The organism is Halorubrum amylolyticum (assembly GCF_004114995.1).
Taxonomy (GTDB): Archaea; Halobacteriota; Halobacteria; order Halobacteriales; family Haloferacaceae; genus Halorubrum; species Halorubrum amylolyticum.
In genome coordinates this window covers 1-57,671 of the sequence record NZ_SDJP01000005.1, presented here as the reverse complement: position 1 = coordinate 57,671, position 57,671 = coordinate 1, and the positions used below count along the sequence as shown (strand labels likewise).

The window sequence follows — 57,671 nt, the reverse complement described above, 5'->3', positions numbered from 1 at the left end:
CACACGACGAGGAGCCTGAAGCCGTCACGAAATACGCAGACGACGTGATCTCAAACGATGAGTTGCTCACACTCGATGTTGACGTACTCATCCCTGCCGCTCTCGGAAACGTGATCACCGAAGCAAATGCGAGTGCGATCGCCGCTGACCTCGTCGTCGAAGGCGCAAACGGTCCCACCACTTCGACGGCGAGTGCGATTCTCGCAGAGCAGGCCATTCCAGTGATTCCAGACATTCTCGCTAATGCTGGCGGAGTCACGGTGAGCTACTTCGAGTGGCTCCAGGATATCAATCGCCGATCGTGGTCGCTCGAACGGGTGAACGACGAACTCGAAACGGAGATGCAAGCCGCTTGGCAGGCAGTCACAGACGAATACGAGCACCGCGATGTCACGTGGCGTGATGCAGCCTATATTGTTGCGCTCTCACGGATCGCTGAATCCCACGAGGTACGGGGACTCTGGCCGTAGGGAGATGGACTATTGCCCATTCAGGCGGATCCGTCAGCCAACTACCCCGTTTGAACGGGGACTGTTTCGACTGTATCAACTCGTTAGCCCCGGGACTATCCTCATCACTACCTGCTTTATCGGATACGTCGTCATCGGTTTCAGTTTATCTTTCATCGGAATCTATGAACCAACGTACTCCGTTATGGGTTTCACTGACCCATTTTTTACGACCTTGTCATTTCTAACAGGGCTCTTCATCAGTACGATGTCGGGGACGCTTGCGGCGCTCACGCTCTTGCTTAGTCCCAACGATTCGAAGGCTGATCTCGTTGTCGTGGTGAGTTTCATCGCTCTTGGATTTGGGGCCGCTACCATGCGAGTCACATTCGGAGCCGTCCAAGCATATCTCACTGAGATAGTAAGTAATCTTCTATAAGAACAATAAATAGTTTGAAATACGGAAGAAATTGGTTACTTGAATTGAGGCGCTAAGGCCCCTTCCTCAACGAGCAAGTGGAGCGAGCGAGTAGGGAAGGATTCAGCGCCGCACAAGTATCAAACACGTTAGACGCTCGGCCTATAGGCGCACCACCATCCTTATTATATTGTTCTCAAGAACTGCTCAAGTGGATCCAGACACAGGGGCTTGCTACCGATGGCCGGTCGGTTCACTGTACAGGATACTGATAAGTCCCATCCGTCTCGTGACTGATCACGCAACAAGCCGGCTGCGTGGTTCATGTTCGGGTGTATCATCTCTACTCGCTGAAAGCACCCGCCACGAGCAGTGGGAAGACGAGCGTCGCCTCTGCTTCGACCTGCGTATAATTTGTCCGGTCATCATCTTTGATCTTCCCCCACGATACTGCCTCGTTCGGGGGTGCGCCAGAGAGTGACCCATCCCCTTCCATACCGGTCGAGATATAGACGACGTAATCGGCCCCACCGCGGAACAAGTTCGTCATAATCGCGTGGTGTTTCGGCACGCCACCTCCAACTGCGATCAGACCCGTCGTATCGGCGAGCATTCCGTCCTCAATGAGCGAGTCGTAATCGTCGAGAATCTCGATTCCGACCTCCGAATCGTACCCCTGTCGGTAATAGTAGAGAAAATTCCCAACCTCGGAATCCGTCAGTGCCGGACAGTAGACGGGAACATCATTGTCCGCTGCTTGTTTCAGAACCGAATCCTGATCGTCGAGTGTCTCCCCTAACTCTCGGGCAAACGATGTCGGCGTCCGAACCTTTTCTTCAGCGAAGAACTCCTCGAAGAAGTCGTATAGGTACTCCTCCAACCAAACGTAACGGTTGGAAGGGACGAACAGATTCCCAAGACGGTTGATTCCCTGTTCCCGGAGAACTGCTTCATCCGCATCCCAATCTCCCATTTTGAACGGCTTCGCCGTTTTGATAACATCCTCCGCCAGCGATCCCGCGGTCGTGATAAGCACGTCGACGTACCCTTCACGAACGAGGTAGGCGACGACTTCACGCAATCCCGACGAAATGATATTCGACGTGCATGTGAGATAGATCGTGGCATCGGCGTCTTGCATTTGCTCGGCGATGTCGATGGCCTCTGCGAGTTGCGTCGCCTGAAAGCCCGTCGTTGCATACGCTTCCAGCATCTCCTGAAAATCGAATTCGCCACGGAAGTCGTAGCCCTGCACGTCTGGCGTGGTCAACTCTTCAGCACTTCCCGGAACAACGTGGTCGTGAGACTCCTCGTCCATACCGGCAATTAGCAGGATGCCGGTTTGAATCGTTCGAGACGGGTCGCCGATTCTCGATACACACAAGTCCAGCATCAGCTAACTGTTCAATATGTCCCAGCCGACGGTGGCTGTTCTCCGACCCGACGACAGCCGTATCGTTGAGGCGGTCGAGTATCTCCAGTCACTCGATGTATCCCCGATTCCAGACCCAATGCTGGCAATCACACCGACCGGTCAGGTTCCCCAACATGCGGACTACTGTATCTTCACAAGCGAGACCGGTGTCGATATAGCTGCGACAGCGGGATGGAAACAACGAGGAACCACTGTTTGTGCTGTCGGAGATCAGACTGCAACCGCATTATGCAATCGGGGCTATTCAGTCGATATCGTTCCATCGACGTTCACATCCACAGGACTCGTCGACGAGTTATCTACTGAAGTCGAGGGCCAAACCGTTGAACTTGCTCGGAGTGCACACGGCAGCGAAGTACTTGTTGAAGGACTGGAAGCAGCTGGTGGAATTGTCAGCGAAACAGCCTTATATCGCCTGAAACGACCGGAGACTGCGGGACAGTCGGTTTCACTTGCGGTAGACGGTAAGCTGGACGGTATACTGTTCACCTCGCCAAAGACGATAGAGCACTTCGTTCAAATTGCGACTGAACGTGACGCTGTCGCTGCACTCCAACGCGAGCTAGAGGAGACGATTGTTGGAGCGATAGGAGCACCAACAAAACGTGCTGTCGACAAGCATGGGATCGCTGTTGATGTTATGCCGGATACAGTGGGGTTCACACAGCTTGCCGAGGTCACCGTACGTCGAATTCTGGATACCCACCAATGAACACATTCCGTCTCCAATCTGTTAGCTGACTTTGAGTGTTCACTGACGTCTCACCGTAAACCACGTTACTCCGATCAAGAAGGCAGCGGCACCAGACACTAACAGGGTTTGACGATAGCCGAACAGTGCTGCAGCCCCGACACTAAGCGGCGGACCGACCGTCGTGCCGAGTCTGAGAACACTTGTCCGAATACTCATAATGCTCCCGCGGAATTCGTCCGGTGCTCGTTCGTTGAGTGCCGTATCCGTAATCGGCTCTGCAAGTCCTTGACCAAGTCCGAATAGAAGGAGTGCACCAGCAACTACGTATATAGAGTCTGCGACGGCGACGCCGACGAGTCCGATCCCGTAACTCACGAATCCGAGCGCGATCGATTGGAAGCTCGTGAGCGACCGAAGCACGCGATCACCTTGCATTGCTGTCGCTCCCATCGTAACCGCGGGTAATCCCACGAGAAGGCCGATACTCGCTGATGAGAGGTGATATTCGTTGGCGAGCAGGAATGGAACGGCGGTGAGTTGCGCGCCGTAGAGGATGACGAAAATACCGAAGATTGCGAGATAGAGCACGACGAAGGGGGTCATCGATGTGGGTCCGGTGAGGAATGCACGGATACTCGAATTCGTATTGTTCTCGTCGCGCTGTGGCTCCTCGAGCAAGGTTATGCCGGGTACAGCGACGAGCAGCGCGAGGAGAAAACACGCGAAGGGAGCCGACCAAGCGACTGTCGCCAGCGCACCACCGAGTAACGGATAGCCAGCAGCACCCACCGCGAGAATCGCCGCGTTGGTCCCAATTAGCACTCGTCGTTGTTCACCGGAATAGAGGTCGCCGAGGAGCGTGACCGTGAGCATCGCAATCGCACTACTCGCCGCCCCTTGGATGGCTCGCAGGACCAAGATCAGGGTGAAGTCGGAAATGAAGATGATACCGCCCCCACTGAGTCCGAAGACAACAAGCGCCGGGATTAGAATCGGTTTTCGACCGATGCGGTCAGTTAGCAGTCCAATCGGGAGAGTGAGAAAGATCCCGGGGAGCGTGAACGCCGACAGCAAGAGGCTGGCCTGTGCCTCCGAAATGTTCCATGCCTCCTGGACCGCTGGGAGTACAGGGCTGATGAGTGAGACACCCATGACAGCGACGAGCGTACTCGCGAAAATCACGGCTGTTGCTGGCGAGTTCCGGAGTTTCCGTATCCATTCCATTCGCTCTATTACTCTCTCGGTGAGCGCTCCCCGTAAGTCATCCGCTATGGGGGAGTGGTCGCCCTGAATCAGAACCGGAGGACGTTCACGGTGAGCCAATTATGTTCACAAGCCCAAAGACGCAGATTATTACAAACGGTGTAGGTGAAAGCCACGTGGTTTGACATCCAAGCAATTCACCACGGAGTGTGACTACACTGGGCATCGGACGTCCGGGAAGAAATTATCACCATGACTGAGCTCCTTGAGGAGACGTACGTTGCGGCGCTGCAGCGTGATTTCGTAGATGTTTCCCCGGAGGCATGCTCGTAGGTGTGGTTCGACGACCACCCTGCTGGTTTAGAACAACAACCGACGAAAACTACCCCTCAGTTAGCCCTCCGCCGGATCTCCTCGACGAGTTCAAACAGTTGCACGACGGACAGTACCGACTCTCGTGACCGGCTGGATCCGTCACTCACCGCTGCGTCTGGCCACCATCGACGGGAAGCGCGTGCCCAGTGACGAACGAAGCGTCGTCCGAGCAGAGCCACACGATCACGCTCGCCACTTCGGCGGGATCGGCCGGTCGACCCATCGGCACGCCGGCGGTGACTTCATCCTGCTCCTCGGGAGACATCGACTGGAGGGCACGTGTGTTAACGATTGTCGGACAGACTGCATTAACTCTGATACCGTCTGCGGCGAATTCGAGCGTGACCGACCGCGTGAGCCCGACAACGCCGTGTTTGCTCGCGCTGTAGGGCGTCCGACCGGGACTGCCCCGTATCCCGGCGTGTGAGGCAGTGTTGACGATAGCCCCGCCACCGGAGTCCAGAAGAGCCGGTATCTCATGTTTCAGCCCGAGCCACACGCCTTTCTGGGAGATGCTGGTGACGCGGTCCCAATCCTGCTCGGAGATGTCGGTTACTGGCGCGGGATCGGCTCCGGTGGCGACGTTGTTCACTGCGAAATCGAGGCGGCCATACTCTTCAAGCGCACGCTCAATCATCGCCTTGACCTCAGTGGAGTCGCTGACATCAGTGCGGACGAACGTTGCGTTCCCGCCGTCGTTTTCGATGCGGCTGACTGTCTCTCCGCCAGCCTCGTCGTCGATATCCACGACAACGACATCGGCTCCCTCGTCGGCGAATCGCTCCGCAGTCGCTCTGCCGATCCCCGACCCCGCACCCGCTACCAACGCGACACCGTCACTAAAGTTCCGCGAAATGCTGCTGAAAGACACCGTTTATAACCTTCGCCGGAGCGTCCGATACCCGTGAAATCCGCCACCGTGTACCGAAATTACAGAGTCGTGAAATCTAGTGAGAACACTGGAAAACCGGTGTGGAGGTGGGGGTCTGGCGATGATCCCAATGTCCTACTATCTGCGTTTCATATAGTAGCCGTTAGAACTTTCGGCACGGAGTGCTGTACAGTACCTAATGGATCATCTCGACGAGATCTCCGTCGAAGAACTCCAAGACGCGCTTGACAACGTCAACGGAAACAAGCCGACGCAACGGTTGTTAGCTGCGATCGCGTACAAAAACGGCGTCACACAGACTGAAATTGCCGAGTGGCACGACACCGGCCGACGAACGATCTACAGCTGGCTCAACCGACTCGATACTGACGAGCCGCTTGAACAGGCTGTAACTGATGCTCACCGATCTGGTCGAAAGCGAAAGTTATCAGAAAAACAGCAGCAAGAATTTGAGCACACAGTCCACGAATCACCCAAAAAGATCGGTTTTGACGCGCCGGCGTGGACGCCGGCGCTTGTCAAAGAATTTCTCGAAGAAACATACGGCGTCGACTACTCAATCCCAAGCTGCCGGCGGTTGTTGAAAGAAGCGGGATTGAGTTATCAAAAACCACGCCGTTCAGCGGCTGAATCCGACGAAGACGAGCAAGATGAGTTTTACGACGAGATCAAAAAAAGCGGCGGGAAATGGACGCCACAGTAGTCTGTATCGATCAAACCAAGAAATCGGTCCAAGTTGAGCCGCGTGCCGCGTGGTTTCCGCGCGGCACGCGGCCCTCGATCGAATTATCCGGTCAACGGGAGTGGACGTGCTTGCTCGGCGCGATCACCGAGGACGGCGATCGCTTTTTCTCACGGCTTACCGAGTACATCACCGCCGATCACGCAAAACATTTCATTTTAGCACTATGTGACGAATTTGAAGAGGATCTGATCGTCGTGCTCGATGGCGCACCGTATTTTCAGGCATCGGCCGTCACGGACCTCGCGGCCCGTGACGACCTCGCGTTTGTGACGCTCCCGTCATATTCGCCGGAATTGAACCCTGTCGAGGAATGTTGGAGACAGCTCCAAGCAGCTCTCAGCAACCGATTCTTCGACTCACTCGACGAACTTACAACAGCGATCGATACCGCTCTTGACCAAATTTCTATCCCAAAAGTGAGCAACTATTTCTAACGTCTACTATATCGTCAACAGGTGTCCCGTCATTGAGGGTGCTGCTTTCTGGATTCGGCTCAATATACACTGATGCCGTGTCTGTGTCTACTGTGTGAGAACAGACGGCACTATCGCGTTCCGTTTCGTATGCGGGGCACGGCTGGTGATCAATCTCGGGGGTTGTAGAATCTGCATCTCCATCTGATTCATTGCCGGCTTCTGGGTCATCAGACCTCTCGGCATCTCCGAGGCAACCAGCGATACCGACGATTGACCCGGCTCCAATGTGAGCGAGGAGGTTGCGGCGGTTCATGACTAACACGAAACCATCTGGAGATAAGGTGGTTCGGGAAGCTAAAACATCTCTCTGACCGAACTGATAAGTTCGCACTCTGTACTGACCACACCCGATCAGAATATATCACTTCCTAAGGATTTCAACAGAGCCGGATCTGTAACTTTGCCGCGATCGCGTACAGCACGGAAGAAGCAGAGTTGTACCCCGGCAACCGCCTGAAACAGGACGGCTACTACTTCCCGAAAGAGATCGCCAAGTGCGACGACTCGGGCGGCGATCGGGCCACTCGACTGCACCACAAATGGTCAGAACGTCGCACGCACTTCTTCCATAGTCTTGCTAAACACATCGTCCAGCGGTGTGTTGAGAAGGGCGTTGGACGGATCAACGTCGGGGACTTGGACGGCGTCCGCGAAGACGAAAACGGCACCTCGAAAAACTGGGGAAAACACGGCAACCTTGACATACACGGCTGGGCGTTCGATAGGTTCTCCCACATCCTCGAATACAAAGCGAAAGTCGAGGGTATCGACGTCGTAGACGTTTCAGAGCGCACCACGAGTACGACGTGTTGTACGTGCGGGAAGAAAGACGAGAGTCAGCGCGTCCACCGCGGGTTGTATGTGTGTGGTAGGTGCGACGCTGCGTTTAATGCGGACGTGAACGGGGCGGAGAATATCCGTCTCGACATGAACGAAAGTAACTCCGAGTCTTCGGCCAATTTGGACGAGGATAGGAGTACCGGCTGGTTGGCACAGCCCGAAGTCTACCTGTATGACTTGTCCAGCGGATTCCAACCGCAGGATCAAGTGGTAGACTCCAAACCGTAATATCCCAATCCAGCGGCGCGATGCCGTGGGATTCCTCCGCCTGAAGGCGGAGGAGGATGTCAATGCGGTTCCGGCCAACGTGACTAAGCCCGAAATCCCGTGGCGGGATTCCACGGCGTGAACGCCGTGGAGGAGATCAAGGCGGCGAGAACAGGGTAGTTCACTCCAAGTCGTACCCCCATTTCCGGAGTGTCGCAGCGATTTCATCTGTGTGTTGAAGTCCGACAAGCAGCGCAGCTTCACGCAGATCGGCCTTCTTGACTGATTCTCCGAGCTCTGACTCTAGCGTTCGTGTCGTCTCACGCTGGGTGTTGGCCGTCGATTGCTGGAGATGAAGCTGGACGGTCTGTTCACGGCCGTCGGTAATACTGCTTCGCGTAAGGACCCAGGGGAGCTCTTGCCGAGACGATCGGGACTCACTATCTGTCGTAGTTTGTATCGCAGTATCGGATGTATCACTGCCTGTTGTTTCTGTTGTACTGTTGGTCGCATCAGCCTCTGAGGTGGTGTCAGCTTCGTTGGTTGTTTCTGTGCTCCCCCAGTCGTCGTCAGCAGCTCCGCTTTTAAATCCCCCCATTACGCGGTCACCTCTTGTTCGTCCTCATCAAGAGCTCCAGGCTCAGGTGGATTCGGAGCCGCAATTCCTCCTTCGTCTTCGATGAATCGGGCAATACGGTCAAACTGCGCAAGCGTCTCCACCTCGTAGTCACGACGACGATTGCGGTGGGTCTGAACGTACTTGAACGCTGAACACTGCTGACGCCAACATCCCTCCATCAACGAAGTCCGGTCACCGATAACCTCAGGAACCTCATAGGGGATTGTACCGAGCATCTCTTCTTGATCGCGTGTGCCTTTGAAACCGATCGGCACCGCACCTAACACCCCGACGTCGATGTTAAGTTGGTCCGCAAAGTTCGTCGCGAGCTCTTCGAGTCCTTCGACAGCAGCTTGCCCCTTTGCCGATGGTTCAATCGGAAGCAGCAGATTCCGCGTTGCGTAAATCGCGTTATAGAGATGCGATCCTTCAGTTGCTGGTGGATCGCAGATGAGAATATCGTATTTCTCGGGGACGCCTGCTTCACCGAGTACCCGTCGCAACTGTGCGTGGACGTTGTATGCGTCACCAAAGTCTTCAGCCTTTTTTTGTTCTCTATCTAGGTGCTGGGTGAGATCAGACAGCGAGTTATGCTCCGGAATGATGTCGATCCCTTCTGCTGTTTCGATGAGATCCTCAAACGGACCGCGTGGACTCCCAACCATGTGACGAACTAAGCTATCTGCACCTGCGTCTGCACGATCGGTATCAACCCCAAGTAGGCGGCTCAAATCCCCGTCTTGTGGGTCGAGAGGGACCACAAGCACGTCGAGCCCCGCTCGTTGGTGAGCGATTGCCGTATTTGCTGCGAGCGAGGTTTTGCCGACGCCACCCGCTTCACTGTATACCGTATACGCTAGCATATGAGGCTGATCTGGCTCTTAGCTAATGAAGGTATGTCAGACACTTACGTAACTTTCTAATTGTTCTTACTTAGATATCTAATACACCTAAGACATTAATCTTAGATATCTTTCTAAAACATCTAACTTAGTTATCTTAGGTTCTGTTCTCAGTTCTATATCTTAGCTATCTTAGTGAGTAGCTAAGAACGATATCAAGTCCACGAACAGTAGTTCTGTAACAGATATCTGGTATTCATCGGTCACTGAATACCGCTATCGATCGTTCACCCGCTGGTCTGTCTGTGAAAACGCCTCGGTCGCCATATCGGCACGCTCGGCGGCTTCAATGTGCTGGTACGCCTCGCGGACCTGTTCCTCGCTGTTGTCGAGATACCGTGCGGCCGCGGCGTAGCCGAACTGTCGAACGAGCACCTCGCCGACGCCCCGACGCCCGCCGTGGAGTTCGAGATAGTCGCCGTTGAGCGAGAGGTCCAGCTCGTCGCGACGTTTGGCCAGTGCATCGTGCGTCCAGAGACGCTCCATGATCGACCGAGCGCCGTTGGTTGTGAGCGGTTTTGGCGCGTCGAGATCGTGCTCGGCGGCGACGATCAGGTCGGGCGCCCCGGCTCGGACGCGCTCGATCGCGTTGGCGTCGAGGCCGGCGTCGGGAAGCCCCTCGGTGACATGTGAGGCAAGCGACGGACGGTGCAGCGTCGTGAACACCGGCCACGAGTCCGGTACGTCCAGCACCTCGGCGTACCGCCGCAGGGGACCGATGACGGGCTCGGGAAGCGAGGCCTCCTTCCATTCGCGACTCTTCCGGAACACCGTGACGCTGCTGTCCGCGAACGACACGTCACGCCAGCGTATCCCGTTGCGGCCCTCTCGGTCCTCTTTCGGTGCCGAGAGGAACTCCGACCCGCGCAGGCCGGTGTATGCAACCACGCACACGAGCGCCTGTTCGCGACACCGCTGGTAGGCCTCGAAGCGCGCCTGCTGTTTGGCTTGCCACAGCTCGCTGTCGGGATCGCCACGGTCGGCGTGGGGAACCTCGATCGCGCCGAGCTCGTCGAACGCTTCGGAGACCCGTCGATCGACGAACTGCGTGATCAGATCGCGGTGGATCGGCTCCCACGCCTGTTGGTCGCCCGGTCGGCGGCCATCGTTCTCTGGGAGCGGGTCTTCGGCGTCGGACTCGCAGGCGTAATGCCGCGGGATGTATCCTTGCGCGTGTGCCCACCCACACCAGGAGGCGACGTGGGCGTAGTAGGTGAGCACGGTGCCGGCGGCGTACCCGGCGGTCGAGAGATACCGGGCGTAGTCGGAGAAGACCGTCGTGTCTAGGTCTGCGAATCGGACGGTGTCGCTGTCGACGACGCCCGCCCACGACTCCGGCGGCGAGGCATTCGCCGAGTCGGCGGTTTCACCCAGACACCAGCGTCGGAATCGATGCAGCTCGCGTTCGGCGTCGGCGCGGTACGCGCCCTGGTCACCGGCGTCGCCTTTGCCCTTGTCGGTGAGGTACTTCGTGAACGTGTCGTCGATCGCGGTCTCGACGGAGCGGCGGCCCGTCATTGGCCCTCCGGAGTATGGGGGTTGTGCCGGCGGAACGCCGCTCCAGCAGCGACGGTCGGACTGGAGCGTGCGTCGGTGGAAGAGTCGGCCATGATTCTGATTCTGCCTCGTTTGGGGCCACGGGTGGGGGTCACTAAGAACTTACTCTGTCTTACTCAGCTAAGATGAAGTAAGTTATTCCGCCGGATATTGGAACGTCTGTGAGAGTACCGGCTGATTTCGGCCGCTAGAACGCTTCTAGTCCGATCGAGACGATTGCTAAATTGTATATCGCTATATACAAATAGAGGGCCTGATGTCAGAGGTTGAGAGTTTGGAGTGCTACAAACCGCTAGCTAGGCTACATATTCTCGATCGACACCCGAACGTGACGCCCATGCGGGTCGCAGGAAGCTATGCTGTGAGCGCGGGCCCCGGGGTCCAGGTATTGCCGTCGAGGGCAACGAGGTCGTAGCGGGCAAGGATCTGGAGGGCGTCGACGACTCCCTCGGCGTCATAGGCGTGATGCATCTCTGGCGGCAGATGGTCAACGATGACACTCCGGGTGCCACCGTCCAGCCGATGTACGGTCTCTAACAGGCGCGAGAAATCAGCCAAAACCGGGTCAAGCGCCTCCTGCTCATCCGTCGGCTTCCGCAACTTATCAACAACAGCGTCATATTCACCCGTAAGCTCTACCGTTATGCCGACATCTTCTTCAAATCCGTCGTTCGTTTCGCCCATATCTCAATAGGTAGCATTCGAACGCACAAATACGTTTCTATAATAGCTAATACGAGGGATGAATATGGGTCTTCACCGCTCTTTCTACAGCCGAGGGCAGCAGCAGGGGAGATGTAGTGCTGGATGGACGGGGCCTGAGAGTGACCGACAACTCCAATCGCATTACGTCTCGGTGTCGTCGAGCGCGGGGGCGGCCCTGGAAAGGGGCGCCAATCTAGGTCTCAGCCACGTCACTACCGGACGCGATTACGTCGCCACGCCAGTCGGCGGTGAACGCCGACAACGGTCCACCAATATGCAGCTGATTCGTGGACGACCAGGACGAACCCTCGGACGACGACCACACAGCGTCCCGCTCTCATTCGGTCTCGCTGCAGTCGGCGGCGGGCCCCTAGACGGTGCCGTGACCACGGCTCCCGTCGAGTCGTGTCACTACCGTACTCAACGGGGTGAGGGTCGAGACCAGCACCGCATCGGTCAGGCCGGCGAGTCCCCGAATCACCCCAGACGCCGCGTAGACATAGTGAATCTGTCGTATTGTGGTTTGGGGGAAGAGCGTGGTGGAGACTCGACTCAATCCTTCCCAACCATACGGATGGTAAAGGGTCCATGGCGGTACGACAACCTGCAGTCGGACTGCGCTGTCTCGCGCCGGTCACGCAGGCCTCGGAACTGATCACCCCTGTACACACCGCTGAAAAACTCGTTCCTCGCTGTCAGACGTCGGTCCGCATATCGTGTTCCTCGATGTGAACGACCCGCCGCCGCGGGGTTAGGCGGTGAGTGCGTCGGCCGTGAGCCGTTCGTAGTCGGCGGACAGTCCCTCGGCGTCCTCGGGGAGGAGTGCGACCACGAGATGGGGCGCGTAGTCGGCGAAGTAGTCTATGAGTGCGGCAATCCGATTCGAGTCGATCGCCTCGAGGGAGTCCAGCAGCATGAACGGGACCGCCTCGTAGGCGTCGTGGGCGAGGTAGCCAGCGAGGGCCACCACCAGGCCGACGACCTCGCGCTCGCTTTCGCTCAGGTGTGCGATGACATCCTCGTAGACGGTTCCCGTCTCGGCTTCGCGTACCACGTTGAGGTCGAACACCGTCTCTGGCGGCCCTCGGCCGCCGTCGTCGGTTTTTCGCTCGATCCAGACGCGAGCCAGGTTCTCGAAGCCGAGCACGTCCAGGATCTCGTCCATATGGTCGTTGAACTGCTCGACCGCCTCCGCTTCCAGATCGGCGATACGCGTCCGCTCACGCTCGAGCTCCGTCGATAGCTCGTCGAGTTGGGCCTCGAGGTCGCTGGGGGTTGGGAGGGCTTCGATCTCGGCGATCTCGTCGGCGACCTCCTCGTGTTCTTGTGTGCGTTGGCCGCGCTCGTACTGCAGTTCGCTCAGCTGTTCGTACGTCTCGAGCAGGTCGCTCTCTCGGAGGGCTTCGGTTTCGGCTACCTCGGCTTCCAGGTCGCGGATCTCCTCGCGGAGTTCGGCGGCTTTGGATTCGAGGTCGTCGAGTCGCTGCTCGCGCTGGTCGATTTTCTCTTCCGTTCGCTCGATCTTCCGGTCGAGTTCCTCTCGGCGGCGCTGCTGTTGCTCTAGTGTGTGGCGGTCGTCCTCGAGTGCCTCGATGCGCTCGGTGAGGTCGGCTCGCTCGGCTTGTTTGTCCTCGATGACGGCCCGTAAGTCGTCGAGTCGGTCCGCGATGGCGCCTTGTTCGACGCGACTTCCACACGTCCAGCAGACCACATTCTGGGTCTCGTCCGGGGCAAGCGCCGCCGTCACGGCCTCATCGTCAGGGTCGATCCCCGGAAGGTCGTGGCCGTTCTTGGCGAGGAGGTCGTCGTTGAATTCGACGATGGTTCGGAGACTGCTGATGGTCGTCTCGAGGTGGCGCTTTTGCTCGCGGAGAGATTCCACTTCGGTCTCGATGTCCGTCCGATCATCATGCGTCTCATCAGGGACCGCGTCTCGATCGGCGTGGGCCGTTTCGAGATCGTCTCGTAGTGCGTCAAGTTCGGATTCGACCAATTCGATGTCGTCTTCGGTGCGCTGCAATTCTTGACGCCGGGCATCGAGGTCGTCGACGAGGGCCTCGGCGTCTTCGGCTGCCTCGGCGTCCGCTTCGACGGCCGCCACCTCGTCGCGCAGGGTATCGAGTTCCTCGTCGATAGAAGCGATCTCTTCTTGGAGGGTGTGGCGGCGTTCTTCGAGCTGGGGAAGCGTGTCACGACGCTGTTCGACGCGGTCTCGTTCGGCTTCGAGCTCCTGTTTTTCCTCGCGCAGGTCCCGAATCCGTCGTTCGATCGCCTCGGTATCGACTGGGCGCATGATGACGTCGTGGAGGTCGTCACCCCGTTCGACGGCGCGCCGCGCTGGGTTGTCTTCGAGCAGGGTGACAAAGGAATCGACCAGCGTTTCGGCGTCCGTGTAGGGTGTGCCGTCACGCTCGATCCCTGTCCGTGTAACGGTGCGGGTAAACTCGTCGTCGCCGAGTGTCAGCGTGACGTGCCCCTCGTCAGCGTCGCTTTTCAGGGTGGGGGCCGTGCCACCGAGGGCTCCGTTGAGGGCCCGTAACAGCGAGGTGCGATTGGTCGCGTTGCGACCAGTGAGGAGCGTGACGCCGAGCGAAAACTCGACGGTTGCGGTGTCAATGCCGCCGAGGTTGGTAACGGAGAGCGTGGCGTGACGGGGATCCGTATCAGTCGTGGGGTCGGACTGTTGTGGCATTGTAGGGATAGTCGAGTGCATCACTGATAATGCTCTCGCTTTCCCCTGCAGGTGCTGCACCGTATGCTGTGTGGTACATCCACCTCGACGGGTGCTTAGTCGGTCGGTCCGTCAGACTGGTCAGCGGCCGTGCACGCACACTCACGGCGGGAGAGCAGTTGATGTAGCCGATAGGTGGTCCCACAATCGGTACACGTTAGCTGGATCGTCACCGTGACGTCGAGTGGGCCAGTTTCCAGTACGTTCGCGTTCCGGAGTCGGGTGACCGTCTGGTCGACGATGTTCGCACATTGCGTGCGGGCCCACTCGATCGTATCACGTGCGTCGTCGTCGGTAATCGTGGCGGTCCGCTGGGTCTCCATATCCAGACACTCACGCAGATGGGTGCGGACTGTCGGGTGGGTGACCCAGTCGGCTTCGACGGCCTCTATGTCCACGCCACGCTGGGCAAGGCGGGTTCGGACTCGCGCTGTCCGTTCGGCAGGCGTGTCGTCACTGGCGAGTGCCTCATAGAGTGTTGTGAGGGCGTCTTCGTCACTGACGGCGCCGTAGAGGGCGTCGGTGACATCTACGTCGGCGGCAGTGAGGGCAGCGGCCAGGACGCGCTGGTTAACGTAGTCTGCGAGGTCGCGGAGACTCGCCCCCGCTTCCACGCGCCGGGCTCGCAATTCGGTGTTGAGGTCATCGAGATCATACTGTTCGACGTTCCGTCCGACTTTACACGAACAGGTAGGGGTCTCTTCGTCGTGGGTCATACGGTCCGGTTCCTCCGTGCGCCGTGGTTCGAGTGGCGTCCTCTCATGGGCTGATACTCGGTTGGTGGTTTGCGTTCGTTCCAGGCAGGTATACGTCTGTCTTTCCATCCGTACTCTTGGTAAAGGTAATGGATCCAAGTGGCGTCAGTGACGGGCGATCGTGGAGTGAGCAAAACGGGTGCCAGGCGCACTACGTGCGCCGATGGCAATCCATGCCGCTAGACTATCGAAGGGTGGTGCCCGAGCTCCCCGTAAACAGACAGCATTCAACGTCCGAATATACCGGATAAGGTTAGTCATATGGTGCCGTGCACCAAACACGGTACTCATGCCGTTTCGGCAGACATCGTCCGTTGTCCGGTTGTTTTGAGGACCATGTGTGTGCTCTAGCAGGGTTCAGTATTCCGAAATACACGGATACACTATGTGGCCTTGTTTCGGTGGTCAGCGTTGTATTCACCCAGATTGCAACGGTATACCTGGGAAATCGGAGTTGTGGATATATCGGGGATGCTGGGTGATGAACGCAAGTACGTCCGAATAATCCGGATAATTAAGTAGGTCGAGGTTGAAGTACGCAACCACATGTCAAAGACAATAAAAACGGCGTTCGACATCGTTGAAACAATACTCGAATTGGAGAAAGCGGGGGTCGCGGAGTTAGCTGACGAGGTTGATAAACCAACAAGTACCGTTCACGACTATCTGCAAGGGCTCGAGGAGATCGGCTGCGTCGTCAACGAAAACGGGAGGTACCGTGTTGGATCGCGATTTCTATCAATCGGGACACGTATGCGGAGTCAGTTAGAGATCTATAAGGTGGCCAAACCGGAACTCCAGAACCTGGCAGCCACCACTGGTGAACACGCGAGTTTGATGATTGAGGAAAACAATCACGGGGTGGTTTTATATACGGCCACCGGGGAAGAAGCAGTGCAGGTTGACATCCACGATGGTGACGTCTCACGCCTACACACTACCGCTCCGGGAAAAGCCATCCTGGCGAACATTTCTCCAGATCGAACGGAAGAGATCATTGAACACTACGAATTACCGGCCCGAACTCCGAACACAATTACTGAGCGAAGTGAACTTTTTGACGAGCTAGATGCGATCCGGGAACAAGGATATGCACTCGACCGAGAGGAACTGTTCGAAGGGATGCATGGCGTTGGCAAGCCGATCGTGGTCGAAGATGACGTTATTGGCGCAATCAGCGTCTACGGGCCAGTTGGCCGAATGAATGAATCGAAAGCCACTAAAAAAATATCGGACATGGTTTTGGAGACGGCGAATGTTATCGAAATTAGTCTAAAGTATTAATACACCCAGCAGCTGAGTAGTGGAAATTTGATCTCGTATTTCTTCCAGAGGGGTCGCCTGATCTCGACCCAATCGAGCCGGTCTGGAAGAGCCTGAGGTGGGAAGTATCACCGATGATTGTTGAGATCGCGTAGGATTCCGCGCTCTGGTCACTGACCTATTCGAATGCCTCACTAAACGGGTGAGTTTTGCCAGCCTGGAGGGTAACTCCATGAGAATCCCGCTGAAACCCCTGGAGTGTGAAGCACGTCATGGAGTCCCGAAGGTCGATCTATGACATGCACCTCCGAGTACGGGGGGGTGACGGACCTCGGATGCGAAGGAACAGGAGAATTGGGATCGCGGCCCGGCCGGCCTTGGTCGGCCGTGACCGCAAGCCTGGAGCGATGTCGTTCCGCTTCACGCATTCAGGACTCCAGAGGACACCATGACCGCAACCACTGATCACTACTTGGGCATCGATGTCCACAAACGGCAGGCTCAGGTCGCTGTCCTTGACGACGAAGTCGAAGTGACCGAAGAGGTCCGAGTCGCCAAGGCGGACCTCGACGAGATCGCACAGAAGTACGCTGGTAGTAGCGCTGCACTCGAAGTGGGAAGTAACTACTTCACCATCTACGACAGACTCGACGAAGAGTTGGACATGACTCTCGCCAATCCGGCCAAGACGGATTGGCTCGAAGATCAGAAGCAGAAGAATGACCGCAAGGACGCGAAGAACCTCGATCGGTACCTGCGGTTGGGCGAAGTGCCGGAGAGTTACGTTCCACCAGAAGAATACCGGCGCTACCGCGCGCTGGCGCGGTCGCAAGAAGCTGGTTGACAAACGCTCAGATTTCAAAAACGAGACCAACTCGTTGCTGGATCAAAACGGCGTCACCTACGATGGGTCGTTGTGGAGCGATCAAGGGCGTGAGTTCCTGCGCGAACTCACGCTCGACGACGCGTCGGAGTTGTTGTTGGAGCAGTGGCTGGAAGCAATTGACGAGTTCACGGTGAAGATCAAGCGGATGCAGCGGCGGATCGAAGAGGTAGCGGCTGAGGTAGAGGAGCTGGATACGTTGATGTCTGCACCTGGCATAGCAGCGTTTTCCGGCTTGATGATCCACGGCGAGATCGGTGAAGTAGAGCGGTTTGACCGCGCAGCTGAAGTGGTGAGTTACGCCGGGTTAGACCCGGTAATCAGCGAGTCTGGCGACTCACGGAGAGAGGGCCAGATCAGCAAGGAAGGTAACGGCTACTTGCGGTGGATCCCGGTCCAGTGTGCGAACACCGCCGTACACAACGCCAAGGATCCGTACTTGAGCCAGTTCTACTGGCGGTTACGGAACAAGCGAAACAAGCCGCACAAGGTAGCGATCGTGGCAACAGCGCGGAAGCTGTTAGTGGTGTTGTTCAACATGCTCAGGAAGAACGAACCGTACGTCCCACCGGAGGTGAGCGCCTGAGAGACGCTACGCGTCTCTCTTTGGGCGGGCCAGCGCACGGTGAGCGACTGGTGTGTCGTATGAAGATGCCCCCGCACGGCGGACGCGGAGACGGCTAGTCTGACTGCTTGCTGTTGATTTTCGCTACAGAAGAGAGATTGGTACCAGCCCACTCGGAAAATCTAAGCCGATACACGTGGTTTGTTCAGATAGCGGGATTCTCAGCGATGTCATAGAACGAGTAGCACACCAAAGAGCAGGGTGAATGCTGAGGTGGATGAGTTCAGCGACCCTGCAGGATGACCCTTCGGTAGACTCGTTCTTCCATGTCGTGGAGACCGAGACGATAGCGCTGTTCGCTGGCGATGACCTATGTCCGCAGTGACGAAGATGAGGCCGACGCGGTCGAGCGCGTGCTCGCCCGCGTCGAGAACTATCCTTTTGAGATCGACCTTCTGCTTGCCGACAGCGGCTTCTACAACGAGCGCGTCATCCGCTGTGCTCGTGATATCGCCGCAACGGTCGTCCACGTCCCAAAGAAAGGCGAGCGGATGAAGGACAAACTCGACACCCACGAGTCGTACATGACGACCTATCGCATGTACAAGGACTGCGAGCGGGAACTGCGCTTCCCGCTCGCTGTCGCTGTCTCCTACCAGAACGGTGACCGAGGCAAGCACGGCGAGGTCGTCCGTGGCTACGTCGCCTGCGGCGTAACTGATCAATCAGCGAAGCAGGTCGAACGCCTCTACAGAAAGCGCTCAGGCATCGAAACGACCTATCGCTTACTGCGGCAAGCACGCGGGATCACGACGACGCGTGATCCCGTCGTGCGATTTGCGATCATGCTCGTCGCGGCACTGCTGGAGAACCTGTGGCTCGTACTGAGATGGGCGGTCGTCGCCCGCCCGCGGCGGGGCGGGCGCGACCTGCCCGATGAGTTCACGTTCAAGACGTTCTGTGACTGGATTCGGCATGAGCTGGAAGAGGAGTTACGCCGGCGGTGGAAGATCAAAGCGAACGGGGTTGGTGTGCCGGCGTCACAGACAGCGGCCGCAGGCAGGCCGGGGTCAGCCCACGGCCTATTCGTTGGGCGGTAAGCGACAGCTGTCGGCAGAGACCGTCGAAATCCGGGTGAGATTGTCTGTTTGAAGCAGTGGACTGGAACTGCCTTGATCTACGCCGCGGTAGCAGCCAAGATTGACCGCCAAATCATACAGAAAGTGATGTTTCGAGGCGTTCAGGCAGCACTCTCTCGACTCGTTCGGGAAGTAACGTCTTTGGCAGCGATTTGATCGATATACCACGCCGGCACGTCAGTGCCGGCGTGGAGAGCCTCCTTAGAAGCTGCCTCACCATGCGTTCGAAGGTACTCACGAACAGCAATCTTATGCGAGGTGGTAGTGTTCTCACTCGTGTCGGATCGGGTTTTGGACATACCCTTGATCCGACTCCTACTCTAGTGAAAGTTACCATTCCTGACGGTCATTACTGGATTATGATACTACTGAGCTAATTTCGAATCCGTGCAACGGGCTATAAGGATATAGCTCACGACACTTAGTCGTCTGCTAGGGTTGGATCAACGCTCGTCTGGGACGAGGCAGTAGTGGGCGAGGTCTCTACCGCCTCGATTAGCAGTTCGGCGATGTCGACGATTTCGATATCGTCTTCGTAGTCACCAGTCTTGCGTCCATCCTCGTACATCGTCATGCACATCGGACAGGCAACAACAAATTTCTCTACTTGTTGACCGGCATCGGTATCTTCGAGTGCTTCCCGGATTCGTTCTTCGCTTGGTTTCTCATCCTGTTCGTGCTCTATCCACAGCCCGCCACCGCCACCGCCACAGCAGTAGGAGTCAGCGCGGTTGCGCGGCATTTCGTGAAGGTCACATCCAGTTGCCCGGATGAGATCACGAGGCGCTTCGTACTCGTCGTTGTATCGACCGAGATGACACGGGTCGTGGTACGTGACGGTATAATCGAGTTCGTTCCCAGAGAGTCCGAGTCGGCCGTCACTCACGAGTTCTTCGACAGCCTGTGTCCAGTGTTGGACTTCAGCTTCGGGTGACCACTGATTGCCCTCGATGTCGAAATCCATCATCGGATCGTCATCCCACTCTTCGAAGTCGAGTTCAGGATATTCGTTTTTGAACGTATTCATCGAGTGCGGATCTGTACACACGATTTTGTCGAATTCACAGTCCTCGAAGCTCTCGATGAGGGTTGCCGCCTGCTCGATAAACATCAGTTCTTCACCGACACGACGGATGTCGTTCCCGTCATAGACCTCATCTTCGAACAGGATGCCATACTTGATACCGGCTTCTTCGAACAGCGTCGCCAGAGAGCGCGCGACCGCTTTGTTCCGTTCGTCGTAGCTCGGATAGTCGCCAACGTACCAGAGGTACTCTACTTCCTCTTCGCGCACGTCTGTAACGTCGAATTCAAGGTCGTCAGTCCAGCCAGCCCGGTTGTTCTGCGAGTTACCGAAGGTGTTGCCTTTCTGCATGACGTTCTGGAATACATCTTGCAGTGCGGGCTGGATTTCTCCTTCGTCCGTCAGCTGCCGATTGAGCTTGGTGAAGGTCTTCAGATGCTCGATCTCGACTGGGCAGGTATCCATGCACGCCATACACGACATACACGACTCCATGGCCTCTCGTTGGATGACCGAGTCCCCATCTCCGATGATTGCTTTTTCTTCACCGTCTTCCTGCTCCCGGTAAGCTTTGAGATCAAGAATTACGTCACGCGGGCTGAGATCACGACCAGATGCATGAGCAGGACACGCATCGGTACATCGCCCACAGTTGGTACAGGCGTCTTGCTCGAGTTTCTCCCGCCAGGAGAACGCATCCATATTTGGAGCACCTATGGTCGCTTCCATGTCTGCTGGAATAGATGGGAGCCGCTTTCCGGCCTTCTCGTCTCGAGTAATAACACTCGCGTACGAAGTCAACATGTGCAGCGGTTTGGAGTACGGAATCGCCCCGATGAACACGAACGCAATCAGCGCGTGTGACCACCACGCAAACGGATACATTGAACGGGCCATCGCGGGGTCAACTCCAGCTAACTGCAGCACATCAGCAACGAACCATCCGACGAAGCTGACCGTCTCAAACGAGGGAAAGTTCTGACCTAGAATTCGGATTCCCTCTGTCAGATAGCCGCCGACACCCAGTAAGAAGAGAGACCAGATGAAGAGGTCATCCTCGAGGCCAGTGTTCGGCCCCTCAAGCCGAGATGTCTTCACGACGTAACGTCGATAAATCGCAATACCGATACCAACCACGAAGAGCAGCCCCATTGCATCGAGGATGAGCGAGTATGAGAGGTAGAAATCTCCGACGAAGAACGACTTCTCCTCGCCCATCAAGCCAGTTATCGTCTGGTAGATGTCCATATCGATGGCGAGGATAGTCGTTCCGATGAGGAGAGTGAGGAAACCCCACAGAATGAACGTGTGCATGAGCCCCCCAACGAAATCCCGGTCGAACTGTTTCTCGTTGGAGAGAACGACTTTCGAACTACTGGCGATCCGGTGTCCAATGTCGTCAAGGCGGTCAAACCAGTCTTCACCACTCTTTGCATATTCGGCGAACCGCTCGTAAACACCATAGAGGAAGACGAGCACGGTCACCGCGGCAAGGAAGTAGAAAATGACCTCGCCCACGTGCCCGATCTGCCACATGGTCGGCCGTGTAATCGGTTCGCTCGCTTGTAGCGGATATTGCATACAAAATAGCTGTCGTATTCTGAAGACATAAAGGCACGGAGAAATTGACCTCTCACTCAGCTCCTATGAAAATCCCGTGAGTGTAACTAACCACGTTTGAGATAATAGTACGTGTTTACCCCGAGGGGCTGCGTTGAATCACTAGACGGCGTCGGGATGGGTCGCTAAATCGAAGGAGTTGAAGCGGGAGATTTCAGTTGTTCAGGGCCCAAATCTCCCACTTCACTAGCGAAATCGTCCCGATTTCTCAAAGAGTTACTGGCGATGGAGACGAATCCGCCGCCCCGGAAGGTGGCGGCGGATTCGCCGACTATGCCCTCGTTTCCCTCCATTGTCTCCGGATTTACCTCGATACCTCTTACCGAATGACGATTGACCTGCTGAAGGTGATGCCACAAATAACCGGGGAGATCGGCCTCGACGCGGCCGATCTCCCCTCTCCATCCACGTTGTGTAAAGCGTTCGACCGGATCAGTATGAGCGTCTGCCGAGTGCTGCTGCGCCAGTCGGCGCAGCTGCACGACCCCTCGAAACACGGTGCAATCGACGCTACATTCTACGAACGCTCGGCTGCGAGCCGCCACTACTGCCAACGGACGAGTTACCGCGTGCAGAAGCTCAAGGTCACGAAACTCGTCGATACAGACTCTCAAGCCATCCTTGACGTTTACTGCTCGACGAACCGTGAAGGGAGCGACGCGGATCTCGCCGAGCAGATCGCCCGCCGGAACGCGGGCGATCTGCGGTCTCTTGCCGCCGACAAGGGATACGACAAGAAATCGCTTCGCGAATCCCTTCGTGACCTCGGAATTCGCCCACTCATCAAACATCGCGTCTTCGCACACTATGATCACGCGCACAACGACAGAATCGACGAACAGCACTACAATCAGCGCTCAATGACCGAGACCGTGAACTCGGCTGTGAAGCGCTCGCTCGGCATAGTGGTTCACAGAAGATTTAGGTGTACTTTGTGTTGGTTGGGGAATGGCGGGACGAGAGAAAGAGATCGTCCGACACCTCAGTGAGGACGATCTCGACCGCTTGCTCACACAGACTGATAGCGAGAAGGTGAGCAAGAGGCTAATCTTCATCAAACGGCTGTACAAAGGTGCAACGCTGGAAGGTGCAGCCGACGATGTCGGAATGTCTCAATCAACCGGGAGTCGCTGGGCCAAGCTCTGGAATAAGGGCGGTTTGGGACTCCTTGCTACGAGCTTCGGGGCGGTCGGCCCCCGAAGCTCAACGAGAAGCAGCGAGAACGTCTTCTTGACCTACTCGAAGAAGGCGAACCCTGGAAGAAACAGGAGATACAGCATCTCATAAACACCGAGTTCGATGTCGAATTCCACCCGAATTACCTGCCACGATTGCTGGACGATTTGGGCCTCTCGTACGCGATTCCGCGTACCGAGAGGCCCGACCGGCCAGACAATGCTGAGGAAATCCTCGACGAACGCGTTGGCGATGCGTTCGCCAAGGATGAGACAGACAAACCACACAACAAACAGCCAGAGGACGACAGTAACGAGGAATGGACGGTCGACGATGATGTTCGAACGGACGGTGGAACGACCGTCGTCTTTTTCGATATCTCGCACCCGCAACCGTGGGACAATTCTCAGCGGCTCTACACAGTAAGTGAGCCGACGATCACCCGGCCGCTGGTGAAAATCGACACACCAGCGGCCGGTTTCTATGCGCTCAACGGCGAGAGTGTCCTCCAGTTCCCACCGAATCAGGAGAAAGAGGAGATCTGCGCGTGTCTCGAAGAGATCCGCGAGCAGAATCCGGGCGAGCGGATTCTACTCGTCTTGGATAACTTCTCATCACAACATTTGTGCGTACACGCGCAAACGCGCCCACGAACTCGGGATCGACCTCATCTTTCTTCCAGTGGGATCGCCACATCTCAATCCAATCGAACCCGTCTGGAAGAGCCTCAAATGGGAATCGTCGCCCCTGATCGTGGAGGGCGCGGCCGAGTACCGCGCCCTCCTCGATGACATCTTCACGGAGTTGACCGATCAGCTGAGTTTTGCAGGCTCATGGATCGAGAATCATCTCAGCGGATTCATCCAGAAGTTGCGTTAGTTACTATTATCGTCGGAGACGACGACCGACCGTGTAAGTTCGAGATTTGTCGCATCGGTCGCAACAACGCCTCGCGTGAGTCGCTGGAGTCGTTTCCGTTTGACGGCACGTTGATGGGCCAACTGTGGGGTATGGAGTAGCTCAAACATGATACGAACGACCGCGCGGTACGCGGTCGTTCGTGTACCGTGAGAACGTAGAGGCAGCCATTTTTTCCATTTCAGCGGCTGTATCGGTTGTTTCTTCGAGTTCGGCAAGCGAGTCTGAGGGATCAATCCCTTCACGCACGGCGACTTTGACGTGGTTGTCGAAGTCGTGTTTCTTGCTGTGTTTGCCGATATCGAACTCGTCGGCAATAGACTCGCTGCCGACTGCGTCGAGCAGCGAGTACACTGCGGTCGCAGTTGTTTGACCAGAACTGAAGTACGCTGCGTCCGTTTTTCCTGTTGGCGGCCTTTGCTGAGACTTGGAATTTGCAGCCATTAGGTCGCCATTACCGGCTTCACGCCGGTTTAAATACTCGAAACGCGACAGCCTGAATCATGTCTTCACAGATACCCTTGACAGCGGAAAATCATCTGCTGAAGCACACCGTCACCATGCGAATCGACCGCTTTCACTCGTTTTGGCGGGGCACCACGAACGACCAAATCAGGCATTCGACGGATGAACGCCCGCCGAGGAAATTCAGAACTAGATAGTGCCTGCTGAAGCTAAACCTCGGAAGTACTGAGGGTGTCATAGAACTCTCCTCACACCGTGATCACGGTACTCCCCGGATTGTCTCCACGTTCGTAGTTGGTGATTACGACGACGAGACGAAGGCACAACGCGAGGAACACCTGCGCTCGTGCGTGAACGCGGCCTCGGGCGAATGCACGCCCGAGGCCGCAGTCCTTCACTGATTCGTTGGTTCGTTCGACTCCAGTACGGCGGTTGTACGTCTCATCCAGCGTCGATTGCTTCAGGTGAACGTCCTCGCTGTGTTCGGTGATGCGGTCTTCGACCCTGTACTCGATGTCTTTCGGGTCGTCGGTGTTTCGCGCGTTGTACGGAGCGACTGGCACGACCCCTGCGGCCAGCAGGTGGTCGTGCCAGTCGAGCGTGTCGTAGGCGCTGTCACCGACCATCCAGATCGGCTTGGCGACGGCGAGCGCGTCACGCGTGACGCGCATCGCCGTCTCCTCTGGCGCTTGCTTACTCTCCGTGAACTCCGCCGCAATTGGGATCTTTTGCCCGGTCGAGACGATCGTACAGCCGTAGCCGTAGTAGTACTCGTCATTGGTTGGATCGTAGCACTTCGACGCGTCCTGATCGGCTGGCATCGCCCTCACGTCGGTCGAATCGATGCAGTAGGTCAAGTCGAGCAGGCCGCGCCGAGCGGCCTGCTCGACGAGCCGATCAAAGACGTCGTCAACGACTTGTTCGAGGTCAGTGAGGAAGCGATCGACCGCGTCTCTCGACGGCGGTCGATCGAACCCACAACTCAACCAGACAACCGTGTTCCGAAGCTCTCGTTCAACGGGACGAATGCCGTAGATGTCCTTGTAGTAGCAGTGGAGAAAGCCACGCATCAGCTCTGGTGGTTCGTGCTCTCGTGTTCGCCCCGTCTTCGCCGGGGCGAACACGTCGAACTCTTCGAGAAACTCGAAGGAAAGGTGCTCAAACAACGCTAACGTCTCGGTCTCCACGACATTGAAGAACGACTCTACCGAAGGATCATCTTGCAGGGTCGCTGAACTCATCCACCTCAGCGTTCACCCTGCTCTTTGGTGTGCTAATCGTTCTATGACACCCTCTCGGAAGTACTGCTAAAGTACTTGCCACTGCCGCTGTTGGAGCGGTTGATCGAAAATGCGCAGAAGATCCACCAGCAACGGCCAATACTTTCACCGCTTTAGGAACATTTATGCGAGGGCCGATTAAATATCGACTTTGTATATGCCCGAATTCGAGGAGACAGAAGAAGAGCGAATGATCCGAAACTCCGTTAGCAGTCTAATGGACGAGTATGAGGACGACTACTGGCGGGAGATTGAAGAAGAACGAGGCTTTCCTGAAGAAGTATGGCAAGATCTCGCAGATCATGGGTATGTCGGTATTGCCATTCCTGAAGAGTACGGTGGTGAGGGAATGGGTATCAAGGAAATGGTGACGGTAATGGAGGAGGTCGGCATGAACGGCGGGTGGTCCGCTACGGTTGCATTCGTACTCAATCCTATATTCGGTGGTGAAACACTGGTTGCACATGGGACCGAAGAGCAGAAGGAACAGTGGCTTCCGAAAATTGCCAGCGGTGACGCAAAATGGGCACTCGGTGTCACCGAACCTGATGCCGGGCTGAATACTTCGAACATCTCAACCATTGCAGAGAAAGATGGCGATGGATACGTCATCAACGGCAGCAAAATCTGGACTTCTCGCGTCGCGGAGGCAGACCGCATCACACTGCTTGCGCGTACACTTCCGCCTGAAGATGCTGACTCTCCCACTCACGGTCTCTCGATTTTCCTCGTTGACCCCGACTCTGACGGTATTGATTATGATGAAATCCCTCTCGACATTTACTTTGAGCGGACGTACAACCTCTACCTTGATGATGTCCGGGTCCACGAATCACAGATCGTTGGGACTGAACATCAAGGCCTTTACCACATTTTCGACACATTGAATACAGAACGTATTACTGTGGCGGCTGCCGCTGTTGCAGCTGGGTATTCAGCGCTAGATCAGGCGGCTGACTATGCGAACGATCGGGAAGTATTCGGTGTTCCTATCGGTAGCCATCAGGCGATCCAACACCCGCTTGCGGACGCCTACGCAGAACTTGAAACGGCGAAGCTAATGACCCACAAAGCCGCCTGGATGTACGACAACGATAAACCCTCACAAGAGGTCGGTGCTGCCGCCAATTCTGCCAAGCTTCAGGCAGGGAAAGCGGCATGGAATGCATGTGAGGCTGCCATGACTACCTTCGGTGGCATGAGCGCCTCTTCCGAGATCGGCATCGCAAAGCTTTGGTCGATGGTTCGACATCTCCGAGTTGCTCCAGTAAGTGAGCAAATGGTCCGGAACTACCTCGCGGAGAATGAACTCGGCCTGCCACGCTCGTATTGAAGTAGAACACAGTAACCATACACAGCACACTAAATCACACTATGACACGAAACAACACTGGTGCGTCGATTATTGGTTGGGGAGAAACCGACTTCGGTGAGGTGCCTGACAAGGACTATAACGATCTGAACGAACAGGCTGCATATGAGGCAATGGAGCAGGCTAATGTAACACCAGACGAGGTTGACGGAATTATTGCAGCACCACCTATCGGTGGTGACGAACTTGGTGCTGTTGGCGCCTCTGCGCTCGCCGAACACCTCGGGTTGATGCCGGGGCTCAAGTACGGTTCAATGCAGTCGATCGGGGGGGCGTCCCACATACAGCACCTCCTGCAAGCCGCCGAGGCAATCAACAGCGGACTCTGTGAGAACGTATTGGTGCTTGCGGCAGACAACATGGCGACCGGGCTCGGTCGTGATGCCGCTGTCGAGGCGATGGCTGGCGCCGGACACGGGGAGTTTGAGACACCATATGGACCGTTGATCCCATCGATGTACGCGTTGGCCGCTCGCAAGCACATGGAGGAATATGGGACGACCCAAGAACAACTTGCGAAAATCGCATCGATCGAATACGAGCACGCGTCGTTGCAGCCGAAAGAGCGTGCCCAAATTAACGAGTCGAAGACTGTAGAGGAGGTACTCGAGTCGCCGATGATTGCGACTCCACTGACATTAGATCAATGTTCGCTCGTCAGCGACGGCGGAGCCGCCCTCATTGTGACGGACAGCGAGAGTGCCCACGCTGACCATGACACACCAATCGACATCTTGAGCGTCGGGGAATATGACACGCACGAATCGATCCATCAAATGCCTGACCTCACTACCACGGGGGCACGCCAGGCCGGCAAGCAGGCGTTCGCCGCCGCCGACGTCGAGCACGACGACCTTGATGTGATCCAGATCTATGACTGCTTTACAATCACCGTCCTTGAGGTTCTCGAAGATCTTGGCTTCTGCGAGAAAGGAGAAGGCGGTGAGCTCGTCGAAAGCGGTGAACTGGAACTCGACGGGAAGTGGCCGATGAACACCCACGGCGGGGAACTTGCACAGGCGCATCCCGGCGGTCCCGGTGGCCTGATGCATATTACCGAAGCTGTTCGTCAACTCTGGGGCGAAGCAGGCGCGACTCAGGTCGAGGACGCCGAAACAGCACTGGTCCACGGCAACGGCGGAATACTATCGACTCAAACCGTTGCGATTCTAGAGAGAGGTGACTAACCAATGAGCGATACCACGAAACCCGACGCACCGGAACCAAGTAACGCTACACAAGAGTACTGGAAAGCAACTACTGAGGACCAACTCGTCCTCCCATACTGCCTGGACTGCGAGGATTATTTCTTCTACCCGCGGGGGTACTGTCCCAACTGTATGTCGGCGAACATCGAGTATCGCGAGGCAAGTGGAGAGGCCGAACTCGTCAGCTATACGACCGTGTATCGCCCCCCTGCACCCAGCTTACAGGAGCGCGCGCCATACATCAACGCGATCGTCCGATTGGAGGAGGGTGTCCAGATGATGTCCAATATCGAGGCCGAGAGTGAAGAACATCTCGAGGTCGGCATGCCCGTCGAAGTGACGTTCGTCGAAACGAGTGGTGAGTATAAGCTTCCGTACTTCGAACCTGCTGGGGGTGAGTGATGATGAGCGTAGACAACGTGGAAGACGTCGTCGGTCGACAGTTCCCGGGCGGCGAATTTACGGTTGAACGGTGGATGGCCTACCTCTGGGCCGACGCCACGCGTAACGACGACGATGCCTTCAGGCATGAGGAGGCGGCCAAGGAGGTTGGGGCAGATGCGCAACTCGTCCCGCCGGAGTTCGGTATGCACATCGCGATGGAGGGGTCAGGGGCAGGTATTGAGGGTGCGCTTGAGGGGTTGGATATCGACTGGGAGTCCGGTGTCTTTCACGGCGAACAGTCGTTCACGTTTCACCAGCCTCTGGTCGTCGGCGAAACGTACAGTGTCACAGGCGAGGTTGCCGATGTAGAGCAAAAGGAGAAGTTCGATATCCTGTCCTTGGACTACGAAGCAACCGACACCCAAGGGAATCCAGCGTTTAGAACCCAAACGCGCATCATCATAACGCATTAGACATAATAAACGTACTAAAATCATGAAATTCCAGGACATTACGATTGGAGACACGGTGGCAGAAAAGTCGTTTGAGGACGTACCAGCAAAGAACATGGAAATCGTGACCGCACTCATGGAGGATCCGAACCCGATTCACTTTGATCGCAGGGCAACTGAGCAGATGGGTCGGCCAGGATTAGTGAATCAAGGGCCGATTAACATGTCATATATGACACAGGCTGCGCTTGCGGTGGCCGAGTCGCCGACCGATCTCACGTCACTCGAGGCCCGATTCGAGGAGAACGTGTTCGAGGGCGACGACGTGCTCGCCACCGCAACTGTCGACGAGAAATACGAGGAAGACGGAGAGGGCTATGTCAACCTCGGCCTCCTCCTTGAGAAAGCTGATGGGACAACCGCTGTTACCGGTACTGCGACCGTTCGGCTTCCCAAGGGTGAGTCGGTATGACTACCCCACTATCTGACATCACAATATTGGATGTCACCGAAGAGTACAATAGCTATGCCGCAAAGTTGTTGGGCGATGCAGGAGCGGACGTTATTAAGATCGAACGTCCTGGTGGAGATCCCGCCCGAGACGTGTCGCCTCATGTCGAAGGTGAGTCTGCTTTCTTCGGATTCTTAAACACGAGTAAACGTAGTCTCGTGTTGAATCCGGCGACTATTGATGATCGCGAGACACTTCAATCGTTGGTCGAGGCGGTCGATATCGTCCTCGAGGACCATCTTCCCGAATATGGGATAGATCCGGAGAGACTACCGGATATGACGGATACGATCGTCATCTCAATCACGGGATTCGGCCGGTCCGGACCCTATGCAGATTTCGAAAGCGTCGATCTGGTCGAGGCGGCAATGGGCGGGATGGCCTACCAAACTGGGTATCCTACTCGTCCCCCAACCCGTCCAGGATTGTCGGCCTGCTCGTATTTCGGGGCAACAGAAGCTGCTCTTAGTGCTCTCATGGCGCTTGAGACTCGCGATCGTGCCGGTAGTCAACACGTGGATGTCTCCAAACACGAAGCAATCGCTGCGCGCATAGAGAGCACACACACAGACTACACATACAATGACACGGTCAGTCAGCGGACTGGAAACAAGCACGCTCAACTACACCCAGCTGGCGCCATCTATGAGGTCGAAGATGGGTTCGTCTGTGTGTGTATAGTTGGAGGGGCCGTTGAGGGGCCGCTTGGCGGAGCAGATCTGTCAATGTGGGAGCCGTTCTGTGAGGCCATCGGACGTGAGGATCTTCTTCAGGACGAACGATTTAATGCTCTCCCAGATGAACAGGTTCCGGGTGGGGCCAAGCGTCTGAAGAACTCGGACGAATTCGATGCCATCCTGGAGGAGGAACTGGCGGACTGGACAACTGATGAATTCTATCATGCAACGCAAGAGGCGGGTATCGCCAATTCTGTTGTAGCGACTTCTGCCGACCTATTTAGCAGCGATCAGCTAGCCTCGCGCGGATTCCTGACGGAGATCAAATCACCGTCTGGCAAACAAGTAACGATGCCACAAGCCCCATATAATTTCTCGGGTAGCGATATCGAATCAACTAGTCCTCCTGCACCGAACGAACATGCCGAGGAAATAGAAGGAGAAATCCTCGACGACGAAAACACAAGAGAGCGGTCAGCGCAGTCCCCCAGCGATACCGTGAGTGCAGCCGATACTGAGATTGCGATTGACGGGGCCCTTGACGGGATCCGTGTTCTTGATTTCACTATGGTGTGGGCAGGGCCACATTGCAGTGTTCAACTTGCCGATCACGGTGCGGAGGTCATCAAAGTCGAGTCTGCAAAGCGTACTGAAATCACTCGATCCGTTGGCCCATTCTTGGATCAAGACGCAGGCGATCCAGTTCACGGTGAAGACCGAAGCGGATACTATCAGACCGAAAACCGGGGTAAGTATAACCTTTCAGTTAACCTTCAAACAGAAGCAGGGACTGAACTCATTAAGGAAATCATCGAGAAAGGCGATATCGACGTAGTAGTTGAATCGTTTTCTCCAGGCGTCATGGAGAATCTGGGGCTTGGTTATGACGAATTATGCGAGATCAAGGATGATTTAGTGATGTGTTCACTATCTGGATATGGCCAAGAAGGCCCAGAGAGTCACTACCGTGCATATGGTCCAAGCCTTGAAGCCCACTCCGGACTCGCACACGCAACTGGTTTCTCCGAGGATCCTCCCGTCCGAACCGCTATCTCCTTTACTGACCCCCTCGCAGGATTACACGGTGCATACGCAATTATGGTTGCACTTCACCATCGCAATAAGACCGGCGAGGGTCAGTACATCGATCTCTCACAGCGAGAGGCTGGTGCCATATTAACCCACCAAGCGGTGACACGATATGACATCGAGGGTGAGGTTACCGGCCGAATTGGGAATCGTGACGAACGTGACCGGATCGTCCAGGGTATCTATCGTTGCGGAGAATCAGAGGTTCGGGACGATGTTGAAGAATGGATAGGGATCGCAATTCGCGATAATCAGGATTGGGAAGCGTTCGCTGATGTGGTTAACGCTAAATGGACTACCAACGATGAGTTTGCGACGCAGGACCGACGGTTGGAGAATCACGACAGGCTTGACGAGCACATCGAAGAGTGGACCCAAGATCATGACCGGTACGAGCTAATGGAACGGCTCCAGACGGTTGGCGTTCCTGCTGGTGTCGTGCAATCAATGAAGGATCTCATCGAAACCGACGTTGCACTCCAGAAGCGGGGATTTTGGGAGATGATAGACCATCCGGTTGTCGGTGAACACCCATACCCCGGGGCACTTCCCCACTTCTCCAAGACACCTGGTGTAATCCAGCATTATGCACCTATGCTCGGACAGCACACGCGCGAGGTACTCTACCGACTTCTCGACATCTCGGGCGAGCGAGTTGCCGAACTTGAAGAGAGAGACGTTCTTACATAAGAAAACCACCAAGTCGTGATGCTCCGTTGCGCAGGTATTCCCCCTGGGGATTAGATCGCTGATTTCAGGGATTTGGACGCCGTCCGGTGATATGGGGCGTCTCAGAACCCTCGCACAGACGGTTTTATAAGTTCGCAACGAACCACATAGCAGACCAAGACGTACCCGACGTCGCCGGCGGCTAGTTAGGGCTCGCCGCCTGCTCTCTTTCTCCGACTGTATCGGAGCGAGGCATTGTCGTCGTCATCTAGGGATTCACGCAGCATCCAATGAAGCTGATGCTTTGAACACCGAGGCACTATCTAGTTCAGCGAGTTTGAGACAGTCCGGTCTCGTGCGTGCGCGGAGACGAATCCTCGAAGGGATGCGTCGTGTTCCTCGTTCGTCGGTGATCTCGACGTTCTGAACACATCCAGGACGTCGACACGCGCGTCTGCTTGGAGGAGACCGATGAAGTCCTTCCCACAGTTTTTCAGCGTGCAAAACCGCTCATAATCGAAGTAGCCCCGATCGAAGACATAATTTGACAAGTCGAGGTCTTTGCAGACCTCGACGTCGCTCTGAAGATGGTCGAACTGTGTCGGCTCGCGCATTACGCCCGGCGTGATTGTGTCGCCAAGCGGGAACTTGACGTCGCCATCAACACGTGCAGCAACATTGAGATGGAGGCCTTTCTCACCCGACTGAATCACTCGTCGAATCTCAGTGTCATCACTTTCGCTAGCAATTTGGATCGAACAGGAGATGCTCCGATTCATCGCATCAGTAGCCACAACCGCTCGTTCAAGTCAATCGAGTCGTTTGCGTTGGACGCTACGCTGGTGGTAGCACTGGGGCGCATCCGTGTTCGGTTAAGACGGCAAATCAAGAGACTGCGCTTGATTGACGAAGCTATCGTTGTAGACCGCGTGGGGAGAGAATGTGCTAAACCAACTCTCCCCTGATCTCATACGACGGCGGTTGACTTCCCTGTTTCCCGCCGAGCTAATCGAAGACATCGCGCACGAGCGCGATGTCGTCCAGCGTGACCGGAAGATCGACATCACGATGCTCGTCTGGACGCTGATTATGGGCTTCGCCGTCGACGGCGAAGCCCGCACCATCGCCGGATTCCAGCGTGCGTACTCCGCAGCAACCAACCAAACCGTTGCCCGCTCAAGCTTCTACGATCGGTTCACGCCGGCACTTGCGACACTGTTGAGCGACCTCCTCGAGCACGCTCTCGAGGAGGTCGCGGTTCCGCACACCATCGCGCCACGGTTCGAGCTGTTCCGAGAGGTGTTGATCGCCGATACAACCGTCTTCCGGTTGCATCGGCTACTCAGCGAGTTTCCGGCGACTCACCCGGATCAATCCGGCGCGAAACTCCACGTCGTGCAAAACGCGACCAAGCAGACGATCGAGCAGTTCCAGCTCACCGGCGAACGCACCCATGAGAGCAGCCAACTCCGTACCGGGAGTTGGCTGCGAGACCGGCTGTTGCTGTTCGATTTGGGCTTCTACAGTTTCCGCCGGTTCGCATTGATCGACGAGAACGGCGGCTTCTTCCTGACTCGGCTGAAGTCGAACGCAAATCCGTTGATCGTCGGAGAGCGACGGAAATGGCGCGGACGCGCCATTTCCTTGCCGGAGCGTCATCTTCGTGATGTTCTGGGAGACCTGACTCGAGAGCTCATCGACGTAACCGTGGAGATCGAGTTCAAACGGCGGGCATACGCTGGGAAGCAATCAGCAGATACGGTAGAGTTTCGCGTCGTCGGTGTCCGCAACGAGGACACCGACGACTACCATCTGTACGTGACGAATCTGCCCGATGCGTTCACGCCGAGGCAGGTCGCGGCGTTGTACGGGCTGCGGTGGGAGGTGGAGTTGCTATTTCGAGAGTTGAAATCGCTGTATGGGCTGGAGAAGTTCCAGACGAGCGATCCAGCAATCGTGGAGCTGCTGGTGGTGGCGGCTCTGCTGACGCTGACGGTCAGCAGAGCCTTGCTGGGCGTGTTTCAAGAGCGGTTTCCTGAGACAGTGTTCCCGCGAGAACGCTGGGCGAAGACCTTCCGGTCTGTCGCCCAGCTCATCCTCGAAGATCTGGCCCAGTCGTTCGGGTATCCGCCGCCGAACTTGGCGGAGGTGATGTTCCGTGATGCTCGTCAACCAGAGAAATCACGGCTCTTACTGAGCGAACGAGTGGCTGAAGCCTTCACGAGGCCGTCTAATGCTTAACCGAACACCGATGCACTGGGGCGAATGAAGCAACTCAAAGAAGAGTCGAACGACCGCGCGGTAGTCGCGCCCGTTCGTCAGTCGCGAGAACGTCGAGCTAGCCATGTACGCCAATTCATCGTGCGTGTCGGTTTTCTCCGCAAGTTCAGCGGGTGAGTCGGATGGGTGGATTCCGTCGAAGATGGCAACTTTGAGGTGGTTGTCGAAGTCGTGTTTCGCGGTGTACGTTCCGATTTCGAAGTCGTTGGCAATGGACCCGCTGTCGACTACGTCGAGCAGCGAGTACGATGCAGCTCCGACGGTTGATGGGGAAGCGCTCTCGATCGGTTCGTCGACCTGTGTCCCCATCATAGGGCCCTCACCCGGACTTATCTACTCGAAACGGGACAGCTCGAGAAATGGTTTTAGACGGTGACGATGCGAATCGACCACTTTCATTCGTTCTGGTGGGGCAGTCAAGCCAGCGCTCGCTGCTGGTTACGACGGTTCAAATACCACTACAACCACGATCGGCCAAACCAAGCGCTAAATGGACGAACTCCTGTCGAGGAGGTGCTCAACTAGACTGTGCCTTCAGGGATTGACAGGTAGTGTTTAGTTTGGAGCATTGTGCCAGCAAGCGAAACTCTGGAGCCAATTTTCGGCTGTTTCCGGCTTGACGTGGCTGAAGCAGTTCGAAAACGACGAGGTTCGACGTTTCAGCTCTCGAAAAATCCGTTCGACAGCGTTCCGATTTCCGTGGCGACACATCTGAAATCGGAGTCCAGTTCGTTGCAGTGCAGTTTGGAGGTGTTGAGCGCCATCGACGAGAAAGACGGCAGTTTCGACATCGTGTTTTTGCCGAAGTTCGCGCAGGAAAATTTCTGTGAGAGTGGTCGTAGTCATCGCAAATAGCCGGACGTGAAGCAGTTCGTTCGACTGCGGATCGGCGGCGGCGTACAGCCAGAACTGCTGATCGTTGATCCGAATCACTGTTTCGTCCAGCGCTACCTGATTCGGTGATTTACTCGAATCTGGCTGTAGATCGGCTTTCTGCACCCAATCGTGGACGGCTTTGCGACTGCGTTGGACACCCAGATCTTCGAGTAATTCGGTGGTATTCGATAGCGAGAGGCCCGCAACCTGCGATTGAATACCCAACGCCATCGCTGGCTCGGGTGTCCGCACGCGCTCCACAAAATCCGCTGAGGCGTGTGATTTCTGCCATGGACAGCTGAAATCACTCTCGCCTCACTTTTCACGCTTAACTAAACACGACCGAATGACACACCATTAAATTTATATTCTAAACACAACATCCTACATGAGAAATGAACAGCTCAACCATTAAGGCTGATAAACGCGGGAGGACTGGTCGGATTGTACTGGACCGTCCCGAGGTCCTTAATGCTCTTTCACCTGATATGAACCGGGAAATCCGCGAGGCAGTCAAGAAATTCTCCCAAGATGATGACATTCATGTATTGGTTATCACCGGTTCGGGGAATGCGTTTTGCTCTGGTGCTGATCTAGAGTGGCTTGGGAACCAAGCCAATTCTGTAACAGAAGTTAAGGACATAATGAGCTCATTCCACCGGACGATCACGGAAATACACGAGTGTCCAATGCCAGTCATTGCAGCCGTAAATGGGGCTGCCGTCGGCGGAGGATTTAGTCTAGCGTTACTAGCCGACATTATACTTGCGTCCGATACCGCATTTTTTGAGCACTCGTTTGTCAGAATCGGCCTGATTCCAGATCTCGCCAGTATGTACTTTCTCCCTCGCAAGATAGGATCACAAAAAGCCCGGGAATTGTTTTTACGGGCGGAACGAATTGATGCGGCAACGGCCAAGGAAATAGGCCTCGTTGCAGAGGTAACAGAGTCAGAGGAGTTCCCGGATTTGGTCCAGCAATGGGCGACAGAACTTACAGAACTCTCTCCTGGAGCGCTCAACAGGACCAAAGCTCTTCTCAATCGAAGCCTCACAACAGATCTCCAAACATTTCTACAGCTTGAGGCTAATGAGCAAGCTCAGCGGATACAGTCAGAAGATCACCAGACTCGCGTAAGCAGTTTTCTCGAAGGTGAGAACTAAATAAACTGGTTACGTCGAAGAATCAGTACCTCACAAAGCGTTCCCGATTGAATGCTGTTGAGGCGTGAGTTCAACGTCAGAAATCCAGATCGATCCATCCGACTGCATCAGTCACACCGATGAACGGAGAAACCCGTGGTAGTCGGCTGCGTTCAGCCGCCGACACGACAATGTTGTCACTTATCGAACGACCACCCCAGTCAGCGAGTACCGTTGGAAGTGGTCGTCAGGTGGACGATTAAGGGAACAGCTCGCCAAAGGCTCGAGAACCTCACCAAGGAGGTGTGGCGGTTAGAGCAACAGGACTCTCCAAAAGCAGCGGTATACCTCCGGAGATGGGCAGAAGCGACCGTGACGTTCGCTGGATTCGCAGTTGAGGGACAGGAGATACCGTGGACGTCGAACATGGTCGAACGAGCATGGATGAGATCTCGAAGTGGTGTGAAAACCAGTGGATGCGATGGACAGAATCTGGCTTTGAATCACTCCACTAGTTCAATCTCGTGAGAGAAGCTGACCTCGAGCAGTTCGCTGTGTTCGCCGACGAACTGCTCGAGTGCTCAGCCAAAACAACCATCACTATGAGCTCCAGGACATCGACATCACTGACGAAGCAGGAACGCGATACATCTGTGACGAGTTGATTGAACTCGCCGAGACCGGCGAAACGTTTCGGCGAATCGTGTTCGAGGACGTGGATGGAGAGGAGATAGCGTATTTGACGACGCTATCTCCTGCGGATTATGATCCTGTGGATGTGATGGACATCTACACGCTTCGGACACTCATCGAAATTCTGTTTCGTGAGCTAAAGCAGTATACGAACATCGAGAACTTTCATTAACAATCGGTGAACGGCGTCTTGTTCGAGTTTATTCTGTACGTTGATTGGCTACGTCCTGGTTGAATGGTTCCGGCACTGCCACCCGCTGCGGGGTGGCGTGCCGGAAGCGATCCGTATGATCCGAACACGGTGGAATCAGTCGCGTCGGGCCTACGGATGAATCACTCGAAGACACGGTGAGAGCGCCGCCGCAGGAGCGGCGGCACTCTCCCCAGGAAAGGAATACATGAGCGTGTCATAGAAAGCCTCCCGTGGGAGGCCGCAGGGTTTGGAAACTGTGTCCAGCAGTACCAACGCCCTGCAAGACGTAGCTTCGATAGACGACTTCTTGAATGCGGCGGCTACCGAGACAGTACCGCTGTTCGAGTATCTTGAGTTCGAGTTTCTACTGGAGTACGACGTGTTCGCCCCCTCGAAGCGGGGGCGAACACGAGTGCATCAGCCGCCGGATCTCTTTCGTGGCTTTCTGCACTGCTACTACGAGGATGTCTACGGCACTCGTCCGGTCACGCGAGAACTCCAGCACAGCCTCGTCTGGTACTACTGCGGACTCGACAAACCGCCATCCAGAGACACGGTTGACCGCTTTCTTACCGACCTCGAACACGTTATTGACGATGTCTTCGACAGGCTCATCGAGCAGGCCGCCGTCCGCGGCCTGCTCGACTCCACGTACTCCATCGATTCGACCCACATCGAAGCGATCCAATACAACAACGCTGCGTCGTGGAACTACGATCCAACAGCCGAGGAGTACTACTACGGTTTCGGCTGTACGATCGTCTCAACCGGCGCAAAGATCCCAATCGCAGCGGAGTTCACACAGGCCAAACAAGCAGACCAAGAGACGGCGATGCGCGTCACGCGTGACGCGCTCGCCGTCGATACACCAATCTGGATGCTTGGAGACAGCGCCTACGACATCCTCGATTGGCACGACCACCTGCTGGCCGCAGGGGTCGTGCCAATCGCTCCGTACAACCCGCGAAACACTGACGACCCGAAAGATATCGAGTACAGGGTCGAAGACCGCATCGAGGAACACAGCGAGGACGTTCGGCTGAAACAATCCACCTTGGACGAGACGTACAACAACCGGACAGGAGTCGAACGAACCAACGACGCAGTCAAGGACTGCGGCCTCGGGCACGTTCGCGCCCGAGGCCGCGTCCACGCACGAACAGAAGTTTCGTTGCGCTCTGCCTGCGGCTCGTCGTCGCCATCACCAACTACGAGCGAGGAAACGAACCGGGCTGCGAGAAGCTATGAGTTGGATTCTATGACACGCTCATATCTAGTATTAAACCTGAGTTTGAACTCTCCCAACTGGTCGATTAGGTCTTCTTTTGATTCGTACTCAACCGATCATTTCGCAATCTGATGGATTGCTGCCTTCCCGTCGTTTTTCGCTCGATAGTCTTATCAAGTCGAAATAGGACAGTTTTCGATGAGGTTCCGGTCGGTATAGTCCACCCGACCGTTCAGTCCTAATCGAGCGAGGGCAGTCCGATAACCGAACTGATCGACCAGAATCACCGCATCGGAGAGATCGTGTTTCTCGCGGAGTCCATGCAGAAACGCCGCCGCAGGGTCGGTTCCATGCCGACCGAACAATGCGACGTCGAGAATCAACTTCGTGTCGAGGTCTATTGCAGCATACAACCAAGACCATTCTCCGTTAATTTTGACAGCAGTCTCGTCAACCGCGGCCCTTGACGGCTTCGCCGTCGGCGGATCAGGAACGCTGTCTGCCAGCCAATGTACCCACTGCCAAACTGCTTGGTGAGAGCGTTCTACGCCCAATTCCGCGAGAACCGTTGTTGTCTCTCTGAGCGAACAACCGTCCGCTCACGCTCCCAAGATTCATCAAAATCCGCCGCATAGCTCTCGCTGAGCAGGTCTGCGAGCATTGTCCCAAACAAACTCAACGACCTGCTCACTTCTCAAACTGGCTTAACTAGACAGTGCCTCACTATGGAATTGTCAGTTGATGCTACCAGAGATGGGCCCGAGACGACTTTGTGACGAGACCCAAATCTTGGCGGCGGTAGATGCGACAAAGCGTCACGTGGTTATGATCACCTACAAAGAGATCGACGATCTGACCCAAACAGACGCCACCGCACTGTACGGATTTCTAGAAGTTGGGCCTCGAAATGGTTTACCCGCCTCGAATGGCTCGTTGGCGGCCCGTTCGAGGAGATTCTCTACGACAAACCACGAGAGGGTAGACCATTCGAATTCTCTGAGGGACAGTATGAGCAGTTCGTTGATGCTCTTCACGGGTCACCCGAAGAAGTCGGAGACGACGCGCTCGCGTGGTCTGTTACCGTTGGTGCTTCACTACTTCTCTGAGGAATTCGACGTTGAGTATTGTAAACGCCACGTCCAGCGATTGATGTCCGAGGCCGAGCTGTCTTCCAGAACAAACTGGTCAAAGTACCACAAATCCGACGAACGAGCACAGGAAGCCTGGCAAGAAGACTTCAAAAAACGCGACAACCTGGATGATGAATACACAAGCCTGACCATTGATCAGATGCGACAGGTTCTCTTAACGTTGATCTATGCGTGGTTTCTAGAGGGAGAGCGCCCGCCACTCCCAGTGGCGGGCGCGTAGGACATCATCAAGCAAGCTACTCGATGCAGTCCGTGATTTCGGCGAGACGTTCTATCTGCCTCCAGAACCGCAAACGCAGGGCGGAGTCCTGCGTTCGCTTGACCGTTGAGAAGTAGTTTTATCAACTAAGAGCACCATGTACCTAATGACCTATTCAGGATGATCAATATAGAAACTGATCACCTCACATACGAGGTGGAAGAATATAAAGCGTATATCACGTTCAACCGCCCTGACGAACACAATGCTCTTACGCCAGAACTAATGGATGGGGCTATAAGGGCCATCAAGCACGCGGATGACACCGACGAAGTACGAGTCATCATCGTGACAGGCGCAGGCGAAGAAGCATTCTCTTCGGGTGCCGATCTAGCCCAAACAATTCCCGAATTAGGATCGGAGGCTCGCGGTGAGGAATCGGCGATGGAGGGTGTTGATGTCAATGACTTCATGTTTAAATATGATTCCCTCACTACTCCGATTATTGCCGCTGTCAACGGCGTTTGTATTGCCGGCGGTATGGAGTTTTTACAGGCAACAGACATCCGTATCGCGGAAGAACATGCCCGTTTCGGCCTTCAAGAGCCGCGATGGGGGATTGTTCCGGGTGGCGGTTCGCACGTACGCCTCCCGCGCCAGATTCCCTATGCGTATGCAATGCACTTCCTACTTACCGGAGATCTGTTTTCAGCCGAGTTCGCCCACGAGGCCGGTCTCGTGAGCGAAGTCGTTCCCAAAGGCGAATCACTCGACCGAGCGGAAGAAATCGCCGATCGCATCATTGAGAACAGTCCCTTCGCAGTAAGCAAGATCAAAGAAATCGTCAATCGAGGACTCGAAAAATCACCCGAAGATGCCTTCCTGTTCGAAGACCGGATCCTTGACGAGGTGTTTGCCCATCCCCATGCCGAAGAAGGCCCAAAGTCCTTCTTTGAAGACGAAGAACCCTCGTGGCGAGCCGACGATTAATGGGACATCCAGGGCTTCATTTAATCCGCAGAGGCGACGGGATCCACTGTTTAACGGCCTTGTTCGACGTTGTAGACTGTGGCGGCGAGTACGATTTCACGGAATTGGCGATACCACGCTCGCGCCCGGACGGCGGAGCCGTTCGAGCGCTTGATCACTGAGTTCACGGTTTCACACACCGACCGCTGGTTGTAGAGTTCATCATCGATTTTGGGCGTTGTGCGCGTGATCGTACGAAGACGCGGTGCTTGATCAGCGGTCGGACACCTTAAGCGCGGAGTTCCTCGCGGAAGCTCATGTCGTCGTAGCCCTTGTCGGCGACGAGGCTCCACAGGTCGTCTGCGTTCCGCAGGGCGACCTGCAGGCCGACATTCGTCCCATTGGGCCACTTCGCACTACAATGGACGTCGATTACCGCGCCCTGCGCGGTATCGACGAGAAATGTGGCTTAGACGGTCTGTAACTCACGTTTACAGCGTTTGAGGTAGTGGTTCGACGCCTGTCGGCGGTCGAAGTAGGTGGCGTCGATAGCGGCGTGGCCGGACTGATCGAGCAGCTCTGACGAGAGCTGGAACAGCTCTCGCCAGATGTGCATCGGAGTGCGATCGAACGATTTGCAGAGCGCAGATGGGCCGGGGAACTCGCCGTGCTCGTTCTCGAGCGCGGCTCGTACCCACTTCATCTCCTCGGCCCAGTCGAGGACTTCTTGAAGCGTGACTTCCATGTGAAGCCGGAGAAAGTGCAGGACGGCGTGTTTCCAGCCGGCAACGGGGGTCGAGAATCGTCTTCATCGACTATATTGACTACCCCTATCACGGTGAGCACTACGCCGACGAAGGCGAACTTTGCTCGATGGCTCCCAAAGACGGAACGATCATATGCCACTGATACTGCAGGGCGAGGAAAACTTTATAGTCAAGCAGGACTACAGGGATTTCATGGCAGCATTTGACATGGGAAATATGCCCGAAATTGAACAGGCTCGTAGCCTAACAGTGGGAGACTTAGTCCGAAAGGGTGCACGGGTGTTCGGCGATCAGGACGCTATTGTATCACCGAAACGACGCGTGACCTTTGAAGAACTTGAAACACGCACAAATCAAATTGCAAATGCGCTTCTTGACAATGGTATGGAACCGGGGGATACTATAGCTGTTATTTCTGAGCCACGGCCCGAATTCGCTGAGGTATACTACGCGGGAGCGAAAGCTGGTATTACCGTTGCAGCTCTGCATTCGAGAGCCGAGGGTGAAACACTCAATCACTGTCTCTCCCTTTCCGAGGCAAACGCTATCTTTGTGAGTGAGACTGTCGGTGCCCCAATCGCAGAGATAGAGGATGAACTTCCAAAACTCGAAGAAATCATTCAAATCAGTAACTCGAGCGGGGGTGGGGAATACGAATCATTCATTAAGGGGCATTCGACGAGCGATCCAAGCATAAGTGTTGCTGACAATGACATATTCAACGTTTTGTTCACGAGTGGAACAACGGGTAAGCCCAAGGGAGTCGCGATCTCCCACGAAGCTACAATTTTCAGGGCTCTTCGAATTGCCCATCATCTAGAACTAAAGGAGCAAAGTGGGTTCCTCGGCTGGCTCCCACTTTATCACTGTGGTGGGGAAGAATCGATGCATGCAACCCTCTTTTCGGGAGGGAAGTACGTTACGATGCCAGAACCTGATATTGAACAGATGTATGAACTGGTCGAAGAAGAAGAGCTGACAAACACGTTGCTATTACCAGGTGTCCTCCAGCCATTCGTTAACCATCCTAAGCGGGACGAATACGACCTGACAAGCTTTCAAGCTACAGGTGGATACGCCAATCTCATAAGTCCAGACACACTACAAGAACTAATGGACATTACGGAGGCTCCGTACATGGATGCATTAGGGATGACTGAGAGTTCATGGAATCTAGCGTGTGGTACGTTTATTAACCTGGGTGATGAAATTGATGAATATCCCAAGCAGGAGAGTCTGTTTATTGATATCCGTGTGGTTGACGAAGATAGTAACCAAGTCCCGCCGGGAAAGCGAGGTGAACTGGTTGCTCGCGGGCCAACGGTAATGAGTGGATATGTCAAAAATCAGGAAGAGAATGAAAAGGCATTCCAAGATGGATGGCTCCATACGGGTGACGTAGTCGTTCGTAATGAAGATGGGACATTAAGATTCGTTGACCGTAAAAAAAGGATTATCAAGAGTGGGGGAGAAAATATCCCCGCCGGGGAGATCGAAGAGGCACTTCGGACCCATCCCGAGGTGGAGGAAGTTTCAGTTATCGGCGTGTCAGACGAACAATGGGGTGAGGCAGTTAAAGCAGTAGTCTCGCCGGTAGAGGGGAAAGAGAGTATTGACCGACGTGAGCTTGATAAACACATGAAGGAAATAGTCGCCAATTACAAACGACCTCGTTTTTACGAGTTCGTCTCACCTGAGGACCTACCAAGAAGCAGCACGGGGAAGCTTCAAGCTCATAAACTGGAGGAGCGTCCCGTTACTGACGATCAACGCGTGCCGGAATAAGAATAACGTATGTGTTTAGCCCGGACTGATTTCGTCACTGTCTCGTAGGAGGCGTTCACTGGGGGCCGTATGCACTGGCAGCAGAGATCTGGTGCAGCTCTGAGGGATGGGCTCCGTGGCGGAGCCCATCCCGGTGGCTCTGCTGTCCTCGCCGGGAGGTGGGCTCTGTGACCGGTGACGATCTCACCAAAGACGAGCTGCTCTCTCGGTTTCTCCAGCTTGAGCAACGAGTCGAAGAACTCGAGCAGGAGAACAAGCGGAAGGATGAGAAAATCGACCAACTGCAAGAGCAACTTGACCAGAAGGACGAGCGGATAGAGGAGCTCGAAACACGCCTTCGCAAGTACGAGAATCCACACACGCCGCCGAGCAAGCGACGGTCGGCGACCGACGAGTCGCCGACCGCGCAAGACGACGAGGACGATGATGTCCGAACTGACGGCGGAACGCCAGGCCGGAACGAAGGACACGACCCAGAGTGGCGGACAGTAGCTGACCCAGACGAGGTCGTCGAGGTCACCTGTGAGTGCTGTCCCGAGTGTGGCGAACACTTCGACAAGTCGGCGGGCGTCAGCCCCCGACTCGTCGAGGAGATCCCTGATCCACAGCCGCCCGAAATCACCCAGTACAACCGCCACCACTACGAGTGTGACTCCTGTGGAACACAGACCGTTGCCTCTCACCCCGACTGCCCCGGTGAGGGGCAGTTCGGGGTGAACGTCATCGCTCAAGCCGCGCTGTCCCGGTACGATCATCGACTCCCCTACCGGAAGATCGCTGATCGCTTCGACCAACTGCACGGATTGGAACTCTCGGGCGCGTCCGCGTGGCACGCGACCGAGCGCGCTGCGCGCGCCGGTCGCTGTGAGTACGAGCAGATTCGCAGACAGATTCAGGAGGCTGAGATCGTCCACGTTGACGAAACCGGCATCAAGCGTGACGGTGACCAAGAGATCGACGAGTTCACGCTCAGCGATGTCTGCGAAGCCGACGAAATCTACGTCACAGCCTGCGAGAAAGGCGATGAAGAGAAAGACGGCCGCGAACGTGGCCTCTCAAAATGGGGCGCGGAGACTTCCAAGGCGACAAACCACCAGTCGTTACACTCGTCCGTCGAGGCGACGGACGAGTTCGATTCTTCGTTCGAGAGAATGTCAGGGTTCTGACGGAGACATTGCCGAGTACGGCGATGGAAGCGTAATTCTGTATACGGATCAGTACGATATCTACAATGAAATCGAGGTACATGATGGGGTTGACGGCCACCTGGTCGTCAACCACTCCGACCACTTCGTCATCGGCGATGCACACTAACTCCTGTGAGAACCGACACAGTTTCATCCGTCAATGGCTCAGTAAATTCCGCGAAGTCTTCAAATATCACCTCCAGGGATACCTGGACTTCCTTGCCCTGCTGCTGAATTCCCGCACCAGTTGGTTCAGCTCACTCATAGGTGCTGAGTCATCGTGATGGGGCATAATGTTCTGGAACAACGAAACCTTTATCGACTATTGTGTAGGCGATTAACTAGAGAATACCCTAATGAGTATTCGCAACAAAGCAGCTGTTGCAGGAGTCTTCGAGCACCCACAACGTGAAATTCCGGACAAGTCGACAGCAGAGATTCATGCCGAGGTGATCCAGGGGGCGCTACGCGATGCAGGTCTTGAGAAGGGCGATGTCGATAGTCTGTTCGTCACTGGCCCCGGGATGATGGCACCAATTACGATGGCAGACTACCTCGGGTTGAACGGCGAAGATTTGTCGTATCTTGATTCGACGATGATTGGGGGGTCCTCCTACGTTGCTCACGTCGGTCACGCCGCCGCTGCGATCGCCCAGGGAAAGTCCGACGTTGCCGTCATTTCGCTAGCTGGACGACCGCGTTCGGTTGGTCAAGAAGTGGGTACGGATACAGAGGGGGGAATAGGTCAAAACGCTCCAGAAGGGGCTTTTGAGGACGTGTTCGGTACTTCAACGGTTGGCATGTACGCCCTGGCAGCCGCCCGGCACATACACGAGTATGGAACGACCCACGAGCAACTGGCTGAGATTAGGGCAGCCACATCGCTCCATGCCCAGTACAATGAAAACGCGATGTATCAGGAACCAGTAACGGTTGAGGACGTGGTTGATTCCCGGCCGATTAGCGAGCCGTTAAACTTGTTGGATTGCTGTACAATCACTGATGGCGGCGGTGCGGTCGTTGTCGTGAGTCCCGAGGTGGCCGACGAACTGGACCGAGAGTGTCCAGTTGTTCTCGGTCACGGGGAAGCACCGAAACACGTTAACGGTGGGAATATCGATCTCACCTATACAGGCGCCGTTTGGTCTGGTCCACGTGCGTACGAAGAAGCAGGCGTCGGTTCCGATGACGTCGACTACGCCTCGATTTACGATTCGTTTACGATCACCGTACTCGAGACCATCGAGGACCTTGGGTTCTGTGAGAAAGGCGAGGGTGGCGAGTTCGTCGAAGGAGGCACCCTGCAAGCACCCGACGGCGACCTCCCGTTCAACACCGACGGCGGTGGCCAGTGTAACAATCATCCCGCCAATCAGGGAGGCATGACCAAGGTCATCGAGACGGTACGTCAACTACGAGGCGAGACTAATCCAGAGGTACAAGTCCCCGATTGCGAGATCGGTCTCGCTCACGGCACAGGCGGTAGTCTCGGGACGCGAATGGGAAGTGCAACCCTCATCCTCGGAGAGGAGGGATACCAATGAGTGACCTCCCTGCCCCCGAACCAAGTATCACCCCGGAAACGGAGGAGTTTTGGGAGGCAACGACCGAGGGCCGACTTCTGATTCGCCACTGCAACGACTGTGGCGACGCATACCACTACCCGCGGACGTTCTGCCCGTTCTGTGGAAGTGACGACACTGAGTGGACCGAATCTGGACAGGGAGAGATCTATGCGTATACGGTAACCCATCAGGCAGGGGGGGCCTACGGAGAAGCGGCCCCGTACATCCTCGCGTACGTCGAACTTGAGGAAGGCCCTCGAGTGATGACCAATATTGTCGGCGCCGACCCCGACGAGACTGAAATCGGTGACGAAGTCGAAGTGGTCTTCGATGAAGCGTCAGAATCTGCCTCGCTACCCCGGTTCACTCCGAAGTAGAGACACTTCGGCAGGATGGCGTCCCCGACGAACGCCTCGCGCCCGGCGGCACCGTCAAACGCAAAACAGCAGAGCCCAGCCGCGTGCCCCGGAAGCGGGTCACATCACCGCCGCGAGATCCTCGAACAGTTCTTCCTCGCGGTCCGCAAGCGTCTGTGCCTGCTCGCTCGCGTCAATGAGATGTCCCGCTCGTTCGTCCTCGTCGTCGGTCTCGCTGACGACCTTCAACTCCTCGCCCAGGACTGTCCAGTCGTCCGCGATGCGGTGCATGCGCTCGCCGAACCGGGGATCGAAGCCGACGTCCGTTCCGAGGGTGTCGAGGAAGTCGGCGTAGAGCCGGCGGAACGCGCCGCCGCCCGTCCCGCGACGCTCGATGTTCTGGTACGCGAACCGGGCCATCCACTGCACGTCGTCGAATGCGGTCCACTCGGGCAGTTCGTTCGCGAACGCCCGGATTGCAGCCACGCCACCGCTACCGAACCCTCGGCCACCCTCCAGCATCGTTTTCGTCGCTGACTCGACGGCGTCCCGGGTTGCATCTTCGACGGCTGTCCGTCCTGTCGAGTCGTCGACGGCGAGCCAGCGACGGTCGAGGGGGCCGAAACCGTGCTCCGAACTCCAAGCGGCGTCGAACTCGGTTCTCGTGACCGACTTGGGCTCCGGGAACTCGCTGTCCGAAATCGTCACGGTGTCGGCGTCGGTCCCAGCGACGACGACCGTGTGGGGACCGAAGTGCGTGTCACTCCCAAAGTACGGGAGGTAGTAGAGGTCGACGAAACACAGGACCGGCCCCGACTCGAGACGTGTCTCGAGCGCATCCCAGGCGGCGTCGCGAGACTGACCGTCCCTGTGGGTGACGGGGAGACCGAGGTGATCGAAGAACGCCGGTTCGAGGTGTGCATTCCGGCCAATGATCATCCGTGATGTGGAGCCCTCCTCGTGGTAGCCGAAGCCAATGCCCGCTCCCAGTCCAAAACAGGCGGGTTCGTCGAATCCCCAGTCGTGGAATGCACTTAGATTCCGGAGGGACGCGGACCCGCAATGGTCTCCCGGCGTGTGCGAGTATCCATGCATGCTCGTCGATGCGGCAGCGACCGAAAAAACGGTACCGGTCGTCCGGGGTCCGTCGGCGCTCCGGCACAGTTCGGCCGTACCGTCACTCATGGCGCACTGGCTGGTTCGGGAGTAGTAGTACTCCGCGTTGGTACTCGACGCGAACGAGGAATGTGTCCGATGGTCGACCTCGGTCACGGTCGGGAGCGGGTCACTGTTCGTCGCGTCGCCGTCGCGGAACAGACGATGTCCGACGGCTGGTAGCCGTCGTCAGCGCTCATTCGTCGAGTTCTTGGGGATTCAGGCCTGCGTCGTCCACGGCCGGTGCGCCGAACGCGAGGACGATGCCAGTTTCGTCGCCGACGTTCCGATGGCCGTGGCCGACCATCGGTTCCGCTGCCCACCACGTTCCAGGCTCGGCCTCTACCGTCTCGGTCTCGCCGGACCGGCCGAGTTTCAAACTGAACGTGCCCTCCAACACGTAGAACACCTCTTCCTGCTCGCTGTGTGCGTGGTAGCCGATCTCGTCACCCGGTTCGATGTACCACACTTTCGCCCGCATGTTCTTGAGTCCCAGGGCCTCGTCGATCGAACGGATGTCGTGGTCCGGCGGCATGTCGTCGTTCTCGGACAGGTCGACGCGCGGTACGTCGTCCTCGTGGACGTACTCGTACTCCATGTGACACGGTACTGCGAACCGACGGATAAAGCTAGTGTGCCAGACACCGCCGTCTGCCGTTAACGCCGGGAGCGTACCGGTCAACCCCCGCTCTGACGACGATGCCGTGGCAGGCGTGAACCACCATTCGGATTTACTGTTCCGACCGCAGGCCAAATCGAGGGGCCGAGACGACGCGCCCCACACCGGTCGCGCCGTCATCCGCCGAAGAACAGATGACCGTATCCGATACCACTATCACCGTTCCGAGTCGTGTACGTACGCGTGCACGTCTTGACGTTCGGAAACCACGAGTTCGAGGGACGGAACAACGCCTACCTGCTGTCCGACACAGGATCGGTCACGCTCGTCGACACCGGAATCGCGACACCACGCATCCGCGAGCAATTCGCGACCGAACTTCACGAGCGCGGCCTCGGCTTCGCGGACATCGACCAGATCGTGTTGACGCACTGGCACCCCGACCACACCGGGCTCGCCGGTGACATCCAGGCCCAGAGCGGAGCGACCGTGTACGTTCACGAGGCCGATGCGCCACTCGTCCGACGGGATCCCGACGCCCTCGACGCGCTCCACGACCGCCAGCGCGCGTACTTCGACGAGTGGGGGATACCACCGGCTGCGCAGGACGAACTCCGATCGGCGCTCGCGGATGACCACCTCGTTGGCCAGCCACCGACCGTCCAATCCATCGCCGAGGGTGCGACGATCGACGGTGGAGCGAGGGACCTTCGCGTGTTACACGCACCGGGGCACGCGGCCGGCCTCTGTTGTTTCGCGTTTGACGGTGACTCTGGGCGCGAGGCGTTCGTCGGTGACGCCATCCTCCCGAAGTACACCCCGAACGTCGGCGGGGCGGACGTCCGCGTCGACAAACCGCTCGCGACGTACCTCGACACGCTCGAGCGACTTGCGAACGAGGAGTTCGCGCGGGTCTGGCCGGGCCACCGCGACGTGATCGAGAACCCCACTGCCCGCGCTCAGGAGATCGTCTCCCATCACCGCGAGCGTGCGAGCCGTGTTCTCGACGTCCTCCGCGAGCACGGCCCTGCCGACGCCTGGACGGTGAGCGCCCACCTGTTCGGTGAGCTGGAGGGGATCCACATCCTGCACGGGCCCGGTGAAGCGTACGCGCACCTCGACCACCTCGATCACCACGGGCTCGTCGAGCGCACAGAAGACGGCTACCGCGTGCGTCCTGAGCGCCCCGCGCTTGACGCAATCATGTAGCTGTTGGCAGCCGCAGGGGGAACTGTATGCAGATCGAGTGGAGCAGTGAATCGGCTTCATTCGAAGACCCATGCCATTAATGACCCCGCTGATCGATAGTACCCACAGGGAACGCAGAGGAATCTATGCATCGAACGCTGTTGAAATCGAAGATCCATCGGGCGCGGGTGACCGCGACGGACAAAGCATACGAGGGAAGTATCACCGTCGATACTGAACTGCTGGCGGCCGCTGATATCGTCCCTCACGAACGCGTGCAGGTCGTGAACGTGACGACTGGTGGCCGGTTCGAGACGTACGCGATTGCCGGGGACGATGGCGAGGTCTGTCTGAACGGCGCCGCCGCCCGGCTCGCCGAGCCGGGCGACATCGTTATCATCATGTCGTATGCAAGGTACGCCGAAGACGAGCATCACGATCCGTCGATCATCCTGGTTGACGAGATGAATACAATCACCGAGCAGACAAACGGCGACTGAAAGAGAAACCTCATAACAGGGGATTCTTGGGTCGCGTGGCAGAGGCTGCAGTCAACACATCGCAGATCCGGTTAGCACGGTGAATACGTCTCGGGCTGGATTATTTTTCATGTGTGTATTCGAACACCTCTACACCTCGCCGCCGTGCGATCCGGTCTTTCACGTCGCTCGACGACTGAACCCCGCCGTCATCGTATGGGCCAATCTGAACAACATCGACTCCTGAATACCCATGTTCTCGCAACGTTGCCTCAAGGGTGGGCGGCTCGAAGTCTTGGTCGTGCCCGATTGTGATGATGTCCGGGACGATTCGATCAACGCTATCGAAGATGCTTCCTTCTGCCCCCAACACCGCTGCATCAACGATTTCGAGTGCGTCGACGACCGTACGCCGACTTTCTTCATCCATGAAGAGGTCCTTTTTAGCCGTCTGACGGGAGTCCCGTGCGATAACGACATACAGTTCGTCTCCCAGGCTGGCGCTCTCACGAAGGTAATGGAGATGTCCCGGATGAAGGATATCGAACGTTCCCTGTGCCATGACGCGTTCCATACCACTCTGTTACGAATCACGCCGTATGAATGCGTCGAGGCTCCGGCACCCTCCCACTCACCGATTGACGCTCAAATCTAGCCCAGAAACGGCCACTCGCGATGCCCGTGGCCGTCGCTCTCCGAAACTTCGAGTGACCGTATCATTATGTCGGATGCTGTGGATGCCGAAGACGACCATCCCGATCCGACTATCATGTTCCGTGGGACAGCACCGATATCGCTGCATCAGTGAGTCGTGTGACTGGACGGTCACCGAGTTATGATTCGTCGACATGGCGATTTCAAGTTCCCTCCGTTCCACCTCCTCCGTTCCTGTCTCTGCTATCGGGGACAGTATCGTCGTGGTAGGCCGGTGACGACTCATTGGAGACTGCAGATCCGCACCGTCACGGGGGATGCGAACCCTCAAGGGTTCTCACTCGCTATCACCACGTATCGGAGATGCAGGGCGACCAGTTCACCATCGGGTTCACCACCACGGGGTTGGCTGGTACCGGTGCGGATTCAGGTCAGCCGGTACTCCGACTCGCCTTCGATGGGTCACGTGACCGGCTCCAGGAGTTGCTGAGCGAGCGACTGCCCGACGATATCAACGAGGAGGCGGTCGATGTCTCGTTCCGCGGCCTGTCGCCGAGCGATGGGACGGACGAGGGCGTTCTCAGTCTCAGCGACCGTGTGACCGGCGCATACGTGCTCGAAATCAAAACGCAAGAGGAGCCGATTCTCGAGTTCGTACAGGCAGTACGAGAGTACGCAGCCCGTACCGGTCACCAAGCAGCGTATCGGATAGTGATGCAGGCGAACGCTGAGACGGTCACGGTGTTCGAGAAGACACTGTTGCTTGTGTACGACGCGAATGGAACGCTCCGTCGACACGCCAGTCTTATCCCGAGTGACATTGAGCTATGATCGGTGGATTCAGATCTACTGGGGGAGCACCTTTCACCCGGAGGTGCCGCTTCTTGTACTGGATCGTCTCACCTGCGTAACCGCTACCGTCGCGGAGACGGCTGGGTTTGAATATGGTCACGTAACGCTTCGATCGCCTCTGTTTCGGGTTTCCATCGTCGGCGTCGGCAGCCCCGATTTATGGACGTCGAACGCGTCGGGGTTCCTTGTGCCACCGACCGTAGACAACATTGGGACTGCAGTTACCGATCTCGACGCGGCCGTGTCGTTTTACGAACAACTGGGGTTCGAGGTTGAGCGGTATTCGTCCGAGGAAGCAGCCGTGCGACCAGCCCCGGAGTCGGCGTCCCTCTACGTGTTCGAAACCGACAACGAAACGACGACCCATCGCGATGCAGAACTCTTTGACAACCCCGTCGGCATCGATCACGTATCCGTGCGTGTCGAAGATGTCGACCAGACCTACCGAAACCGAAAGGATGACGTCGCGTTCTTCCTGGAACCGATGACCGACGAGGACTGGGGCCTACGCATGGCAGGCGTCCGCGATCCCAGCGGCAACGTCCTCTACTTCATCGAACACCAAAACGGGTAGTGGCTGTCCCGGCGCCTGACAGCGTCCGCGCTGCAGCCACCCGCTCCGTCCGCGTCAGACGTCGGGCGGTGTCCCGCCGAACTCCTCGATGAGCAGCGGGACGACGTCGAACAGATCGTCGACGATGGCGTAGTCGGCGATGTCCATGATGGGCGCGTTCGGGTCCGTGTTGATCGCGATGATGGTCTCGGCGCCTTTCATGCCCGCGACGTGCTGGACCGCCCCGGAGATGCCGATGGCGATGTAGACGTCCGGCGTCACGACCTTGCCCGACTGGCCGACCTGCCGGTTCTTCGGCAACCACCCGCTGTCCACGATGGGGCGCGACGAGGAGAGGGTCGCGTCCGTCGCCTCCACGAGCGCCTCGATGAGCGGCAGATTCTCCTCCTCCTCGATCCCGCGGCCGATCGAGACGAGGAACTCCGCCTCGCTGATATCGACGTCACCGCTGGCAACCTCCTCGTAGCCCGTGACCGTCGTCTTGATCTGGCTCTCGTCGATGCCGGCGTCGAACGCCTGGACGTCGGCGTCGCCCACGCCCTCTGCCTGGGCCCACTCGGCTGGGCGGATCGTGACGACCGCGTTGTCCTCGGCGACATCGATGGTCGTCTCGACCTTGCCACCGTACTGCTCGCGCGTGACGGTGAGGTTACCGTTGTACTCCAGATCGACCGCGTCGGTCACCAGTGGCAGGTCGAGCCCCTCTGCGCTTGCGGGGACGTAGTCCATGCCGTTGACCGAATTCGGCGCCAGCAGGAACTGCGGGTCCAGCTCGGCGTAGAGTTGCTCGACGGCCTGCGTGTAGATGTCGTGGTTGAACTCCTCGCCCTCGTCGACGGTGTGGATGGCGTCGACGCCCTCGCGGTTGACCTGGTCTGCGACGGTATCGACGTCGCCGCCGATGACCGCCAGGTGGACGTCACCGCCAGTCTCGTCTGCCAACTGGCGCGCGGCGGTCGCGATCTCGTAGCTGACGTCACGCACGTCACCACGGCGGTGCTCGGTGACTGCGAGCACGTCCGTCATCCCTCGACCACTCCTTTATCACGCAGGAAGGTCGCAAGCTCCACGGCGGTCTCCTCGGGGCTGCCCTCCCAGACGGTGGCGTCGTCCTCGGATTCGGGCTCGTACATGTCGGTCATCGCGAGCGGGCTGTCGACGACGCTCTCGTCGACCCCGAGGTCGTCGAGCGACTGCACGTCGAGCGGCTTGGACTGTGCCTGGCGGATGCCGCGCAGGCTGGCGTAGCGCGGCTCATTGATGCCGGACTGGATCGTCAGGACGGCCGGCGTCTCGACGTCGGTAACCTCTTCGACGCCACCCTCGAGTTCGCGGTGGACGGAGGCGACGCCGCCCTCGATGTCGAGATCGAGCTGGTTGACGACGGCTGCCCACTCGAAGCCGATGTTCTCGGCGAGGGCGACGCCCGTGGCACCGTTGGACTCGTCCCCAGACTGGACGCCCGAGAGGACCAGGTCCGGATCCTCTTCTTCGACGATAGCAGCCAGTAGCGCCGCCTTGGAATCGACGTCGAGGTACGCCGCACCCTCGATGGCGTCGTCCCACACGCGGATCGCCCGGTCTGCACCTTTGGCCAGGCCCATCCGGATGGTCTCTTCGGCGCGCTCGGGCCCGATCGTGACCGTGACGACGTCCACGTCGTCGGTTTCTTCAGCGATCTGGACGGCTTCTTCGATGGCGTAGTCGTCCCATTCGTTGAGGTCGTACGTGAGGTAGCGGTCGTCGATGTCGAGTCCACTGATCTCGAACTCGTCCTCGACGGTGGCCACCTCCTTGACGGTGACAAGTATTTTCATACGCAATAGAGTGTGCGAGTGCGTCCGAATTAAACGTTACCAAAGGCATACTGTGGTGGACTCTCGCGGGGGTTGACGCTGCCGGTTTCGGAGCCAACAGGGACACGGCGGCGAGTGCGCCCAAACTGGCGGACGACCTGATAGGTCGTGGATGAAGCGGTCGGACAGGCCGAATCGGAGGCTATTGTGCGGCTTCTACGACGAACCAACGGAACGTGGAACCAGCGACGGGTAGCACCGTGCGTGGATTGGCGAGCGAGCGACTGCTCGGCGGTATCTGCGTCCGCTTCTCACCGAGGAGATGGACCGTATTCGGGTACGTATCACACTATGTTGTGAATAGCTATCGCCACGCGTCCTGGAAGTGGCTGCCTGGGCGCCTCGCCAGCCCTCGCGGTGACTGACCGACCCCGATCTCGATGCGTGTGGTGTCCCCAGTGACCGAACCACAATGGCCGATGCACGGTCCGATCGGGAGGGTGGCCAGGGCGCCACCGCTATCGTCCGAGCGGTGGTGACGGACTCCCGACGGTTGGCCAGCGAGTCGCAGGTCTTCTCGCCGAGGAGCACGAGGAGACGGCTCCCACGTCTCACGTCAGTTAGCGGGCTCATCCAGACGAGGCCCGATCAATGGATGGGCCGGGGTGCCATTCGTCCCAACGCGGAAGCCGACAGAAATCACGTCGATTCCGACCGCTTCGGGCAGTTTCCGACCGACGGAGGAGTACCTTCTCCCGGCAGATAGAGTCGCTGGAAACGGGTGGCGGCGACCGGATTACCGTCCTCATGGAGTACTGGTGATGACGTCGGCGTCCTCGTAGTCACCCCGCTCCCGGATGGGCACCATCCGTACGGCATCCACACGCTACGTATATTGAGATATCTCCCGAGTGTAAACTTCTGGTTCTATACTTTCTCTTTTTCCAGGTAAATATCCCGTATCGAATCATATACGAGCGCTATATTCCTGCATAAGCCAGATTTAGAGATGAATAGTCGAATTTTGTACGTATATAGAGTGTATATTGAGGTAGAGAGTGCGATATTTGTGAAAGTGGAGACATATCCGGCTAACGTACTTGTAGATACGCAGAAGCGGTCCCTCGCTCGCCCCGCATACAGTTGGTTGTTCTCAAACGCGATGACTGATCCTGTTTCCGCACCCACTTCGCCCGCTCGGTGGGGAGGTAGCACCTGAAGGAGGAGAATAGCTTTATGAGGAGTACTGCATTTCACCGACCGTGTGTGCGGCTGCCCACTCACCAGCATTCTGCGGGATCCATCAGCATCGTGGCGGGCGCACCGCATGGTGGTGCGTCCAGCGCCATGCGACACGACACCGAGGGGGCGCACTTGACGCGTATCCGTGCTGGAGCCCCTCTCTGGCTGTCCTGCGTGCCTCCTTAGCACCGTGGTTCACAGTATTACATGCGTCCACTCACGGCCCTCCACACTATAGGAAGAGTCCACCTATGACAGAAGAACATCGGGTTGTGGCTGCCCTCGCCGAGCAGGCGGACGACCTGTGCCATATCCATGACCACGCCACTCGCGTCATCAAACATCTCGACATCCCCTCTGACACCTTCAGCGACTACGAGCAGTCTGGCGACGCCGACTTCCCCCTCAAGGGCATCGTTAAATTGTTCCTCTACAAGGAACTCAACGGCTTCAGCCAGGCCGAAACCGCCCGCCGACTCCGCGGCGCCGCTTACGTCTACACCCGATTCAACCTCCCCCGCCCCATCACCCAAGCCGGCATCAGCCACAACTGGCGCAACCGCCTCACGCGGAGCGATCGCAGCCTGATCGAGGACGCCGCCGACCGCATCCGCAAGGTTTGCTACGAACACGACGTGATCGACCAAGGGTACGAGCCCGCACTCGAACCCGCAGACATCCATGGTAGCGACATCGAAGAGGAGAAGATCATGGATGCCGTCGAGCGGGCCACCACCCTCGGCTTCACCGAATTCCAAGACCCACGCGCCAGCAATACGAGCTACGCCCTCCAAGCCTACTTCGAACGGCAGGGATACCTCAATCTCGCTGACGCAGGCACGACGACGAAAAGCCGCCGATTCGCCCGCCTCAGCAACCGCGACTCCGTGCCCGCCGGCTCCAGTCACAATCGGACGATGAAGAAGGTCGCCGACCCAGACCCGGAAACCGACCTCTGGGACTACATCGACGGCACGGGTCGTAGCGAGTGGCGGCTGATCCGCGACGAAGTACTTCCAGCATTCCACGCCGGCGTCGAGAACATCCTCGACGAGATCGCGGGGCGTGACCGCAGCGGCGTCCGCGAGCCGGTGAACGCCGCAATTGACATCACGACGTGGCCGTACTGGGCGTCACCGTTCCGCGACGAGGAGGACGTGGAGTGGTGGGAGGAACCCGTTGAAGTCGAGTATAGCGACGGCTCGACGCGGGAAGTGTATCCCCGGGAGGACTACCCGGTAATGGTCTCCGGGGTGAAGGAGAGCCACCAGCGGGCGTACAAGTTCGCCACCCTCACCATCGTCTCCGGGAACACGCCTATCGTCCTCGCCATCGAACCCGTCCGCGACAAGCGGGCGTGGGAATCAGATGACGCCGACACGCGCACGCGAGGCGAGCTGGTCGACCGCCTGTTGGAGCAGGCCGAGCAGCACGTGGACATCAACAAGGTGTTCGCCGACCGCGAGTTCGACAGCCACGAGGTCAGACACGTCGTCGACCAGCACGACGCGTTCTACGTGGTCGGGAAGAAGAAGCAGGCGGAAGCGGACAGGGAGGCCATCGAGAAGACCATCGAGCACGACGTGGCGGATGTGAGCGTCGAGCAAGGGTGGCTCGAGTACGATGGCGAGCGGCATCCGATGTCGTTCATCTACATGCCGAAGGACACGGCGAAGGATAACGAGGAGTACATCAAGGGCGACTACGTGATCTTCACGGTGAACGCCCACGTCTCGCCGGACAGGGGGCTCGGGTTGACTCAGCAGTACCGTCGGCGGTGGACGATCGAGAACGAGTACAAGTCGATCAAGAAGCACTTCATCCCGATGTCGGCGTCTGATGATTACCGGAACCGGTTCCTGTACTTCGTGATCGGCGTCCTCCTGTACAACGTGTGGCGGCTGGCGAACTTCCTGTTGCGGGACGAGGTGGACGTGGATTTGGGTGAGGATCCGCCGATATTGGCGGGGGAGATCGTGGAGTTGGTGGGGTTCTGCCTGTTCGACCCCGGCGGCTGAGGGGTCCACTGTTTCCGGGTTCGCGGTAAAGTGGTGAGCGACAGCAGTCTCCTTGTCACCCTGTTTTCGCCATGATTTCGGAGTCGAGGGTGGGTTAGTCGGTAGTGGATCGGTGAGTCGCAGGGTTCGTCGACCGGATCGCGGCTGGTTCTCGCCGCTCTCCTTCATTTCACAGACATTGAATTATATAACAAGCCAAACAGTTAGGCACTGGATGTTCCACAGTTTCGGAAGATAGGCTAGTTTTGGATCGAATAGCCATCAAGTCGTGGTGATTCTCAGCGGTCGGGGATCAATTTTGAATCTTTACTCTCGAACTACCGGACGAGCGTACGAAATTGCGTGGATTTTGGCGCTGCTGAATACGGTTGTCACTCTTGAGCGGCGGACCCAGCGAGAGCTCAGCCGATTAGTCGTGCGGGATCAACGCCGAGGCAACGAGCTCAACACACTCGCCCGCAGTAATCACAGGTGAGTAGTCCATCTCGCCGTCGATGTCCGCTTTCAGCAGGAAGTCGGTGAGCCGCCAGATATTGTACAAGAGGACCGCGAACACGAAATAGAACAAGCGAACGCGGTAGTCTTTTGAGGAGGTCTTCGCGAGAAAATCACCTTTGATCGATTTGTACTCACTCTCGATCTGCCACCGGCGGCTGTAGCGCTGACAGAATGTCTCAGCTTCCTCGGGACCGACTCGTAGATTCGTCGCGAAGACGGCCGTTCCCTCCCCACTCGTCGACGGCACGTACAGGAGTCGCATTGGATGCGATCCAGATTCCACGTGGACAGAGGCCGACTCCACAGCGACTTCCTGGTCGTCTTTGTCCATTTGGTCAAGCACCTCCCGTTCGGAGCTGGAGACCCGCTTCGGAATGAGGTAGTTCACATCGAGGTTTGAGAGCGTCTGGAACACTTGTATCGAGTCAAACTCTCGATCACACAGCACTGTCTCGATTGGAACGTGCTCTTTTGCTCGTCGAACGAGCCGTCGCACAGTACGATGGA

At 56.9% G+C, this 57,671-nt stretch carries 42 protein-coding genes and 16 pseudogenes (1 of these 58 running past the window's edge); 35 read left to right on the top strand and 23 right to left on the bottom strand.

Translation table 11 applies throughout. The features are described 5' to 3' along the window. Positions 1-470, top strand: partial view of a glutamate dehydrogenase GdhB gene (gdhB, locus tag ESO89_RS06520; RefSeq protein ID WP_122106770.1) — the end only. 838 nt of this gene lie to the left of the window's left edge; only the last 470 of its 1,308 coding nucleotides appear in the window; the start codon falls outside the window, past its left edge; the stop codon is at positions 468-470. 740 nt (positions 471-1,210) lie between these two features. Here gdhB and ESO89_RS06510 read toward each other — a convergent pair. Beyond that, positions 1,211-2,185, bottom strand: coding sequence for a deoxyhypusine synthase (locus ESO89_RS06510; RefSeq protein WP_122106780.1), 975 nt, complete (start codon positions 2,183-2,185; stop codon positions 1,211-1,213). A gap of 91 nt (positions 2,186-2,276) precedes the next feature. On the opposite strand from ESO89_RS06510, the gene ESO89_RS06505 reads away from it, so the two are divergent. Then, a complete protein-coding gene (locus tag ESO89_RS06505; RefSeq protein ID WP_128904773.1) occupies positions 2,277-3,014 on the top strand; it encodes a uroporphyrinogen-III synthase in 738 nt (245 codons plus the stop codon). A gap of 39 nt (positions 3,015-3,053) precedes the next feature. Here the strand turns inward: ESO89_RS06505 and ESO89_RS06500 are convergent, their stop codons facing one another. After that, positions 3,054-4,220: an MFS transporter gene (locus tag ESO89_RS06500; protein WP_095638114.1), complete on the bottom strand. Its 1,167-nt coding sequence runs from the start codon at positions 4,218-4,220 to the stop codon at positions 3,054-3,056. Between the two features lie 457 nt (positions 4,221-4,677). Beyond that, positions 4,678-5,400: a glucose 1-dehydrogenase gene (locus tag ESO89_RS06490; RefSeq protein WP_241686139.1), complete on the bottom strand. Its 723-nt coding sequence runs from the start codon at positions 5,398-5,400 to the stop codon at positions 4,678-4,680. Positions 5,401-5,644: 244 nt separating this feature from the next. On the opposite strand from ESO89_RS06490, the gene ESO89_RS06485 reads away from it, so the two are divergent. Further along, a protein-coding gene (locus tag ESO89_RS06485) for an IS630 family transposase (RefSeq protein ID WP_128904772.1) occupies positions 5,645-6,645 on the top strand; the annotation gives its coding sequence in 2 pieces (ribosomal slippage) (positions 5,645-6,137 and positions 6,137-6,645; 1,002 coding nt in all). A gap of 432 nt (positions 6,646-7,077) precedes the next feature. Continuing rightward, positions 7,078-7,755: pseudogene (locus ESO89_RS06480) on the top strand (RNA-guided endonuclease TnpB family protein); the annotation flags it as partial. 576 nt (positions 7,756-8,331) lie between these two features. Here ESO89_RS06480 and ESO89_RS06470 read toward each other — a convergent pair. From ESO89_RS06470 to rdfA, 5 genes are all read right to left on the bottom strand, one after another. Further along, a complete protein-coding gene (locus tag ESO89_RS06470; RefSeq protein ID WP_128904770.1) occupies positions 8,332-9,216 on the bottom strand; it encodes a ParA family protein in 885 nt (294 codons plus the stop codon). Between the two features lie 255 nt (positions 9,217-9,471). Then, positions 9,472-10,773 (bottom strand): site-specific recombinase, encoded by a 1,302-nt coding sequence (locus ESO89_RS06465; RefSeq protein WP_128904769.1) that lies wholly within the window; start codon positions 10,771-10,773, stop codon positions 9,472-9,474. Positions 10,774-11,166: 393 nt separating this feature from the next. Further along, complete coding sequence (locus tag ESO89_RS06460) at positions 11,167-11,496, bottom strand: hypothetical protein (protein WP_128904768.1); 330 nt, start codon at positions 11,494-11,496, stop codon at positions 11,167-11,169. A 772-nt stretch (positions 11,497-12,268) separates the two neighbouring features. Beyond that, entirely contained in the window at positions 12,269-14,209 is a 1,941-nt protein-coding gene (locus ESO89_RS06455; protein ID WP_128904767.1) for an archaea-specific SMC-related protein, read from the bottom strand. 95 nt (positions 14,210-14,304) lie between these two features. Further along, positions 14,305-14,964 carry a rod-determining factor RdfA gene (gene rdfA, locus ESO89_RS06450; protein WP_128904766.1) on the bottom strand — a complete coding sequence of 220 codons (660 nt, stop codon included), beginning with the start codon at positions 14,962-14,964 and terminating at the stop codon, positions 14,305-14,307. Positions 14,965-15,549: 585 nt separating this feature from the next. Between rdfA and ESO89_RS06445 the strand changes: the two genes are divergently transcribed. The 4 genes and pseudogenes from ESO89_RS06445 to ESO89_RS06430 all read left to right on the top strand — a co-directional run. Further along, positions 15,550-16,287, top strand: a complete 738-nt coding sequence (locus tag ESO89_RS06445) for an IclR family transcriptional regulator (protein WP_128904765.1) — start codon at positions 15,550-15,552, stop codon at positions 16,285-16,287. 29 nt (positions 16,288-16,316) lie between these two features. Further along, a pseudogene (locus tag ESO89_RS18915) lies at positions 16,317-16,564 on the top strand (hypothetical protein); the annotation flags it as partial. Positions 16,565-16,714: 150 nt separating this feature from the next. Beyond that, positions 16,715-17,735, top strand: a pseudogene (locus tag ESO89_RS06435) (IS110 family transposase). Positions 17,736-18,070: 335 nt separating this feature from the next. Beyond that, positions 18,071-18,814 (top strand): annotated as a pseudogene (locus ESO89_RS06430) (ISH3 family transposase); the annotation flags it as partial. Between the two features lie 460 nt (positions 18,815-19,274). On the opposite strand, the gene ESO89_RS06425 reads toward ESO89_RS06430, so the two are convergent. Further along, the gene (locus ESO89_RS06425; protein ID WP_128904764.1) at positions 19,275-21,458 is read right to left on the bottom strand and encodes a heterodisulfide reductase-related iron-sulfur binding cluster; all 2,184 of its coding nucleotides are present in this window, start codon (positions 21,456-21,458) and stop codon (positions 19,275-19,277) included. 197 nt (positions 21,459-21,655) lie between these two features. Between ESO89_RS06425 and ESO89_RS06420 the strand changes: the two are divergent. After that, positions 21,656-22,417 (top strand): annotated as a pseudogene (locus tag ESO89_RS06420) (IS5 family transposase); the annotation flags it as partial. 28 nt (positions 22,418-22,445) lie between these two features. Continuing rightward, positions 22,446-23,552: pseudogene (locus ESO89_RS06415) on the top strand (IS630 family transposase). Between the two features lie 8 nt (positions 23,553-23,560). On the opposite strand, the pseudogene ESO89_RS06410 reads toward ESO89_RS06415, so the two are convergent. Then, positions 23,561-24,035 (bottom strand): annotated as a pseudogene (locus ESO89_RS06410) (IS4 family transposase); the annotation flags it as partial. Positions 24,036-24,094: 59 nt separating this feature from the next. On the opposite strand from ESO89_RS06410, the pseudogene ESO89_RS06405 reads away from it, so the two are divergent. Next, positions 24,095-24,222, top strand: a pseudogene (locus ESO89_RS06405) (IS6 family transposase); the annotation flags it as partial. Positions 24,223-24,304: 82 nt separating this feature from the next. On the opposite strand, the gene ESO89_RS06400 reads toward ESO89_RS06405, so the two are convergent. After that, the gene (locus ESO89_RS06400; RefSeq protein WP_128904763.1) at positions 24,305-25,297 is read right to left on the bottom strand and encodes a transposase; all 993 of its coding nucleotides are present in this window, start codon (positions 25,295-25,297) and stop codon (positions 24,305-24,307) included. A 196-nt stretch (positions 25,298-25,493) separates the two neighbouring features. Here ESO89_RS06400 and ESO89_RS06395 point away from each other — a divergent pair, with 196 nt between their 5' ends. From ESO89_RS06395 to ESO89_RS06370, 6 genes are read left to right on the top strand one after another with little or no spacing between them, the layout of a single operon-like run. Continuing rightward, positions 25,494-26,669, top strand: coding sequence for an acyl-CoA dehydrogenase family protein (locus ESO89_RS06395; protein WP_128904762.1), 1,176 nt, complete (start codon positions 25,494-25,496; stop codon positions 26,667-26,669). 41 nt (positions 26,670-26,710) lie between these two features. Further along, positions 26,711-27,895, top strand: a complete 1,185-nt coding sequence (locus ESO89_RS06390) for a thiolase family protein (protein WP_128904761.1) — start codon at positions 26,711-26,713, stop codon at positions 27,893-27,895. Positions 27,896-27,898: 3 nt separating this feature from the next. Continuing rightward, positions 27,899-28,318, top strand: a complete 420-nt coding sequence (locus ESO89_RS06385; protein ID WP_128904760.1) for a Zn-ribbon domain-containing OB-fold protein — start codon at positions 27,899-27,901, stop codon at positions 28,316-28,318. Positions 28,319-28,320: 2 nt separating this feature from the next. Next, on the top strand, positions 28,321-28,773 hold the full coding sequence (locus ESO89_RS06380; protein WP_164932756.1) for an FAS1-like dehydratase domain-containing protein: 453 nt from the start codon (positions 28,321-28,323) through the stop codon (positions 28,771-28,773). A 22-nt stretch (positions 28,774-28,795) separates the two neighbouring features. Then, a complete protein-coding gene (locus ESO89_RS06375) occupies positions 28,796-29,224 on the top strand; it encodes a MaoC/PaaZ C-terminal domain-containing protein (protein ID WP_128904758.1) in 429 nt (142 codons plus the stop codon). Next, positions 29,221-31,719, top strand: a complete 2,499-nt coding sequence (locus ESO89_RS06370) for a CaiB/BaiF CoA transferase family protein (protein WP_128904757.1) — start codon at positions 29,221-29,223, stop codon at positions 31,717-31,719. The genes ESO89_RS06375 and ESO89_RS06370 overlap by 4 nt, the downstream gene beginning before the upstream one ends. A 302-nt stretch (positions 31,720-32,021) precedes the next feature. Here the strand turns inward: ESO89_RS06370 and ESO89_RS06365 are convergent, their stop codons facing one another. Next, a complete protein-coding gene (locus ESO89_RS06365) occupies positions 32,022-32,477 on the bottom strand; it encodes a hypothetical protein (protein ID WP_206731732.1) in 456 nt (151 codons plus the stop codon). A gap of 163 nt (positions 32,478-32,640) precedes the next feature. On the opposite strand from ESO89_RS06365, the gene ESO89_RS06360 reads away from it, so the two are divergent. Beyond that, entirely contained in the window at positions 32,641-33,939 is a 1,299-nt protein-coding gene (locus ESO89_RS06360; protein ID WP_128904756.1) for an IS4 family transposase, read from the top strand. On the opposite strand, the gene ESO89_RS06355 is transcribed toward ESO89_RS06360, so the two are convergent. Further along, complete coding sequence (locus ESO89_RS06355) at positions 33,889-34,290, bottom strand: hypothetical protein (RefSeq protein WP_206731731.1); 402 nt, start codon at positions 34,288-34,290, stop codon at positions 33,889-33,891. The two genes, ESO89_RS06360 and ESO89_RS06355, sit on opposite strands and share 51 nt — an antisense overlap. A 39-nt stretch (positions 34,291-34,329) precedes the next feature. On the opposite strand from ESO89_RS06355, the pseudogene ESO89_RS06350 reads away from it, so the two are divergent. Further along, positions 34,330-34,503 (top strand): annotated as a pseudogene (locus ESO89_RS06350) (integrase core domain-containing protein); the annotation flags it as partial. A gap of 30 nt (positions 34,504-34,533) precedes the next feature. On the opposite strand, the gene ESO89_RS06345 reads toward ESO89_RS06350, so the two are convergent. Further along, entirely contained in the window at positions 34,534-35,115 is a 582-nt protein-coding gene (locus tag ESO89_RS06345; RefSeq protein WP_128904755.1) for an IS6 family transposase, read from the bottom strand. Positions 35,116-35,249: 134 nt separating this feature from the next. Here ESO89_RS06345 and ESO89_RS06340 point away from each other — a divergent pair, with 134 nt between their 5' ends. From ESO89_RS06340 to ESO89_RS06325, 4 genes and pseudogenes are all read left to right on the top strand, one after another. Next, positions 35,250-36,017: an enoyl-CoA hydratase/isomerase family protein gene (locus tag ESO89_RS06340; protein WP_128904754.1), complete on the top strand. Its 768-nt coding sequence runs from the start codon at positions 35,250-35,252 to the stop codon at positions 36,015-36,017. A gap of 255 nt (positions 36,018-36,272) precedes the next feature. Beyond that, a pseudogene (locus ESO89_RS06335) lies at positions 36,273-36,661 on the top strand (ISH6 family transposase); the annotation flags it as partial. Further along, a pseudogene (locus tag ESO89_RS18910) lies at positions 36,607-37,021 on the top strand (transposase); the annotation flags it as partial. The pseudogenes ESO89_RS06335 and ESO89_RS18910, both read left to right, overlap by 55 nt. 117 nt (positions 37,022-37,138) lie before the next feature. Further along, positions 37,139-38,130 (top strand): annotated as a pseudogene (locus tag ESO89_RS06325) (transposase). Positions 38,131-38,304: 174 nt separating this feature from the next. Here ESO89_RS06325 and ESO89_RS06320 read toward each other — a convergent pair. Further along, a pseudogene (locus tag ESO89_RS06320) lies at positions 38,305-38,771 on the bottom strand (IS6 family transposase); the annotation flags it as partial. A gap of 92 nt (positions 38,772-38,863) precedes the next feature. Here ESO89_RS06320 and ESO89_RS06315 point away from each other — a divergent pair. Then, positions 38,864-39,548 (top strand): annotated as a pseudogene (locus ESO89_RS06315) (winged helix-turn-helix domain-containing protein); the annotation flags it as partial. Between the two features lie 92 nt (positions 39,549-39,640). Further along, positions 39,641-40,450, top strand: a complete 810-nt coding sequence (locus ESO89_RS06310; RefSeq protein WP_128904753.1) for an enoyl-CoA hydratase/isomerase family protein — start codon at positions 39,641-39,643, stop codon at positions 40,448-40,450. 50 nt (positions 40,451-40,500) lie between these two features. Here ESO89_RS06310 and ESO89_RS19365 read toward each other — a convergent pair whose 3' ends face one another. Together ESO89_RS19365 and ESO89_RS19360 are read right to left on the bottom strand one after the other, a co-directional pair. Further along, complete coding sequence (locus ESO89_RS19365; protein ID WP_164932755.1) at positions 40,501-40,782, bottom strand: transposase; 282 nt, start codon at positions 40,780-40,782, stop codon at positions 40,501-40,503. A 116-nt stretch (positions 40,783-40,898) separates the two neighbouring features. Next, complete coding sequence (locus ESO89_RS19360; protein WP_128904751.1) at positions 40,899-41,174, bottom strand: hypothetical protein; 276 nt, start codon at positions 41,172-41,174, stop codon at positions 40,899-40,901. A gap of 160 nt (positions 41,175-41,334) precedes the next feature. Here ESO89_RS19360 and ESO89_RS06295 point away from each other — a divergent pair, with 160 nt between their 5' ends. The 5 genes and pseudogenes from ESO89_RS06295 to ESO89_RS06275 all read left to right on the top strand — a co-directional run bounded on the left by ESO89_RS06295 (position 41,335) and on the right by ESO89_RS06275 (position 46,110). After that, the gene (locus tag ESO89_RS06295) at positions 41,335-42,981 is read left to right on the top strand and encodes a class I adenylate-forming enzyme family protein (RefSeq protein ID WP_241686146.1); all 1,647 of its coding nucleotides are present in this window, start codon (positions 41,335-41,337) and stop codon (positions 42,979-42,981) included. A 167-nt stretch (positions 42,982-43,148) separates the two neighbouring features. After that, positions 43,149-43,931 (top strand): annotated as a pseudogene (locus tag ESO89_RS06290) (IS66 family transposase); the annotation flags it as partial. Further along, positions 43,917-44,452, top strand: a pseudogene (locus tag ESO89_RS06285) (IS1595 family transposase); the annotation flags it as partial. The pseudogenes ESO89_RS06290 and ESO89_RS06285, both read left to right, overlap by 15 nt. A 72-nt stretch (positions 44,453-44,524) precedes the next feature. Beyond that, complete coding sequence (locus ESO89_RS06280; protein WP_128904749.1) at positions 44,525-45,712, top strand: thiolase domain-containing protein; 1,188 nt, start codon at positions 44,525-44,527, stop codon at positions 45,710-45,712. Next, positions 45,709-46,110, top strand: a complete 402-nt coding sequence (locus tag ESO89_RS06275) for a Zn-ribbon domain-containing OB-fold protein (protein WP_128904748.1) — start codon at positions 45,709-45,711, stop codon at positions 46,108-46,110. The genes ESO89_RS06280 and ESO89_RS06275 overlap by 4 nt, the downstream gene beginning before the upstream one ends. Positions 46,111-46,209: 99 nt before the next feature. Here ESO89_RS06275 and ESO89_RS06270 read toward each other — a convergent pair whose 3' ends face one another. Both ESO89_RS06270 and ESO89_RS06265 read right to left on the bottom strand, forming a co-directional pair. Beyond that, positions 46,210-47,184, bottom strand: coding sequence for a BtrH N-terminal domain-containing protein (locus ESO89_RS06270; RefSeq protein ID WP_128904747.1), 975 nt, complete (start codon positions 47,182-47,184; stop codon positions 46,210-46,212). Positions 47,185-47,440: 256 nt separating this feature from the next. After that, positions 47,441-47,842 (bottom strand): cupin domain-containing protein, encoded by a 402-nt coding sequence (locus ESO89_RS06265; protein WP_128904746.1) that lies wholly within the window; start codon positions 47,840-47,842, stop codon positions 47,441-47,443. A gap of 264 nt (positions 47,843-48,106) precedes the next feature. Between ESO89_RS06265 and ESO89_RS06260 the strand changes: the two genes are divergently transcribed. Then, positions 48,107-49,072: an MBL fold metallo-hydrolase gene (locus tag ESO89_RS06260; RefSeq protein WP_128904745.1), complete on the top strand. Its 966-nt coding sequence runs from the start codon at positions 48,107-48,109 to the stop codon at positions 49,070-49,072. A gap of 125 nt (positions 49,073-49,197) precedes the next feature. Continuing rightward, entirely contained in the window at positions 49,198-49,551 is a 354-nt protein-coding gene (gene panD / locus ESO89_RS06255; protein ID WP_128904744.1) for an aspartate 1-decarboxylase, read from the top strand. A 100-nt stretch (positions 49,552-49,651) separates the two neighbouring features. Here panD and ESO89_RS06250 read toward each other — a convergent pair whose 3' ends face one another. Then, complete coding sequence (locus tag ESO89_RS06250; protein WP_128904743.1) at positions 49,652-50,104, bottom strand: adenylyltransferase/cytidyltransferase family protein; 453 nt, start codon at positions 50,102-50,104, stop codon at positions 49,652-49,654. 443 nt (positions 50,105-50,547) lie between these two features. On the opposite strand from ESO89_RS06250, the gene ESO89_RS06245 reads away from it, so the two are divergent. Beyond that, positions 50,548-51,015 carry a DUF5793 family protein gene (locus tag ESO89_RS06245; RefSeq protein ID WP_128904742.1) on the top strand — a complete coding sequence of 156 codons (468 nt, stop codon included), beginning with the start codon at positions 50,548-50,550 and terminating at the stop codon, positions 51,013-51,015. Between the two features lie 208 nt (positions 51,016-51,223). Continuing rightward, entirely contained in the window at positions 51,224-51,610 is a 387-nt protein-coding gene (locus ESO89_RS18455; protein ID WP_164932754.1) for a VOC family protein, read from the top strand. Between the two features lie 54 nt (positions 51,611-51,664). Here the strand turns inward: ESO89_RS18455 and ESO89_RS06235 are convergent, their stop codons facing one another. Then, positions 51,665-52,636 (bottom strand): electron transfer flavoprotein subunit alpha/FixB family protein, encoded by a 972-nt coding sequence (locus tag ESO89_RS06235; protein ID WP_128904740.1) that lies wholly within the window; start codon positions 52,634-52,636, stop codon positions 51,665-51,667. Next, complete coding sequence (locus ESO89_RS06230; RefSeq protein WP_128904739.1) at positions 52,633-53,427, bottom strand: electron transfer flavoprotein subunit beta/FixA family protein; 795 nt, start codon at positions 53,425-53,427, stop codon at positions 52,633-52,635. Before ESO89_RS06230 ends, ESO89_RS06235 begins: the two co-directional genes overlap by 4 nt. A 1,472-nt stretch (positions 53,428-54,899) precedes the next feature. Between ESO89_RS06230 and ESO89_RS06225 the strand changes: the two genes are divergently transcribed. Next, complete coding sequence (locus ESO89_RS06225) at positions 54,900-56,666, top strand: transposase (RefSeq protein WP_128904738.1); 1,767 nt, start codon at positions 54,900-54,902, stop codon at positions 56,664-56,666. A gap of 409 nt (positions 56,667-57,075) precedes the next feature. Here ESO89_RS06225 and ESO89_RS06220 read toward each other — a convergent pair. Further along, positions 57,076-57,671: transposase (locus tag ESO89_RS06220; protein WP_164932753.1), on the bottom strand; the 596-nt coding region annotated here is incomplete at its 5' end.

Excerpts from the sequence above, each read along its gene's own strand:
- ESO89_RS06500 (WP_095638114.1), bottom strand. The coding sequence starts at position 4,220 with ATGGAATGGATACGGAAACTCCGGAACTCGCCAGCAACAGCCGTGATT.
- ESO89_RS06510 (WP_122106780.1), bottom strand. The coding sequence starts at position 2,185 with ATGGACGAGGAGTCTCACGACCACGTTGTTCCGGGAAGTGCTGAAGAG.
- ESO89_RS06225 (WP_128904738.1), top strand. The coding sequence starts at position 54,900 with ATGACAGAAGAACATCGGGTTGTGGCTGCCCTCGCCGAGCAGGCGGAC.
- ESO89_RS06390 (WP_128904761.1), top strand. The coding sequence starts at position 26,711 with ATGACACGAAACAACACTGGTGCGTCGATTATTGGTTGGGGAGAAACC.
- ESO89_RS06505 (WP_128904773.1), top strand. The coding sequence starts at position 2,277 with ATGTCCCAGCCGACGGTGGCTGTTCTCCGACCCGACGACAGCCGTATC.
- ESO89_RS06460 (WP_128904768.1), bottom strand. The coding sequence starts at position 11,496 with ATGGGCGAAACGAACGACGGATTTGAAGAAGATGTCGGCATAACGGTA.
- ESO89_RS06275 (WP_128904748.1), top strand. The coding sequence starts at position 45,709 with ATGAGTGACCTCCCTGCCCCCGAACCAAGTATCACCCCGGAAACGGAG.
- ESO89_RS06385 (WP_128904760.1), top strand. The coding sequence starts at position 27,899 with ATGAGCGATACCACGAAACCCGACGCACCGGAACCAAGTAACGCTACA.
- ESO89_RS19360 (WP_128904751.1), bottom strand. The coding sequence starts at position 41,174 with ATGGAAGTCACGCTTCAAGAAGTCCTCGACTGGGCCGAGGAGATGAAG.
- ESO89_RS06245 (WP_128904742.1), top strand. The coding sequence starts at position 50,548 with ATGCAGGGCGACCAGTTCACCATCGGGTTCACCACCACGGGGTTGGCT.
- ESO89_RS06355 (WP_206731731.1), bottom strand. The coding sequence starts at position 34,290 with ATGATGGGGACACAGGTCGACGAACCGATCGAGAGCGCTTCCCCATCA.
- panD (WP_128904744.1), top strand. The coding sequence starts at position 49,198 with ATGCATCGAACGCTGTTGAAATCGAAGATCCATCGGGCGCGGGTGACC.
- ESO89_RS06265 (WP_128904746.1), bottom strand. The coding sequence starts at position 47,842 with ATGGAGTACGAGTACGTCCACGAGGACGACGTACCGCGCGTCGACCTG.
- ESO89_RS06310 (WP_128904753.1), top strand. The coding sequence starts at position 39,641 with ATGATCAATATAGAAACTGATCACCTCACATACGAGGTGGAAGAATAT.
- ESO89_RS06380 (WP_164932756.1), top strand. The coding sequence starts at position 28,321 with ATGAGCGTAGACAACGTGGAAGACGTCGTCGGTCGACAGTTCCCGGGC.
- ESO89_RS06270 (WP_128904747.1), bottom strand. The coding sequence starts at position 47,184 with ATGCATGGATACTCGCACACGCCGGGAGACCATTGCGGGTCCGCGTCC.
- ESO89_RS06425 (WP_128904764.1), bottom strand. The coding sequence starts at position 21,458 with ATGCAATATCCGCTACAAGCGAGCGAACCGATTACACGGCCGACCATG.
- ESO89_RS06465 (WP_128904769.1), bottom strand. The coding sequence starts at position 10,773 with ATGACGGGCCGCCGCTCCGTCGAGACCGCGATCGACGACACGTTCACG.
- ESO89_RS06230 (WP_128904739.1), bottom strand. The coding sequence starts at position 53,427 with ATGAAAATACTTGTCACCGTCAAGGAGGTGGCCACCGTCGAGGACGAG.
- ESO89_RS06365 (WP_206731732.1), bottom strand. The coding sequence starts at position 32,477 with ATGAATCGGAGCATCTCCTGTTCGATCCAAATTGCTAGCGAAAGTGAT.
- ESO89_RS06340 (WP_128904754.1), top strand. The coding sequence starts at position 35,250 with ATGAACAGCTCAACCATTAAGGCTGATAAACGCGGGAGGACTGGTCGG.
- ESO89_RS06375 (WP_128904758.1), top strand. The coding sequence starts at position 28,796 with ATGAAATTCCAGGACATTACGATTGGAGACACGGTGGCAGAAAAGTCG.
- ESO89_RS06280 (WP_128904749.1), top strand. The coding sequence starts at position 44,525 with ATGAGTATTCGCAACAAAGCAGCTGTTGCAGGAGTCTTCGAGCACCCA.
- ESO89_RS06455 (WP_128904767.1), bottom strand. The coding sequence starts at position 14,209 with ATGCCACAACAGTCCGACCCCACGACTGATACGGATCCCCGTCACGCC.
- ESO89_RS06395 (WP_128904762.1), top strand. The coding sequence starts at position 25,494 with ATGCCCGAATTCGAGGAGACAGAAGAAGAGCGAATGATCCGAAACTCC.
- ESO89_RS06370 (WP_128904757.1), top strand. The coding sequence starts at position 29,221 with ATGACTACCCCACTATCTGACATCACAATATTGGATGTCACCGAAGAG.
- ESO89_RS06470 (WP_128904770.1), bottom strand. The coding sequence starts at position 9,216 with ATGCTAGCGTATACGGTATACAGTGAAGCGGGTGGCGTCGGCAAAACC.
- ESO89_RS06235 (WP_128904740.1), bottom strand. The coding sequence starts at position 52,636 with ATGACGGACGTGCTCGCAGTCACCGAGCACCGCCGTGGTGACGTGCGT.
- rdfA (WP_128904766.1), bottom strand. The coding sequence starts at position 14,964 with ATGACCCACGACGAAGAGACCCCTACCTGTTCGTGTAAAGTCGGACGG.
- ESO89_RS06445 (WP_128904765.1), top strand. The coding sequence starts at position 15,550 with ATGTCAAAGACAATAAAAACGGCGTTCGACATCGTTGAAACAATACTC.
- ESO89_RS06400 (WP_128904763.1), bottom strand. The coding sequence starts at position 25,297 with ATGAGTTCAGCGACCCTGCAAGATGATCCTTCGGTAGAGTCGTTCTTC.
- ESO89_RS06250 (WP_128904743.1), bottom strand. The coding sequence starts at position 50,104 with ATGGAACGCGTCATGGCACAGGGAACGTTCGATATCCTTCATCCGGGA.